This is a genomic window from Azospirillum sp. B510, from assembly GCF_000010725.1.
Taxonomy (GTDB): Bacteria; Pseudomonadota; Alphaproteobacteria; order Azospirillales; family Azospirillaceae; genus Azospirillum; species Azospirillum lipoferum_B.
On record NC_013854.1, the window covers coordinates 221,636 to 278,871 of the forward strand.

Consider the following 57,236-nt stretch of genomic DNA (forward strand, 5'->3'; position numbering starts at 1 on the left):
AGCGGTTGATCTCGACATCCTCGTCGGCGATGGCGGCGGCTTCCGTCTCGGCGGCCTCGACGCGCCGCGATTCGGGCAGCGGCGCCAACAGGCCGCGCATGCGCTCCAGCGCCCAGCGCAGATTGACCGCCGTCGGGCGGGTCGCCAGCAAGGTGGCGCACGCGTGTTCCAGCCCGCGGTCACTCGGGTCGTCGCGCAGGGCCAGGGCCACGCCATGGGCCGCGGTGGCGCCGATCAGCGGAGCGCCGCGCACCAGCATGGCGCGGATGGCGTGGGCGGCCTCCTCCAGGCGGGTCAGGCGGACGATGGCGAATTCGTGCGGCAGACGGGTCTGGTCGATGATGGCGATACCTCCCCCGCTTCCGTTCCCGCTGTCCGGCCATATGGTGCGATAGGCCGTCCCGTCGATCCGCATACCACCTTCCTCCCCATGCCGGTCCCAAGTCCGTCCGGACCTTACCAAGGCGGGATGCCTTTGTCGGCACCTCGTAATAGGTGGTGGCTGCCGCCGTTTCAACGCGGGTAGCGTTCGGCGGAACGGTCCCCGCCGGACCGTGTTACTGTTTCCGGTCAAGTATGAAGTGGCACCATCCCCACATGGTCTCCGACACGATGCCGTTGCGCGCGCTGCGTTCCCATCCCTCTCCACTCTACCGGCTGCCCGGTTCGGCGCTGGTCCTGATCGCCTGCACCGCCGCGGTTCTGCTGACCATCGGCTTGTCGGCCATCTTCGCCTGGCGCGATCGGGCCGAGGCGGTGCGGCAGGCGACCGGCGTCGCCGGCAACATCGCGCTTCTGGCGGCCGAGCATGCCGCCCGGCTGATCGAGACCGGCGATCTGCTGCTGACCCAGGCGGCGGCGCTGGCCGGTCCGGCGGGAGCGCCCTTGCCGACCGATGCGGCGACGCGCGAGCGCATGGCCCTGCTGGTGGCCAGCGCCCCTCCCATGGTGGGGCTGGAGATTCGCGACGCATCCGGGGCCCTGCGCCTGTCGAGCCTGCCGGACGAGGCTGACGCCGCGGCGCCGGCCGCGAAACCCGTTCTGAGACCGGAGGGCAGGGCCATCGGCGCCGGCCGGATGGATGGCCGGGCGGTGGTGACGCTGGCGCAGCCGCTTGCGGGCGGCACGCCGCGTGGCTGGGCAGTCGCCGGGCTGGACGCGCGGGCCTTCCGCGACGTCTACCGCTCGCTCGACGTCGGTTATGGCCACAGCATCTCGATCCTGCTGCCGGACGGCACCCCTCTGCTGCGCGAGCCGGCGGGGGATGGCGCCGACCGGGACGCCAATCGGGACGCCAACCAGGCTGGAGACATCGTCGTGACCCGCCGGGTCGCCGACACCGGCCTGACGGCCCGGGTGGCCATCGCCACCGACAGCGTGCTGCGACGCTGGAGCGAACGGCTGTGGGTCTATGCCGCCTTCGCCGCCGCGGCCTGCGCCACGGTGGCGGTGATCGGCGCCCTCGCCATCCAGCGCGCCCGGCGCGAGCGCGAGGCGGAGGACGCCCTCCAGCACGCCTACGACACGCTGGAGGAGCATGTCCATCAGCGCACCGCCCAGTTGGAGCGCACCAACGCCCAGTTGGAGGCGGCGCTGACCGACAAGGAGGTGCTGCTGAAGGAGGTCCAGCACCGCGTGAAGAATAATCTTCAGGTCATCTGTAGCCTGCTGCGCCTTCAGGCCGCCCGCATCGACGAGCGGGCCCGCCGCGGTTTCGACGAAAGCCTGCGCCGCATCCAGACCATGAGCCTGCTGCATGAGCTGCTCCACCGCTCCGAGGAGCCGGCCCACATCAATTTCGCCGACGCTCTGCGCCAGATGTGCGACGGGCTGGTCCGCTCCGACAATCCGACCGCCGCCCGGCTGGAGCTGGAGGCGCAGGACTGGATCGTCGATGCCGACCGCGCCACCCCGCTGGCCATCGCCACCAGCGAGCTGGTGTCCAATGCCCTGCTGCATGCCTTCCCGCACGGGCATCCGGGCACCGTGCGCGTGCTGCTGGACCGGCAGGAGGCCGGCATGCGGCTGGTCGTGCGCGACGATGGCATCGGGCTGCCCCCCGGCATGCCGAGCCGGCACAAGCGCGCCAGCCACGGCGGCGCCAGCAGCGGGCTCGGCCTCAATCTGGTCCAGGCCCTGTCGCATCAGGCCGGCGCCACGCTGAAGATCGAGCGTGACGGCGGCACCATCTTCACCCTGACCATCCCAAACCTGCCGGTCCGTCAGCAGGCCAAGACGGCGGCATGAGGCGAAGCCACCGCCGGAAGGGAGTCCGGAAATGATCAGGGCCTTTCCATCCTGCCGGACGGGAAGGCCCCGATGCCGTGACGCGGACCGGCCGGTACCGGTCCGCCGACTATTCCAGCATGCTGCGCAGCATCCAGGCGGTCTTGTCGTGGATCTGCAGACGCTGGGTCAGCAGGTCGGCGGTCGGCTCGTCGCTGCCCTGCTCGGCGAGCGGGAAGACGCTGCGGATGGTGCGGGCGGCGGCCTCATGGCCTTCGACCAGCTGGCGGATCATGTCGTTCGCCTTGGGAACGCCGACCTCTTCCTTGATCGAGGCCAGCTCGGCGAACTGCGAGAAGCTGCCCGGCGCCGGATAGCCCAGCGCGCGGATACGCTCCGCGATCTCGTCCAGCGCCGTCCACAGCTCGGTATACTGGGTCATGAACATGGTGTGGAGCGTGTTGAACATCGGACCGGTGACGTTCCAGTGGAACGAATGGGTCTTGATGTAGAGCGCGAAGGTGTCGGCCAGAACCTTGCTCAGCCCCTCGGCGATGGATTTGCGGTCGGCGTCCGAGATCCCGATGTCGATCTTCATGCTTCTATCCTTGTTTCCTGGGTCCTGCATCATACCCCGGCATGGCGTGGCCGTCACCGGCGACGCCGCCCGGACAACAGCTTGGGCGCGGATGGCGGGTTTCAAGGCTGATGCGACCAAAGCACGCGGATGGCTGATCGGAAGGCGGCGTATGGATGGAGATGTCCGCGGCCTCAGCCGGCCCGCAGCCTGCCGATGAAGTGGGTCACCTCGCGGTTCAGCGTCACCGCCTGACCGTCCAGCAGTTCCGCGGCGCGCAACACCTCGCCGGCGGCGGTGCCGGTCTCGGCGGCGCTGGTCGAGACGGTGCCGATGGTCTGCGAGACCTCGGCGGTGCCGGCGGCGGCCTCCTGGACGTTGCGGGTGATCTCCTGGGTGGCGGCGGCCTGCTGCTCCATGGCCCCGGCGATGGAGCCGACGATCTCATCGATGCCGACCACCGTCTCGCCCACCCCCTTGATGGCGGTGACGGCGGCGCCGGTCACCTGCTGCATGCCGGCGATCTGGGTGCCGATATCCTCGGTGGCCTTGGCGGTCTGGTTGGCGAGATTCTTGACCTCGCTCGCCACCACGGCGAAGCCCTTGCCGGCCTCCCCGGCGCGGGCGGCCTCGATCGTGGCGTTCAGCGCCAGAAGGTTGGTCTGGGCGGCGATCGAGTTGATCAGGCCGACGATCTCGCCGATGCGCTGGGCGGCGTCGGACAGGCCGACGACATGGGCGTTGGTCTCCTCCACCGCCCGCACGGCACCGCGCACCATGTCGAAGGAGCGGCGGACCTGGCCGCCGATCTCGGCGATGGAGGCCGACATCTCTTCCGTCGCGGCGGCGGCGGTCTGGACGCTGGCGCCGGCCTGGGCGCTGGCGGCGGCGACGGTCGCCGCCTGCCGGTTGGCGCTTTCGGCACGCTCCAGCATGCCGGCGGCGTTGCCGCGCACCTGATGGGCGCCGGCCCCCACCTGCTGCACCACCTCGGCCACGCGGGCCTCGAACAGGTCGGCCAGCTCCTGGATGGCGCGGCGCTTTTCCGCCTCGGCCTGCGCCTTCTGGCGTTCCTGGTCGGCGGTCAGCCGTTCCACCTCGCGCGCGTTGGTCTGGAACACCTCCAGCGCGCGGGCCATGGCGCCGATCTCGTTGCGCATCCAGCCGCTCCCCACCACGGTGTCGAGCTTTCCCGCCGCCAGATCGGCGGTGTTGCTCGACAGCTGCTGCAACGGCCGGGTGATGGAGCGGGCGAGCAGCAGCCCGGCCGCCATCATCGCCAACAGCAGCCCGCCCATCACCAGCGCGAAATCGCGGCGGGCCGAGGCGGCGGCGTTGCGGGTGGCCTGGGTGGCGGCGGCGGTGGAGCGGCCGATGGCCGCCTGGGTCTCCATGACCTTGGCGGTCAGGGCGGCGAACTGGTCGTCGGTATGGGCCATCATCGGGATGCCGATCAGGCGGTCGATGGCCGCCATCTGGTTCATCTCCTCCACCGCCTTGGCATAGGCGCCGATCCGGGCCGACACCTCGTCCAGCATCGACCGTTCCGACCCGTCCAGCGGCATGGCGCGCAGTTCCGCCACGGTGGTGCGTGCCCTGCCCAGATTGGCGGCGATGGCGTCGCGCATGGCCTGGAGCTTCGCCTCCTCGATGCCGGAGCCGGACAAGGCCAGATGCCGTGACACGTCGCTGTGGATGACATAGGCGATGGCGACCAGCCGGTCGATCCGGCCGAGACGCTCCGCCGCCTCGCTGTGGATGGAATCCACGGCGACCAGCGCCTGCTCCGACTGGCGGTCGGCAAGGACCAGGGCCGCCACGGTCAAGAAGATCCCCATCAGGGGGGCCGCGAAGATCCGGCCCGCCACCGACAGGCCAGACAGACGCGCAAAGACACCGCCCTTCATCCCACCCCCCTCACTCACTCGACCAGCACCGACGCGTCTCACCGGGTCACGGACCGGCGATCACTTGTAGATGCCGACATAGGCGACCAGCTCCTGGCCAGGAACGCGCTTCACATAGGTGACCTTCGGCTCGATCTTGTTGGTGGCGGGGTTCAGCCAGCGGTATTCGACCCAGCCCTCTCCCTTGTCCTTGGCGACGGCCAGCACGTCCTGGACGATGAAGCGGCCATCCGGGTCCTTGACGTTGATGACGCTCTGGCCGACGCCGGCCGGACGCGGCGGGTAGACCTTCCACACGCCGGAGAAATCGACGACGTTGACGTAGATCTCGCCATGTTTGAACGGGCCCTCGCTGTTGAAGGCCTTGGCGGCTTCGTCCAGCCCCTGGGCGGCGATCAGGTCGGCGGCCTTCAGGGTGATGGATTTGGCCTCCTCCTGGGTCGGCTTGGCTTCCTGCGCGGTGGCGGGCGAGGACAGCGGGGCGGAAACGACAGTCCCGACAGCGATCAGGGCGACCGTCAGAAAACGAAACCACAGACGCATGTGATCTTTCCTCAAGAAGTGCGGGGCCGCCGGGTGACGCCGGCTGTCCCTGAGAGTGTTGTTCGGCCGTCATCGCCTTCGCGTGAGGCCATTATCGCGGCAGCATACTAACAGAAAGTTTCACTGATTTGTCCGTTGCATTTCGTCACGATCATGACGCATTGCAGCATCGCAATATTACCGGAGTATGGAAACTTTCTACGCTTGCGGGTGTTCTTCATTTCGATTTGAACGCTTTGGGCGTGCTGGCGGGGAGGCGGGTCGGAGAGTGGCGACGTTGCCCGCGCCGATGCGGCTCATCGACGCGCCGGCCCTTCCGCCGGCCCGCGCGTGACGGTTTGCCGCCCCTTTTTTCCATCGACAGCCGCGTCGTTCGGGTGGAGCATCGAAGGTCAGGTGCGGGCACTTCTCCGGTCCGGGACCCGATGCGCTCCGCACGCTGCTGTCCGCCGCCGCCCGATCCGGACGTGTTTTGTTTCAACGTGCCGATTTCCTTGAACGTTCAGGTCTGACTGTTCACATGCGAACGGGCCGCCCCGGCGGCCGGCGCCTGATCTCCGGCCCCGGCAGCCCCGGTCAAGATGGCCTTGGTCGAGATGGCCCCGGCCACGACGGCCCGAAGCTTCGACGGGAGGTGTGAATGCCGCATACCCAAATCCGGACGGCCCGCTGCGCGGCGCTGGTCGGCCCCTATCTCGCCGGCAAGACGACATTGCTGGAAAGCCTGCTGTTCGCCGCCGGGGCCGTCACCCGCAAGGGCAGCGTGCGCGACGGCAATGCCGTGGGCGACAATTCGCCGGAGGCGAAGGCCAGGTCGATGAGCACCGAGCTGAACGTCGCCTCCTTCGACTATCTGGGGGAGCGCTGGTCGATCCTCGACTGCCCGGGCTCGGTGGAGTTGACGGGGGAGGCTCAGGCGGCGCTGATGGCCGCCGACATCGCCATCGTGGTGGCGGAGGCGGCCCCCGAGAAGGCGGTGCTGCTGGCCCCGCTGTTCAAGGTGCTGGACGACCACCGCATCCCGCATCTGCTGTTCATCAACAAGATAGACACGCTGGGGGACCTGCGCGTGCGCGACGTCGTCGCCGCCTATCAGGAGGTCTCGGCCCGCAAGCTGGTCCTGCGCGAGGTTCCGCTGCGCGAGAACGGCCAGATCACCGGGCTGGTCGATCTGGTCAGCGAGCGCGCCTGGCGCTTCAATCCGCACAAGCCGTCGGATCTGGTGGCGCTGCCCGACAGCGTCCGCGACTGGGAGGCCGAAGCCCGGCAGGCGATGCTGGAATCGGCCGCGGACTTCGACGACGGCCTGCTGGAGAAATTGCTGGAGGACATGGCCCCCGACAGCGCCGACCTGTACGAGACGCTGGCCCATGAACTGGCGGACGATCTGATCGTCCCGGTCTTCTTCGGATCGGCGGAGAATGACAACGGCATCCGCCGCCTGCTGAAGGCCCTGCGGCACGAGGGGCCGGAGGTCGCGGCCACCGCCGCCCGCATCGACATTCCGGCCGATGCGGCGGTGGCGGCGCAGGTGGTCAAGACGATGATGGGCTCCCATGCCGGCAAGCTCAGCCTCGCCCGCATCTGGCGCGGCACCGTCACCGACGGCATGACGCTGGGAGGGGAGCGGGTGTCCGGCATCTTCCAGCTGTTCGGCCGCGACCAGACCAAGGTTCCGCAGGCGGTGGCCGGCGATCTCGTGGCGCTCGGCCGGCTGGAGACGGCGGCGACCGGCGACCGGCTGACCGGGACGGCCAATCTCGGCCCGCCCGCCGACTGGCCCGCCGCCGCCCCGCCGGTCCATGGGCTGGCGCTGCGCGCCGAGAACCGCAATGACGAGGTGAAACTGTCCGCCGCCCTCCAGAAGCTGCGGGAGGAGGATCCGTCCCTGACGCTCGACCAGTCGGCCGAGACCGGGGAGTTGGTGCTGTGGGGCCAGGGCGATGTCCATCTGAAGCTGGCGATGGACCGGCTGCGCAGCCGCTTCAACGTCGCGGTGAAGGGGCTGCCGCCCCAGGTTCCCTACAGGGAGACGATCCGCAAGGGCACCAGCCATCACGCCCGTTTCAAACGCCAGACCGGGGGGCATGGCCAGTTCGCCGACATCCATGTCGAGATCCGGCCGCTGCCGCGCGGATCGGGCATCCAATTCGAGGATGCGGTGGTTGGCGGCGCCGTGCCGCGCCAGTATATCCCGTCGGTGGAGGCCGGCGTGCGCGAGGCGTCGGTGCGCGGGCCGCTCGGCTTTCCGGTGGTGGATTTCGCGGTGGCGCTGACCGGCGGCCAGTTCCATGCCGTCGACAGCTCCGACATGGCGTTCAAGACGGTGGCGCGGCAGGCGATGGCCGATGCCCTGCCATCCTGCGAGCCGGTGCTGCTGGAGCCGATCCTGACCGTCACCATCGCGGTGCCCAGCGCCTTCACCCCGAAGGTGCAGCGTCTGGTCAGCGGCCGGCGCGGCCAGCTTCTGGGCTTCGACGCGCGGCCGGGATGGCCCGGCTGGGACGAGGTGAAGGCCTGCATGCCCCAGGCCGACATGCAGGATCTGATCGTGGAGCTGCGTTCCCTCACCTTCGGCGTCGGCAGCTACAGCGCCGAGTTCGAGCGGCTTCAGGAGGTGGTCGGCAAGGCGGCCGACCGGGCCGTCGAAATCCGCCGCGACATGCTGGCGGCGCAATAAGGGGTCGGACGTTCCGTCACCCGGCAGGCCATGATCCGGCTGGCGGATGGAGGAACGTCCGTTCCGACGACCGCTTGCCCCTTACCGCGCGTCGGAGGCGGCGAACTCCTTCACCTTGGTCTTCAGAAGCTCGAAGGTTCCGTTCAGGTCGTTGGCGGAACTCAGGACCTGGGTGGACATCTCGCCGCTCTTCGAGGCGGTGTGGGCGACGGCGTCGATGTGGGCGGCGACCAGCCGGGTGCTGTCGGCGACCGACCGCACCCGTTGGGCGATGTCGTGCGTGGTCGCCTCCTGCTGCTCGGTGCTGGCGACGATGGCGGACGAGATCTCGCGAACCTGCGAGATCACCAGCCCGATGTTCTTGATCGCCTCGACCGTCTGCTTGGTCTGGTCCTGGACCATGGAGATCTGGCCGGTGATGTCCTCGGTCGCCTTCGCGGTCTGGTTGGCCAGATTCTTGACCTCGCCGGCGACGACGGCGAAGCCCTTGCCAGCCTCGCCGGCGCGGGCCGCCTCGATGGTGGCGTTCAGGGCGAGAAGGTTGGTCTGGCTGGCGATGTCCTGGATCAGCTTGATCACCGCCCCGATCTTGCTGGCGGTTTCCGCCAAACCCTGGACCATCGAGTCGGCCCGCTCGGTCTCGTCCGCCGCCTTGTTGGAGATGCCGGCCGCCTTGTCGATCTGTTGGGCGATCTCGTTGATCGAGCTGGCGAGCTGTCCGGTCGCGGCGGCGACGGCCTGGGTGTCGGCGGATACCTGATTGGCGGAGACGGTGGCCTGCTCCATCTTCTCCTCGCCCTGCTGGGCCAGGCTGGACAGGGAATGGGCGATGGTCTGCATGCCATCGGCCATCACCGCCGACCGGCCGGCGAGTTCCGACACCTCCTCCGCCAGCTTGTGGCTGCGCTGGCGTTCGTCCTGCAGGACGGTCAGATCCTTCCAATAGGTGATGACATAGTCCTTGCCGCCCTGCTGGCAGGCGACCAGCGTCACCTCGACCGGAACGAGGCTGCCGTCCAGCCGGCGATGATACCAGTCGAAGCGGACGAAACCGTCCCGTGCCGCCTTGGTGATGTATTGCACCGCCACCTCCCGCGACGACCGCCCGTCCGGCTGCGTCGTCGGCGACAGGGCGGAGGGCTGGATGCCGACGATGTCGGACCGCGACCGTGCCCGCAGGAAGCGCACCGCCGCGTCGTTGCAGGCGCGGAAGCCGTCCATGGTGGCGATCAGGATCGGGTCGGCCGATTTGTCGAACGCCATCAGGCTCAGCACGTCGTCCGGGGAGGGGGCGTTCTTCGCCGTGTCGTTCCGCTCTTCCCGGCCCAGCAGCAGGCCGCCGGCGAGGATCGCCAACCCGACGACCAAGGCCAGCCAGAAGGCCCAGCCGGACAGCACGGACGGACCGCTTGCCGCCAGCAAGGCGGCCGGCACGGCCAGACCACAAACCACGACGCCGGCAACCCGCCGGCCGCTCGATGCTTCGACCATTGACGCTATCCCCGATGATGCTCTCTGCGTGCGACTGTGCGCGCCAAAATCTTCATGGCCGCACTTAAAAGGATAAAAAGTTAAATAAGATGTAAAGGCTCAATCAGGGCGAGGTGTGATTTGTATTTCACAATTGAAATGGAGTTGTGAGAAAGGGAATCGCGAGAAGTTCATTCACAAATCAGCGACATAAATAATTTTATAATAATTTTATTGATCCACTATAGTCGGCGTTCAAGATTGTCAATTTTCTTGATTGCGCATATGCCTGATTAACGGGATCGTTGGGCAGGCCAAACAAAAACCCGCCGGCGGAAAATCGCCGGCGGGTTCGGAACCGTGCCCATCCCAAGCTCCGGGCGCCATGGCTTTGGACGCCACCGCTTGAAACGATGGATCAGCCCAGCTTCTGCTTGGCCATCGCGCCCAGGCGCAGGCGAAGCGCGTTCAGCTTGATGAAGCCTTCCGCGTCCTTCTGGTTGTAGACGCTGTCCTGCTCGAAGGTGACGTAGTCCATGCGGTAGAGCGAGTTGGGCGACTTGCGGCCGACGACCGTGACGTTGCCCTTGAACAGCTTCAGACGGACGGTGCCGTTGACCAGCGACTGGGTCTGGTCGATCAGCGCCTGGATGGCCAGACGCTCCGGGCTCCACCAATAGCCGCAATAGATCAGCTCGGCATAGCGCGGCATCAGCTCGTCCTTCAGGTGGCCGGCGCCACGGTCGAGCGTGATGCTCTCCATGGCGCGGTGCGCCACCAGCAGGATGCTGCCGCCCGGGGTCTCGTAGACGCCGCGCGACTTCATGCCGACATAGCGGTTCTCGACCAGATCGAGACGGCCGATGCCGTTCTCGCCGCCCAGCCGGTTCAGCTCGGTCAGCAGGGCCGCCGGCGACAGCGCCTTGCCGTCGATGGCGACGGCGTCACCATTCTTGAACTCGATCTCGATGTAGGTCGGGGTGTCCGGCGCCTTTTCCGGGGCGACGGAGCGGGTGTACATGTCCTCGTCCGGCTCGACCCACGGATCCTCCAGCGCCTTGCCCTCGTAGGAGATGTGCAGGAGGTTGGCGTCGGTGGAGTAGGGGGCCTCGCCGCGCTTGTCCTTCGCGATCGGAATCTGGTTCTTCTCGGCGTAGTCCAGCAGCGTGGTGCGGCTGTTCAGGGTCCATTCGCGCCACGGCGCGATCACCGAGATGTCCGGGCGCAGGGCGTAATAGCCCAGCTCGAAGCGGACCTGGTCGTTGCCCTTGCCGGTGGCGCCATGGGCGACGGCGTCGGCGCCGACCATGTTGGCGATCTCGATCTGGCGCTTGGCGATCAGCGGCCGGGCGATCGAGGTGCCGAGCAGGTAGGTGCCCTCATAGAGCGTGTTGGCGCGGAACATCGGGAAGACGAAGTCCCGCACGAATTCCTCGCGCAGGTCGTCGATGAAGATGTTTTCCGGCTTGATGCCCAGAAGCTCGGCCTTCTTGCGGGCGGGCTCCAGCTCCTCGCCCTGGCCGAGGTCGGCGGTGAAGGTCACCACCTCGCAGGAATAGGTCTCCTGCAGCCACTTCAGGATGACCGAGGTGTCGAGGCCGCCCGAATAGGCGAGCACCACTTTCTTGATCTGTTTGCCGGACGCGCCGCTCATGGGACTGCTCTTGCAGTAGAGAAAGGTAAGGCCGCGACCGTACGGCCTTTCCCGCCCGCCTTCAAGCCCCCGTGCCCGTTCCGCTCGCCGCCGCCGCCCTTTCCCGCAGCGCCGACACCGCGAACAGCAGGCAGGCGGCGGCGGTGAAGAAGGCCAGCCCGTGCCGGGTCAGGTCCATCGCCGCCCCGGCCAGCACCGGCCCGGCCAGCGCGCCGACCCCCCACATCAGCCCCATGGCGGCATAGATGCCGACCAGCTCCGCCCCCTGGAATCGGCTGCCGACGACGGCCAGCATGATGGTGTAGACGCCGACGAAGGCGCCGCCCCAGATGAACAGAAGAACATAGGTCGCGACCTCGCTCATCAGCGCGAAGGGCCAGGCGAGCGCCCCCAGCGCGGCGCAGGCCGCCAGCCCGATCACCAGCGTCAGCCGATCCATCTTGTCGCCGAGCCAGCCGATCGGAAGCTGCAGAAGGATGGCGCCGATCATCATGCAGGACATCAGGCTGGTCGCCCCGGTCTCCGACCAGCCGAGCTTGGTGGCGTAGATCGCCAGGAAGGACAGGCCGGCGGTCTCGATGGCGGCGTTCAGCATGATGGCGCCGATGGCGACCGGGGCCAGCCGGATGAAATGCAGCGGCCCCTCGTGCGACGGCTCCTCGAACTCCGGCGCCTGGACGCGGGGGGAGGCGACCAGCAGCGCCCCGGCGGCGGCCACCCCGGCGCCGGCCAGATAGGGCAGCGCCCCGCCCGATCCCAGCAGCGACAGCATCAGCGGCCCCAGCGCGAAGCCGGACGACAGCGCCGCGGTGTAGACCGCCATGGCGCGGGCGCGGGTCGCCTCGCCGCTCAGGCTGTTGGTCCAGGTCTCCGACATGACGAACAGGGTTTCCGACGCGGCGCCCAGCAGGATGCGCAGGGGAAACCACAGCCAGACCGGCGTCGCGGGAAACAGGGCGAGCAGGACCGCCGAGCCGAGCAGGGCGAGAATCACCAGCCGGCGGGCGCCCAGCCGGGCGACGATCCGCGGCAACAGCACCGCCATCCCCAGAACCCCCAGCGCATGCATCGCCGCGTTGGCCCCGATGGTCAGGTCGCTCAGATTCTGCCGCGACAGATCCAGCGCGATCAGCGCCGCGCTGAGGCTGTAGGTCAGCCCGAACATCATCGCGGTGGCGATCACCGCCGCGCGGGACAGAAGGCCGCCGTTCGGCTCGATGCCGGCCGGGGCGTGGGTGTCGTGGGTCATGATGGTTGCGTGTCCAGCCGGTCGGAGGGGGTGCGCAGCCGGCCGAGGAAGCTGCGGAGTCGCAGACGCCACGGCAGGCGGGAGCGGTCGACGATGCGGGAGAGCGCCGATGCGTAATCCAGCACGAATCCCGGTGTCCAGCTCATCGCGTCGGCCCGGCTGCGGATCAGCGACGCGACCCAGATGTCGGGGTCCATCAGCAGCCGCAACAGGCGCAGCCAGGGAGAGCGGCTGGCCAGCACCCCTTCCAGCGTGGCGTCCAGCGCGGCCGCGACCACCACCGAGCAGTTGCGGTTGGCGAGGTTGTAGGTATTGTCCTGCCGGTAACCCGCCCAGAAGGCGCGCAGGCGGCGCAGGTTGTAGGTGCGGAATTCGACGCTGGCATCGGCCGGGCACCAGTCGGCCACCTCCTCCTCGTAGGAAGGCAGGAAGCGGCCGGGCACATCGTTCTCCGCGCCGGTGCGCAGCGCGGTCACGAAATTGACGCCCGTCCGGTCGAACTCGGTCGCCGGATAGTGGCTGATATAGAGGTCGGGCGCCAGTTCCAGGGCCGAATGCCCGGTGGAGACCACGCCGTTGCGGTCGATGGCGGCGATGTAGCGGTCGATCACCAGCCGCCGGTCCAGCGGCGCCGTCGCCGTCGCGACCGGCGTCCACACCCGCACCACCAGCGGCCGGTCATGGTGGATGACCGGGTCGGGGTCCTCGCCGATCAGGACGGGCGCGTTGTCGTACCAGCCCCGTCCGGAGAAGATCGGCAGGTTGAGGATCGCCGCCTCGTCCTCCAGATCGCGCAGCAGCATCCCCAGGCGCAGCAGAATCCAACCCGACAGGCCAACGAACAGCCCGATGCACAGCGGCATGTTGCGGTCGGACGGCAGCGGCCATTCCATCAGCAACATCGCCGCCAGCGCCAGTTCCGCCAGCCCGAACGCCACCAGCAGCCGCCACATCCGCACGCGGACGAGCACCGCGGCGCCGGCGCGGTTGAAGCCGTCGAGCGCCAGCAGGCTGGCGAGGGGAAGCGCCAGCGTCCAATCATGCAGCAGCGGGGAAACCAGCAACAGCGCCCCGGTGAGGATCGCCAGCACGGCGCGGATCAGAGCGAATCGGCGGCTGGCGTCCGCCGCGCCGGACAACGCCATCGGCAGGCCGATCAGACCGCCCGTGATGAAGGCGACCCCCAGGATGGCATAAGTGAGGCCGGCCAGCCCGTCCAACAGGCCCACCGCCAGCGACAGACCCACCCCCATCAACATGAGGCCGAGCAGGGCGATCACATGCCAGTGCGAGCGGAAGGCGCGGGGGCCGATCAGCAGGAACGCAAGTTTCAGCATCGGCTTGCCCGGATCGGGACGAACGGGGAACGTTTCATGTCTCAACTGGTGATCCGGCAACCGAACCCTGTCAAGACGGCCATCCCCATCGGGCGAAGGGTCAGTCGATCTTCTCGCCGGCGTAGGTGCCCCAGAAATCGGCGCGCTTCATCCAGCCGCGATAGCCCTTCACATCGACTTCGCACCAGTCGTCGCGGCACTTCTTCAGCGAGCCGATGACGCCCGGTTCGGCCCGCGCCACGACGGCGCTGTCGCCGCGCGGCGCATCGTAGATCGCGCGGGTCTGGCCGACGATCAGCACGCCGCGGCGGCCGGACAGGGCGCTCTGGTGCACCCAGCCCTCCGCCCCTTCCCAATCGCGGATGCGGCGCCAGGTGTCGAATTCCTGGATGATCTCCACCGGCATGTCCTTGCGCTTGAAGACCCACTCGATGGGATAGCTGCCGTTGGGGCCGGAGCGCAGATTGACCTCGCCAACACGCACGGTGACGAAGCGGGGGATCGGCAATCCCGAGGCATGGGTCGGATCCTTGCTCTCCGCCGCCAGGGCGGCATCGCCGCCGGCCGCGACAAGCCCCACCCCCAACCCCATGATCAGGGCCAGAGCGGCGAGGACGGAGCGGCGGACAGGCATGGCGGCACCGGGGCTGACGGACGGGAACGGGAAACCGGGCCGCACTATAGTGACCACCCGTTCGATTGGGCAAGCGCGGCTCCCTCCCCTCCACCCGCACCGGTTCATTTGCCGCCGGCCTTGCCCGGCACTGGTCACCCCGGGCCTGCGGGGAGTAGGATCGCGCCATGAACGACCAGCAACCGCCCGACGACAACCGGACGCGCATGGCGGCGAATCTCGGGGCCGCCGTGGCGATCATCATCGTGCTGGGGCTGGGCTATTGGCTGATGGGCGCCCTGATGCAGCAGTCGAAGAACGAGGATTGCCTGCTGGCCCGCCAACGGAGTTGCGGCGGCGTGGAGGCGCGTTGAGCGCCCGCGGCGTGGAGTTCATGGCGCAAGGTTCATGGCGCAAAGTTCATGGCGCAAAGTTCATGGCGCGGCGTTCATGGCCGGGGAACCCGTCGCCCCGCTTCCTGCCGAGGGTGCGGCATTTCGTCCTCATCCGGTTCCTCCAGCGCTGAGCGCGCGATGGCCAGGATGTTGTCCAGCCGGATGATCAACTCGTTCTCGCATAAGGACGAGCGTGCCGCCGCGGCTTCCCGCATGATGGCGCGCAAGGCATCGTTTCGTGTCATCTCCACCTCCGATCGCGGTCCGCTCCGGGCGCTGTCCTTTCGACTGTGAACAACTTCACTGCGCGCCTCCCGTTGCATCGCATACCCATTTATGCATCAGCAACGGAGGGGCTCTCCCATGCACATGCGCAACATCAGAGTGAACGGCAAGCGGACCAGCATGAAGCTGATGCCGGTGGAATGGGACTCCTTGGAGGAAATCTGCACCCGCGAGAACATGACGCTGAGCGAACTGGTGTCGAAGATCGACGCCGAATGCCGGGACAGCGACAATCTCACCGGCTGCGTCCGCGTCTATGCGCTGTGCTATTTCCGCAGGGCCGCCGCCCTGTCGGAGCCGATGCCGCGCCTGCGTCTGCCGGCGACCGTGGCCTACGCCGCCGAATAAGCCGCCGCTCCGGTCGTCTTCGCCCGCGCGCTCTCCGTCGGAGGGGGCCCGTGGCGCGACCCCGGCCGGCACCCCATGTTCGACGCAAGGCCCCTTCAGGTGGCCGCCATCCTTCCTTGCGTCGAGCCAAGCGGTGCGCCAATGCCGGATGTCCAGCAGTTTCCCGTCTACAGCGTCGGCGAACGGCGGGCGGATGCCGCCGTTCATGCCATCGGGGTCACGGCGGGGATCGCCGGCTTTCTCTGGCTGCTGGAGGCCGGCCTGTTTTCCGGAACCGTTCCGCTCCATACGGCGCTGGCGCTGACCGTCTACGGGCTGGGGCTGGTGGGAATGTTGACGGCATCGGCCGCCTACAACCTCGCTCCGCCCGGCTTCGGCAAGGCGCTGCTGCGGCGGGTCGACCATGCGATGATCTTCGTGATGATCGCCGGCACCTATACCCCCTTCACGCTCGGTTTGGGCCAGGGGATCGGGCTGGGCGGCGCCGTCTGGGGAGGGGCCGCCGTCGGCGCCGCGCTGAAGCTGCGCTTTCCCGGCCGGTTCGACCGGCTGGGGCTGGCGCTCTATCTCGGGCTCGGCTGGGCGGTGGTGACCGCGCTCGAACCCTTGGGATCGGTGCTGTCGGCGCCGGCCCTGTGGCTGCTGGTCGGCGGTGGGCTGCTCTACACCGTCGGCGTCGCCTTCCACCTGATGGACCGGATGCCCTACCACAACGCGATCTGGCATCTGATGGTGCTGGCCGCCGCCGCCTGCCATTTCGCCGCGGTGGTCATGGCCTGCCTCTGACGGGGTGGGAAGGGCTCACAAGCCGGGGACAAGACGCGGCGGATTCCGTATCTTCCGCGCATCACAGTCCCAGGAAGGCATGATGGGCCGGGCAGAGATGGACAAGAGGAATAAACGAACGTCATCGATCGCCGGCGCGGCCGGCGGCGCGATGCTGGCCGGTGCGGCGCTGACCATCTCGATGATGGTCGCGGGCATCGTCGGGGCCGGTACGGCGCGGGCGGAGCCGTCCTTCGACTGCAAGGCGGCTTCCACACCGGTGGAAAAGGCCATTTGCGCCGATCCCAAGCTGGGCGATGCCGACAAGGAGATCGCCGACAGCTACAAGGCGCTCCAGGATCTGTCCGGCGCCGCCGACCGCGACCGGCTGCGGGCGGAACAGCGGGCATGGCTGGGTCAGCGCAACCAATGCGCCACGGCATCCTCACCCGGCGCCTGTCTCGGCCCGATCCTGGACGCCCGGCGCACCGCCCTGTCCGAGTCGATGCCCAAGGCGGTCGCCGCGTTCACCGCCATCGTCGACGGCATCGCCGGCGATCCGGCCGGCGCCGCCAAGCGGCTGGCCGAGATCCGCGGCGGGCTGGGCAAGGGGTGGAGCGCCTATCTGCTGCGCTTCGGCCCCTCCCCCGACCGCGCCAAGGCGGAGGGGCTGCTGCGCGAGGCCGTCGCCGGCATCGATGATTCCTTCGCCCGAGAGACGGCGGCCGGCGTCGACATCGCCACCGACGAGGGCTTCCTCACCGCTCTGCGCGTCGTCAGCGACGAGTTGGCGATGGCCTGGCCCTGTTCGGTGATGGAGCGGCGCGGGGCGGCGGCCTGGAAGGCGATGGAGCCGCTCTATGGCAGCAACCGCGACAATTTCGGCGCCGAACCCGCCTGCCCCGACGACAAGGCCCTGCTCGGCGCCCCGGTCTGGAAGAGTGTGGAGGACCAGCTCGCCCCGATGATGGAGGCCGCCTCCAACCGCACCGGCACCATCCGCTTCGCCACATACCGCCAGATGGGGATCGACCGCGTGAAGTCGGCCGTCGATCCCCGCCTGTTCCTCGCCGGTGCGCCCAATCTGGCGGATCTGCTCAAGACCACCGCCGGCTGGTCCAACCCGCGCTGGATCGCCGCCGGCTGGAGCGACGGGTTGCGCAAGGCGGTGGATGCGGCGGTGGCGGCCTGGACGCCGCAGATCGCCGCCCGTTACGGCATCGCCACCACCGAGGCGCGCCGCGTGGCCGAGGCGGTCGCGGCCCAGGGGCTGAACGGCGGCATCGGGCTGATCACCGACAATCTGGAGCTCCAGAAGGATACCCGCCTCCCCGACTGGCTGCGCGGCGGTTGGAGCTGGAGCGGCGGCGGCGCCGGGGATGCGCCCTTCGACGCGCCAGCCGGAAAGGCGCGCATCGACGCGGCCAGCATCTGCGTCGGCAAGGAATGCAGCGGCTATGACGTCGCCGGCCAGGGCGAGGATGCCGGTTTCGATCCCAAGGAGGCCCCGAAGGACGTCAAGCTCGCCGCCAACGCCGCCCAGCAGGCTGTCAGCCTGGCCCCGGTATCGGCCGGCGGCAGCCTGACGGTCGTTCCGCTGGCCGGCGGCAACCTGCTGGTCACCGGCACGGCCAAGCCGATGGTCCTGAAGCGCGACGGCAAATAGGCCGGGCCCGCAGCTCCCGCCGGCATGGACAGGCCGGCGGGAGGCCGGTGGGGGAAGGGTTCGGGCGGACGCTTTTCGTCCGTGAACGCGAAAGTCTTGCCTGCATCGTTCGGGTAGGCGACACTTCTCCGCGCGTGCCACGGTCGCGGAACCGGGCGCGGCTTTCGGGGGAAGGCATGGCACGGAACCTCAAGGCGCTCGGATTGTGGCGCACCGCGCTGGTCGCCAGCGTCCGCAAGGACGCGCCGGACCTGTCGGCGCGGCAGTTGGCGATCCTTCTCCAGGTCTATCTGACCGACCCGCCGCACACCGTGCGCGGCTTGGCGCTCTTCCTGAATATTTCCAAACCGGCGGTGACCCGCGCGCTCGACCGCCTGTCGGTTCTGGGCTTCGTCAAGCGCAAGCGCGATGCGGAGGACAAGCGCAACGTGCTGGTCCAGCGCACGGTCAAGGGCAGCGTCTATCTGTCCGATTTCGCCGAGCTGGTGATCGCCGCCGGCGCCGTCACGGCGGAGGACATGATCCGCGTCGAGGCCGACGAGGCGTTGGCCGCGACCGCCAAGGCAAGATTGCAGTCGGAACTGCAAGGCATGCCGCTGCGGGAGGCGACCGCCGCGGTTGAAGCCACCCTGGAAGCCTCGGCACCCTGATCCGTCCTTTTTGATCCGCCCTTTCCCCGGCCGGCGGGGAAAGGGCGCTTCCCTTACAGCAGTGCTTCGAGGACGCGGTCGGGCGGGGTGTGGCCGTCGGTGAAGGTCTTGATGTTGATCACCACCTTCTCGCCCATGTCGATGCGGCCCTCGATGGTGGCGGAGCCCATGTGCGGCAGCAGGACGACATTGTCCAGCCGCAGCAGCTTCGGGTTGACCGCCGGCTCATGCTCGAACACGTCCAGACCGGCGCCGGCGATCTCGCCCTTGGACAGCATGCGGGTCAGCGCCACCTCGTCGATCACTTCGCCGCGCGAGGTGTTGACGATGTAGCAATGCGGGCGCAACAGCTTCAGCCGGCGCTCCGACAGCAGATGGTAGGTGGCCGGCGTGTGCGGGCAGTTGATCGACACGATGTCCATCCGCGCCAGCATCTGGTCCAGGCTGGACCAATAGGTCGCCTCCAACTCCTGTTCCAGTTCCGGATGGACGCGGCGGCGGTTGTGGTAGTGGATCGACATGCCGAAGGCGCGCGCCCGCTTGGCCAGCGCCGAGCCGATGCGGCCCATGCCCAGGATGCCCAGCCGCTTGCCGCTGATGCGGTGGCCCAGCATGGTGGTCGGCCCCCAGCCGGTCCACTGGCCGGAACGGACCAGCCGCTCGCCCTCCGCCACGCGGCGCGCGGTGGCCAGCAGCAGCGCCATGGTCATGTCGGCGGTGTCCTCGGTCAGGACGCCGGGAGTGTTGGTGACGATGATGCCGCGCTCGCGCGCCGCCTTGAGGTCGATATGGTCGACGCCGGTGCCGAACGAGGCGATCAGCCGCAGCTGAGGCCCGGCGGATTCGATCAGCGCGCGGTCGATGCGGTCGGTGACGGTGGGCACCAGCACCTCGGCGATGGCCATCGCCTCCTGCATCTGGGCGGCGGTGAGCGGCACGTCGTCCGGATTGAGCCGGGTGTCGAACAGCTCCATCATCCGTGTCTCGATGACGTCCGGCAGCTTGCGGGTGACGACAACGAGCGGCTTTTTCTTGTCGGTCATCGGTGCTGGTCCTCCCTTGCCCCGGCCCGCCCGCATCTCTTGGTCCTGCTGGGCTGCACCGGTCCATGGTTGCCATACCAAGCGGTTGTTGGACTGTCCAGAAGTCCGTCGCGAAAGTCCGCCCTGCGGGAGCGGGAGCGGGCCGCAGCCGCGGATCGGGCGGCGCAGGATAGGGCGGCGGCATCGGCGAGGAGGTGACTTCCGGGCCGGGGGGTGTTGTTTCCCGTCCTCCCCCAACCCCTGCGCATATAAAAAATCCACCGCTAACCCATTGGATTAGCGGTGAGTTGAACAGGGAGGCTTCACGTCTGGGAGATCGTGCCCCAGGACGTGATGTCATGCGGTCCTGTCGGTTCCCAGCGGTTCCATTGGTCTGCGGCGTCTCGCGGCGAATGATTAAGAATTCTTAATTTTCTAATTCATATCAGTTACTTAGCAAGCATCTTTGCAAACAGATCCCAAGAAACATTTCGGGAACGATATCCTCCCGCCATTCGCTCCCGACCATCAACGGATGAGAGAGCGTCCATTCTGCGGCCCGATTTGCCGCGAACCATTTTGGAGGACCCATGAACAGGAAGTTTCTGGCATCCGCGCTTTCTCTGGCCCTCGTCGCCCTTTCTCCTCTGGCCGCGCATGCGGGCGGCGGACGGGCCTATCTCCCCTACCTGGGTGTCGTGTCGGGCACTTTTTACACGACGGTCACGGTCGCCAACGTCACGGACCGACCGGTGACCGTGACCGCCAAATTTTACGACAAGACCGGGACGCCGCTGACGACCGGTGTAACCACCTATGATCTGCCGGCCAGCGGTGAACTGGCGGGCAAGCGTTCTGCGACGTTCGCCATCAGCGGTTTGCCTGCCAACTACGGTTTCGGTGTGATTGACTGGACCAACCGGGCCGGTGAGGATGATCCGGTGGCGCTCGTGGCGCATGGGGTGCGGCAGACGACCGGAACCGGGGGTTCCACCGTCTCCGAATACGCAATCCCGGTCAATGGCGGGGTACCGTTCTAATCTGCCAGTTCGACGGGCGTGATCACTTGGTCCCGCCCGTCATCGGGCCACTGCGGGGGCATCGTTCCAAGGGGCCGGCCCGTTGGAGAACGGCGTCATGACCAGCAGGCGGATGAGCACCTGCTCGCGATGTGTCTGCCGAGGGCGCTGGGGAGAAGCGGCCAGCCAAGGCCGTGCGGTTCCTCCAACCCCTGCCCACATAAAAAAACCGCCGCTAACCCATTGGATTAGCGGCGAGTTGAACAGGGAGGCTTCACGTCTGGGAGACTTGAAAGATGTGTACCGGCGATGTCCCGCCTGCATTCCCCTGTTCTCCACAACCGTTTGAAATGAATATTGGTTCTCGGATGGCGCTTGTGCGATACAGGGGTGGAACGCGGCCGTGCATGTGGCTTTGATGTGCCACAGCCTGTGCCATGGAGCTTGTACCCAGGCAGGTTTGGACGAAACACATGCAGAGCAGCGATCTCCCGGTGGACGACGACACGATCTCCCCAGCCGGTAGCGATGGAGCGAACGGAACGAAAGCGTTGGCGTCGGTTGGGCTCCCTCGGAAGGAAAGGAAGACCAGCCTGACAGATCGCAAGCTGGATGATCTTGCGGCCAAGCATTTGGTCAGCCCCGTCGATATCACGGATTCCAAGGTGGCGGGGCTGGTCGCTCGGGTGTTTCCGAATGGGCGCCGGTCGTTCTACTTCAAATGGCGTCCGAAGCCGGAGGCCGGAGGAAGGCGTCGTTTCCGCTCAATGCGACTTGATGCGTCGAACGTAAACGAAGCTCGTCAGAAAGCAATGGAGGCGTCGGCGCAGGTTAGCATCGGTCGAGATCCCACCGTGACAAGCGCGGCATTTACCCCGATGTCCACGACCACCGTCGCCGAGGCGGTGAAGCAGTTCGTGGACCATCTTACCGGGATCGGCCGGAAACCGGCCTACGTGAAGAACGTGGAAGGCATGTTCCGCAATCACGTATTGCTGGTGCTTGGTCAGCACCGCTTGATCGATGTGACGCAGAAGGATCTGTCTGACCTGCTTGCGTCCCTCAAGAAGAAGGCTTCGGCCAAAGCGGACGGGCCTGTGGTCGAGCGCAGGTCATCGAAAGCACCGAACGGGCGCAACAGGCAGCATGATGGCACGAAGCGGCGGGTGTCGGTGATGCCGAACCGCGTCTACACCCAGATCAATAGCCTTCTCCGGTGGGCAACGGAAGAAGGGGTGTTGCCCTCTGGCGCCGCACCGCTGGTAAGGCGCCCGATTCCTGTCGAACCAAGCAAGGCTCGGCTTGATGCCGGGACCAAGCGCGTACTGCGGGCCGGGCATCTTGCGCGCATCTGGATTGCTGTTACTGACGAGCCGCCGCATGTGCGGAACTTGATTCGTCTGCTCCTGCTCCTGCCGCTCCGGCGGGAAGAGGTGACCGGCTTGCGTTGGGGCGAAGTGAACGGATTGGAAACCGGGTCGAATGTCGTCCAGTTCGATGTCACGGCGTTCACTGGGCCAAGGCTGGATATCCCGGCGGAGCGGATGAACGGAGGTAAGAGACCGCAGATGATGCCTCTGCCGCCGTCGGCGGTCGCGATGTTGGAAGAGATGAGGAAGTTCAAGGGCGTGGGCGGAGACTTCGTGTTTTCCGTCACCGCAGGGCGCACATCTTTCGCGGGTTGGCAATCTTTGATGGTGCGACTCCGGGAGCGGTGCAACGGCCTGCCGGAACACTGGAACATCCATGACTTCCGGACGGCATTCGCAACGGAGGTTGGTGATCGCCTGAACGCCGAACCGAGCATCGTCAGCCGCCTTCTGTCGCATGCTTTGGAGAACCAGCTTGGCGTGACGTGGCGGTATGACCAGAGCCGCCGGATTGAGCCGATGCTGGCTCTGCTGACACGGTGGCAGGATCTGATCCTTGAGGAGGTTGAGACTGAACTGCGACGTCGAAGACAAGAATCGGGCGGTTCAGTCGAGGCGAACATCTTGGGGCTTCGGTTAAGCGAATGATTTTGTGTTTCAGGGACGGAGGGTGATACAGTCCACTTGCGTTCCACCCCCAGCGACCCTCGCGGCCGCTGTGAGTCCTCCTCGGTTGGAAGACGAAGCTGCCGAATGGCGGCGGACAGGCCAGAAATGCTTTCGCTCCATTGGAGGATTGCGGCCGCAGACGCCGGAGCCGCGAGGCACCGAAACCCTGATGCGGTACATTGCCGCCGGGATTTGACATGAGCATGAACCAGACCATCCAAGCGGAGAGCGGATGGGTTGACAGTACTGAACTGAAGTTGCGTGGCATCGTGGCCAGCCGTACCACGCTCCACCGCTACCTCAACCGACCGATGTCAGAGAACCCGTTTCCACGCCCCCATCGGCACACCAAAACCGGTCGCCGGTATTGGCCCTATCATGAGGTGGCGGCGTGGCATGAACGCGAACTGGCGCGCAAGACCATCTCTCCCGATGTCGCGCCGCTGGTTCCAGATCGGGATCCCTCCGCGTGGCGTCCTGGTGGATCGCGTCGGTCCAGCGGGGATGTGGCGGCACACGTAGCAAGCCATTGACGTGCATTTCGGCATGGGGTGTTTCGAGCGCTCCATGCCCAGATCGGCGAATGATGTCTCGGACGGAGCGATCTCTCGTTGGTTTCTGATCTGGTGGATCAGATCACCACATGATGACCACATCTACATGTCAAGGAGGCGTCCACTCGCTCGCACGCTCGCTCGCGTCCACCTACAATTCACGCTTCGTCTTCGCGGAATGCTCGCGATGCTCGCATTCGCTCGACGTCGCGTGAATTGTCTTGCTTGGCATTCCGTTCAATCGAACTCTCCTGTCACCCTAGATTTATGTTGCATTTTATCCCCCCGCGCTGAACACACTCGTCATGGTTCAGCAGCGGGGGAGAATTTTGCACCCTGAGTTTGTCAGTTGTTCCATCAGCCGCGACCGCGTTTATGGCGGTGCTGGTGGTTTCCCGGTAACAGCGTGTGACGGCCCGCTCTCGGCACGTTCCAAGTTGTCGTGGAAGCTCGGGGCTGATCGGCCGGGCGGTCGGACCATGGAGATGGTGGACGCCGCTCGTCGGCCGGGGCCTTGCGCCTCGGTGAACGTTGTTGCCAAACGGTTATGCGATTGGATCGCAAGCTCATGCGCGCAGCGATGGAAGGACCACGCGCATGCGGATAGTTGTCAAAGCGAAGACAGAACTATCCTCTTGATTTCTTGCCTTTCGCGAAAATTGTTTCGCCAAGCGGCCGTTTCTTACCTCGGATGTCATGACCCGTGTAAGTCCGACTTGTCGGCTGTCCTGCCTCATACTCGCCGGTCCAAAAAACCCGGTCTGCGTTTTACCGCTGGGATGCGGTCATTTCCCATGGACACAAGTATTTATACTCGACCCTTCGCCAATTGGTCAATTTACTTCGCAGGGTCATTGGCCCGGCCAAGATCAGACGTGGGCGAGATCGTCTACCATTCGATGAACATACCCGACCTGCTCTGCTGATTGCAGCGCGCCGGGACGCGCGGCTCGGACGGCGGCGATGGCGTCATCGGCGTGCATTCCAAGGTCGATCAGAAGGCAGGCGGCACTCATCGCGCTGCGGCTCCGTCCGGCACGGCAGAAGAACAGCACCCGGCCGCCATGGCCCAAATGCCCCCGGGCGCGCTCCGCGATGTGGGACCATTGCGGGTCGTCGTCCTCGGGGACGCCGCCGTCGGAGATCGGCCGCCAAAGGAAGTCGATCCCCGCCCGTTCTGCCAAATTTGGTATACAGCCCACGCCAAGGCATCGGACCTCGCGGGCCTCCAAAAGGCCAATTGCCATGGTTGCACCCCATTGAGTGATATGCGCCAGATCCAGGTCGATATTCCGGTTCCAGCCGCCGTTGACGGGGTCGGCATCCTTGCGGCCTGGGCACATCGAAAAACCGACGGCGCCCCCATTCGGTACGACAACTGTCGCGATTTCCAGTGGATGAGACGTGCTGGTGCGCGGCGTGACGATCATCGATCAACCTTCTGATTGCAGGTCATGCCGACAGCAGAATGGCGTGCCGCTCGCTCCATGCCTTGGTGATCCCGCACGCAAGCGGCTGGATCGGCCGCATTCCCGGCTCGCGGTGCAGCAGCACGTAAATCCAGGCGCGCAGGGTGCTCCGTTCGCCGACGGAGACCTCCGTCGCCTCGCGCTTGTACAGGATGCCTTCCCCTTCGAGCAGGTCGAGTTCGGACAGCGTGTCGCGGTCGACGCCATACACCTCGCCGGTAACGTGGAACCGACCCGGCTGTGTTACCGCCGGGAAGGCGCCGAGCGACCACAGATCGAAGCTGCGCGCCGTCGTGGCCCCGCCCAGGAAGGTCGCTTCCTCAAGGAAATGGTGGTTGTGGAAGCCCCGCTTCAACGAGCCGTAGACGAACACCCGTTCAATCTGAGCGGTCATGCTGGTTCTCCGTCGGAAGGCTTCCCGTTCACCGCGCCGTCGCCACCCTCGGAGGGCCGAATTCCGTGCAGTTCCAGATACTCGTCAAAGCGCCGATGGGCGATGAGCGACACGAGGTAGTGCGCGCCGAAACTGTCACCAAACCGGGGGCCGCGCTCACGGCGAAACTCGGCGAGCGTATCGCGCATGAACTGATCGAGGACCGGACGATGAGCCTCCTTCACCCCCTCGAACTCCCGTCGCCGCATCACCGCTCGCGCCCGCGCGATCTCGGTCTGCTCATCGAGCAATGGGAGAACACCCCGCCGAAGATCGTTGCGAGCCTTAACCGCCTGCTCGATCCGGTCGTCGGGGTCCGATGCCTTTGGTGAAGAGGGGGGATGTTGAAGCGGACCGGAAGGTGTCATGGCGGAGAGTGTACCATATCGCGCCTAATCCTTCAATATTCGCCGGGATAGACATCCGGTGATCGCGCTGTATCGCTTCAACGTCAAAACAGAGAATGCGTCTCCGCGTGGTTACAGTTCATCGACAAGCAGCCGGTGTGGCGTCAAGCACTGCGAGGAGGGGAAATCGGCGACGAAAGTGTTGCGCATCCTCTTCACGCTCGAAGCGGAAGCGGCGGCCGACGTCCTCCCCACGGACACGCTGGAGCGGTTCGACGTGCCATTCGGCGTCGATGAACTTCCGGCACCAGCCCACCCGTGCGCCATGCGCTCGCGCGAAAGGGTGTCCCATCGCGTCGAAGGACAGGCCGATCTGATCGACGGTGTGCGGCGTTGCCTGCCGCTCCCGGTCGCTGACGAACCCCCAACGGAGGCCATGTCGGGTGGCGATGCGGCGGGTGATGTCGGAAAGGGTCATGGGTGGCGTCCTGGCGGCTGTTTCCGGTATTTAGCCAAGCGCGCCCTGCACTCCGCCGCCATAGGTTGGCGCATACAGCCCATCCCCCGGATCAAGCGGCCATGCCGAGGCGCGTCGCGACGACCGTGGCGCGAATTGCACCAGCCGGTTGCACTTGCTCTTGCAGTTCCGACGGTGGCATGCTCCAGCCGCAATTTTTGGCTAATCCGGTGGCAGGGGTATGAGCGAAGCGTTTTTCGAGCGGCCGATCCTGAACTCGCCCTATGCCTACCCCGCCCGCCACTGGGAACTGGACGCCGACGGCCAGCCGACGAACCGGATCGTCGAGCATCGCCGCCGCTCGGAACTCATCAGCCCGATCCCGAAGACCAAGAAGCGTCGCAGCCCGACCCAGGCGAACCTCGACCTCGACCACACGGCCAACCTGACCCATGACGGGCAGGAGTACAATCCAACCCCCTACATCAACAAGATCCGCAACGAGGTCGAATCCTGGCGGCGGCTGCCCAACCCCAACGACTGGGGCGTGACGCCGGAAACCGCCCGCCTGCTCCAGCATTGGCGCCACCATCCGTTTCAGGGCGTCCGTCCCTTCTTCTGCCAGATCGAGGCGGTTGAAACCGCGATCTGGTTGACCGAGGTCGCCCCGCAGCGCGGCGAGATTTGGCAGCACATCAAGCGTGCCAACCAGCAGGCCAACCCGGAACTGCTGCGTATGGCGCTGAAGCTCGCCACCGGCGCGGGCAAGACCACCGTCATGGCGATGCTGATCGCGTGGCAGACGGTCAACGCCGTCCGGCACCCGAACGCCAAGTCCTTCTCGCGCGGCTTCCTGATCGTGGCGCCCGGCATCACCATTCGTGACCGGCTGCGCGTGCTGCTCCCCAACGACCCCGAGAGCTACTACCGCAACCGCGAGATCGTTCCGGGCGACATGCTCGCCGACATCGAGCGGGCCAAGATCGTCATCACGAACTACCACGCCTTCAAGCGGCGCGAGCGCATGGAGGTTTCGAAGGTCGGGCGCGCGCTGCTCAAGGGGCGTGGCCCTGATCTGGACACGCTGGAAACCGAAGGCCAGATGCTCCAGCGCGTGATGCCGGACCTGATGGGCCTGAAAAGCATCGTCGTGCTGAACGACGAGGCCCACCACTGCTACCGCGAGAAGCCCCCCGAACAGGGCGGCACCGATGGCGTCGCCGACCTGAAAGGCGACGAGAAGGACGAGGCCAAGCGCAACAACGAGGCCGCCCGCCTGTGGATCTCCGGGCTGGAGACGGTCAAGCGCAAGCTGGGCCTGCGCGCCGTCTACGACCTGTCGGCCACGCCCTTCTTCCTGAACGGCTCCGGCTACGCCGAGGGAACCCTGTTCCCGTGGACGGTCAGCGACTTCTCGCTGATGGACGCCATCGAGTGCGGCATCGTCAAGCTGCCCCGCGTGCCGGTGGCCGACAACATCCCCGGCGCCGACGTGCCGAAGTTCCGCGACCTGTGGACCCACATCGGCAAGCGCATGCCCAAGGCCGGGCGCGGTGCTGGCAAGACGCTCGACCCGCTGGCGATCCCGGTGGAGCTTCAGACCGCGCTGGAGGCGCTCTACGGCCATTACGCCAAGACCTTCGACCTGTGGGAGCAGGCGGGGATCGGCGTGCCGCCGGTCTTCATCGTCGTCTGCAACAACACCGCCACATCGAAGCTGGTGCATGACTACATCTCCGGCTTCCACCGTCCCAACCCCGACGGCTCGGCGACGCTGGAGAACGGGCGCCTGCCCCTGTTCCGCAATTTCGACGAGTTCGGCAACCGGCTGGCCCGGCCGCGCACCCTGCTGATCGACAGCGAACAGTTGGAGTCCGGCGAGGCGCTTGACAAGGATTTCCGCGCCTTGGCGGGCGACGAGATCGAGCGGTTCCGCCGCGAGATTGTCGAGCGCACCGGCGACATCCGCAAGGGCGAGGCGATCACCGACCAAGACCTTCTGCGCGAGGTGATGAACACCGTCGGCAAGAAGGGCAAGCTCGGCGAGTCGATCCGCTGCGTCGTCTCCGTCTCCATGCTGACGGAAGGATGGGACACCAACACCGTCACCCATGTGCTGGGCGTCCGCGCGTTCGGCACGCAGTTGCTCTGCGAACAGGTGGTCGGCCGCGCCCTGCGGCGCCAGTCCTACGACCTGAACGGCGAAGGGCTGTTCAACGTCGAATATGCCGACGTGCTGGGCGTGCCGTTCAATTTCAACGCCAAGCCGGTCATCGCCCCGCCCGCCAAGCCGCGCGAGACGGTGACGGTCCAGGCGGTCCGCCCCGACCGCGACGCGCTGGAAATCACCTTCCCCCGCGTCGAGGGCTACCGCGTCGAACTGCCGGAGGAGCGGCTGACCGCCGCCTTCGGCCCGGACTCGGTGCTCGACCTCAACCCCGATCTGGTCGGCCCGTCCGTCACCCAGAACCGGGGCATCATCGGCGAGGGCGTGGACCTGACCGTCGCCCATCTGGAGGACATGCGCCAGTCCACCATCCTTTTCCATCTGGCCCGCCATCTGCTGTTCCAGAAGTTCCGCGATCCGGGCGCGGAGCCGAAGCTCCACCTGTTCGGCCAGTTGAAGCGGATCACCAAGCAATGGCTTGACGGCGGCTATCTGCGCTGCACCGGCGGCACCTACCCGGCGCAGGTGATCTACCGGGAGATCGCCGACATGGCGGCGGAGCGCATCACCGCCGCCATCACGCTGGCGCATGTCGGCGACCGGCCGGTCAAGGCGGTGCTCGACAGCTACAACCCCAAAGGCTCCACCGCCTTCGTCAGCTTCACCACGTCGAAGACCACGCGCTGGCAGACCGACCCGCGCAAATGCCACATCAATTGGGTGGTCTGCGACAGTGATTGGGAGGCGGAACTGTGCCGGGTGGTGGAAGCCCATCCGCGCGTCCTGTCCTATGTGAAGAACCACGTCCTGGGCTTCGAGGTGCCGTATCGCCACGGCTCCACCCCGCGCCGCTACCTACCGGACTTCATCGTCCGCATCGACGACGGGCGCGGCGCGCAAGATCCGCTGAACCTGATCGTCGAGGTCAAGGGCTATCGCGGCGAGGACGCCAAGGACAAGGCGGACACCATGCGCGCCTATTGGGTGCCGGGGGTGAACAACCTGGGCAGCTTCGGCCGCTGGGCCTTCGTCGAGTTCACCGCCGTCTATGAGATGGAAACAGCGTTCGCGGCGCTGGTGGATGGCTTTATTTCCGAGACCGTGGTGTAAAGGTTAAAATAATGTCCTACGAGGCCATTTTTGCGCTGGGTTCGGTTATTGTTGCCCTCATTGCTGCTGGGTTTGTCGCCTGGGACAGGATCACGGCACGGCCGGTCGAGCGCCTTACGCTTCAGGTCGAATATTTTAATGGTCTTAGGGCGTGGGCGGACAGTTGTTGCGACGTGCTTACCGAAGCCTGCCACCTGTCCTATCTTGATCCGACAAGGTGTGATGGAGAGAGCTTCTTTGTGCAGCGCCAACGGATTCTTGTTGCCCTGTCATCCTTGATCGACCGTGGACGGTGGTACTTTCCGAACTACAAGGTCGAGTATGGACAGCACAAGGAAGCCGCGTACCGTGGTCATCGGCACGAAATTCTCGATAGCTTGGTTGCTGCCTATAAGAGCGTTCGCCAACTCAATTACACGGAGCGGGGCGAGAATGCAGCCATTTGCAAGAAAATCTTGCAGGGAAAGCGGGTATTCATCGGCAATGTCCAGGATGTTCTTGCCCCGAACGATCAAAAAGATGAGTTTTTGAAGATCATGAAGAAAAAGAAGAACGGGGAAGGGAAAAGATGATGTGAGGCGGTAGTCTTGCTGAAATCCCCATTTTTCAATCTTCAGTTCAAGTGAGTGAGACCGGGCATGGCCGAAAAGAAGATCGAGACCATCCGTCATACCGACGCCAAGCGGCGGCTGATCCCGACGGCGGAGTTGCAGTCGGTGATGGACGAGGCCGACAAGGCGCCCGTGCGCGTCGCCTATGAACGGCGCAACCGCGATCTCGATCCGCAACTGGTGTGGCGCGGCAAGGATGACCAGGATTGGTCGGACCTGATCGTCCAGGCCCCGCCGCTCTACATCCAGGAGAAGGTCCACCCGAAGGTTCTGATCGAGGAACTGAAGCGTGAAACCCGCGCGCGGGCCGACGCCAACAAGCCCAAGGGCAGCAATTTCGACCTGTTCGCCGATTTCAACGGCCTGCCCGCCAAGGATGTGGCGACCGAGTTCTACCGCCACGACTCCAACTGGACCAACCGGATGGTGCTGGGCGACAGCCTTGCCGTGATGGCGAGCCTCGCGGAGCGCGAGGGGTTGCGCGGCAAGGTCCAGTGCATCTATTTCGACCCGCCCTATGGCATCAAGTTCAACAGCAATTTCCAGTGGTCCACCACCAGCCGCGACGTGAAGGACGGCAACAGGGACCACATCACCCGCGAGTCGGAGCAGGTGCGCGCCTTCCGCGACACATGGCGCGACGGCATCCACTCCTACCTGACCTATCTGCGCGACCGCCTGACCGTCGCCCGCGACCTGCTGACCGACAGCGGGTCGATCTTCGTCCAGATCGGCGATGCCAACATTCATCGTGTCCGTGCATTGCTCGATGAAATTTTTGGAGAAGAAAACTTCATATCGGAGATTACATTTCAAAAAACGGGCGGCCAGACGAGTGAGTTTCTATCTTCAGTCCAAGATTACGTTCTTTGGTATGGTAAAAATAAAGAAATAACGAAATACAGACAACCATTCCAATCGAAAGAGTTGGGAATTGGCCACGGATCCGGTGCCAGGTATGATCAAACAGACGAATTCGGCCGAGTTTACCAGTTAACCAGTCTGACATCTTCGCGTCCGCCTGGGAGCTTCCCCGTTTCGTACAATGGGCGTAATTTTCTACCCAGTGGTGGTTATTGGAAGACGGGCGAGGAGGGGTTCCGGCTGCTTACGCGAGCCGGGCGAGTGCGTTTGGCCGGTCGTACTTTGAGGTACGTAAGATATATCGACGACTTTCCAGCTTATGAAATCACGAATATTTGGACTGATACCGCAGGAAGTCCAGGAAAAGTATATGTTGTTCAGACGAGTCCCGCTGTTGCGCAGCGCTGCATCCTGATGACCACCGACCCCGGCGACCTCGTGCTCGATCCCACCTGCGGGTCGGGGACGACGGCCTATGTCGCCGAGCAATGGGGGCGGCGGTGGATCACCATCGACACCTCGCGGGTGGCGCTGGCGCTGGCCCGCGCCCGCATCATGGGCGCGCGCTATCCCTATTACCTGCTGGCCGACAGCCGCGAGGGCCAGATCAGGGAAGGCGAGATCACCCGCACCCCGCCCAAGGACGCCCCCACGCGCGGCGACATCCGCCTGGGCTTCGTCTATGAACGGGTGCCCCACATCACCCTGAAATCCATCGCCAACAACGCCGAGATCGACGTGATCTGGGAGGAGGCGCAGAAGGCCCTGGAGCCGCTGCGCGCCCAACTGAACGCGGCGCTCGGCACCGGCTGGGAGGAATGGCAGATCCCCCGCGCGGCGGAGGAGGGCTGGCCGCAGGCGGCCAAGGCGCTCCACGCAGACTGGTGGACGCTGCGCATCAAGCGCCAGCGCGACATCGACGCCTCGATCTCCGCCAAGGCGGAGTTCGAGTATCTCTACGACAAGCCCTATGTCGACAAGGACAAGGTCCGCGTCGCCGGTCCCTTCACGGTGGAAAGCCTGTCGCCGCACCGCGTGCTGGCGGTGGACGAGGACGACGAACTGATCGACCTGCTCGACGCGGCCGAGGGCAAGCGCAAGCCGTCCGACCTCGCACCGGACGACTTTGCGGCGATGATCCTCGACAATCTGCGGGCCGCCGGGGTGCAGCAGGCGCACAAGCAGGACCGCATCGCCTTCACCGCGCTGACCCCCTGGCCGGGTGACTTCATCGCCGCCGAAGGGCGCTACATGGAGGGCGAGCGCGAACGCCGCGCGGGCATCCTGATCGGGCCGGAGTTCGGCACGGTGGCGCGCGCCGATCTGGTGGCGGCTGCGCGCGAGGCGGGCGACGCCGGGTTCGACGTGGTGGTGGCCTGCGCCTTCAACTACGACGCCCAATCCGCCGATTTCGAGAAGTTGGGCCGCATCCCGGTGCTGAAGGCGCGGATGAATCCCGACCTGCATATGGGCGGCGACCTGAAGACGACCGGGTCGGGCAACCTGTTCGTGGTGTTCGGCGAACCCGACCTCGACATCCTGAAGGACGCCGACGGCCGCCTGCGGGTGAGGATCAAGGGCATCGACGTCTTCCACCCCTCCACCGGCGAGATCGAATCGGGCGGCCCCGACACCATCGCCGTCTGGTTCATCGACACCGATTACAATGAGGAGAGCTTCTTCGTCCGCCACGCCTATTTCCTGGGCGCGTCCGACCCGTACAAGTCCCTGCGCACGACCCTGAAGGCGGAGATCGACGCCGAAGCCTGGGCGTCCCTGAACAGCGACACCAGCCGCCCCTTCGACAAACCGTCGTCCGGCCGCATCGCGGTAAAGGTTATCAACCATCTCGGCGACGAGGTGATGAAGGTGTTTTCGGTGGAGTGATCAGACATGTCTTCTTCTTTTCACGCATTGGATGTTGGACCCGGCGAGGCATTTCTTCTTCGTACGGATCACGGGGGCAAGACCTGGAATATTTTATTCGATGCCGGATATACTAAAGAAAAGGTCGGCGCGCGCTCCGTTGTCGCCTCGTTGGCAAAGAACATTAATGAGATTGGAAAATTTGACCTTATAGATGTCGCGATTTGCAGCCATAAGGACGGCGATCACTCTGGAGGATTTTCGCATCTTATCGAGTCTTGGTGCGGCGCCGGAAAGAAAATTGGTGAAGTTTGGCTTCCGGGAAAATGGGCCGCCGCGTTCCCGGAAGTGGTCACGAAGCCACTTAAATTTCTATCGACCATAAGAGATGGATCGATCTCTCTCGCCGAGCATATCGTAAGTGATCTTGAAGAATATTCTGATAGAGTCTCTGCTGACATATACGAGAAGTTTGATAAAAGCAGAATATTAGAAAAGTATATTGAAGTGATGCTCCGTGGAGAAGCTGAGAGAGGGCTTGCTTCTAAAGCATTTGGGATAAGTGCCGAAGAGGCTGAGTCTATTTCTTCCAGGGATGACGAAGATGATGTCGTCGATGATATATATAAAATTGTGGAAGAAAAATTGTATGGTGATTATGATTTTCTGCTGTGGGAGAAGCTTCTTGGCAGAAAAATTACCGCAATAGTTGCAACAAAAATATTGCGTTCTGTCATAGATACGGCTGAAGAGATAAGAAAGATAGCTACTCTATGCCTGAAAAATGATATCAAGGTGAGGTGGTTCGATTTTGGTCTCTATGAGAAAACCAAAAATCCGAGCTTTGGGTATAAAGGATTTCTCAATCCTGTGAATGCAGTTGAGGTCACGAGTCCGCCAAGAGGGGTGGCGCCTGTCGATGTCGTTTACTGCCTATATTTATCTGAATACAATGTTGAGTCTCTGGTTGTTCATCGTGTTGAAACTGAACGTGAACCGGGAGTGCTCTTTCTTGCCGACTCTCGCCTAGCGTTTGGCGAGAAGGCTCCTTCCGGCGATTTCGACCCGCCGGAGGCATTGGGCAAGCGAAGATACTTGGTTACAGCGCCTCATCATGGCTCCTCAACGAACGATCATGCCTATACGGTTCTTGATGGTTGGAAACTTGATGATGTCGTGTTTGTCAGAAATGGTGGGCACCACAAAACAAAACTGAACCAATTCAAAAAAATAGAGAACAGAACTTGCGCGTACTGCAATCAGTGCAAAAGAAAGGCTCGGCTCTTGACTGTGAAAACTGATAGAACAGGGAATTGGAATTGGAAGCTCGGGACATCTGTTCCGCTTTGTCATATGGAAACAAAAACGGCTGAAAAACCAAAGCGAGAAAAGAAAAAAGACTAGGGTGCCCGAGTGAAAGTGCCACTGTCCTCGCTCCGTAACGCGATTCCGTCATGGACTTCCGCGCTGCGATCCCCTTCACCGACTTTCCGGCGCGGCTGACGGCGGCCGATGGCATCCATTGCCCCGTCCGCTCGGCCCGCATTGACGCGGCGTTTGCCGATCACCCCGACAGCCTTGGGGAAACGCCGTGACCAAGCCACGCAACGGAGGCAATCTCAACCTGCCCGAGCAGGAGGTAACCGTCAGGCTTCTTGCCGCGCGCATCGTTGGCCGGGACGGCTGGCATCTGGAGGAAAGCACCCAGGACGCGGACGGCTTCCGGGAGGCGCTGGCGCAACGCGGCATGGCGGTTGCCGAACTGGTCGAAATCGAGCACTGGACGCTCCGCGTTCCGGCGGATGAACCGTTCACGCCAAGCAATCGTTTCCACGACACCGCCTATCGCGCGGGCTGGGGGTATGACGCCGGGGCGGATTGCTGGCATGCATCTCATGAACGCGACCGGCGCTTTCCCGGCCCGACCCTCAACGTGGACCGGCTGGACGTGACCTATGCGCTGCCCGATGTCGGCTGGATCGACACGACGATCCGCGCCGGGGAGCGCGTCATCGAGTTCTCGATGAGCGAGGTCTTCGATCCCATTCCCGCCCTTCTCAACTGGTTGGAGCGGTTGGCCGGGGGCAGCTTTGGCCGCATCTCCATGGATGTCGAAGGCTGGTATGTGGATTTCCACTGCTTCGCGGAGGGCGACCGCGTCCGCTTCGTGGTGGAAGAGGGGTGGGACGGCCGGTCGATGGCGCTGGACATCCGCATCGACCGAATCGCCCTGCTGGCGGGCCTATATTGCCCCCTGGTGGCACTGTGGGAGAGCGATGCGTTCGCCCGCGCCTACATGCATTGGGACTTCGCCTCGGTCGAACGCGATACCTTGGATCCGGCTTGGGAACGTCGGACGGACGACGATGACCCGGAACGCTTGACTCCCATACCGATCCGCTCCCCCCGCATCGACGCCGTGCTGCGGGCGGCGGGATGGAACTGGTGACGTGACCGGCAAGAAACGCCATATCCGGTTCCCTGGCGGCGAAAGGCCGCGAGGACTAAACCAAAAGGAGTGCAAGGCGCAGGTGAAATGTCTTATTTTGATGGTCTGCGGTTATCCGTGAGTTTGAACAGGATGCTTGGACAAGCAAGGTTATGACCGAGGCGTTTATCAGTCCCGACGTGCTGCGGTGGGCGAGGAAGCGGGCGTCCGCTTCCACGGACGCGCTCGCCTTGGCGCTGAAGACCGATATCGCCAAGGTGATCGCCTGGGAGGAGGGGACGGCGCGTCCCACCTTCCGGCAAGCCGAGAGGATCGCCGCCTTCTTCCACATCCCCTTCGGCTATCTCTTCCTGCCGGAGCCGCCGCAGGAGCGGCTTCCCATTCCCGACCTGCGCAGGCAGGACGGCGCGCCCCGCGACGGGTTCAGCCCGGACGTGATGGACCTGTTGCGCGACGTGATGTTCCAGCACGACTGGTATCGCGAGTTCCTGCGCGACCATGGTGCCGAACCACGGTCCTTCGTCGGCCGATTCGACATGCGGACGCCGGTCGAAGCCGTGGCGGCGGATATCCGGGCGGTGATTGGCCTCGCTGCCGACCAGCCGGTCAACGGCGGTTGGGAACAGCATCTCACATCGCTGTTCGAGCGGTGCGAGGAGGCGGGCATCTGGGTGATGCGCAGCGGTTATGTCGGCTCCAACACCCATCGTACCCTGAGCGTCTCGGAGTTCCGGGGCTTCGCCATCGCCGACAGGATCGCTCCGTTGATCTTCATCAACGGCCGCGACGCGAAAGCCGCCCAGTTCTTCACGCTTGCCCACGAACTGGCGCATCTCTGGCTTGGCGCCAGCGGTGTGTCCGACCCGTTCTCGATCCGTGACGGTGAGGGCCGCGACGATCAGGGATCGGTGGATGTCGAGCGCCGGTGCAACGCCATTGCCGCCGAGGTGCTGGTGCCGCGCGCCCAGTTCCTCGCCGCATGGACCGACCGGCTCGGTCTGGAGCGCAACGCCGACCTGCTGGCCTACCGCTTCAAGGTCAGCCGGGTGGTGATCGCCCGGCGCGCCCTCGATTTCGGAAAGATCGGCCGGGACGAGTATGGCGCGTTCTTCGACCGGGAACGGCAGGCGTGGCAAATCGAAGCGCGGTCGGAACGCGAATCGCCCGGCGGCGACTTCTACCGCGTGTCCCGCGTCAGGAATGGCAAGCGCTTCACGCGTGCCGTCGTGAACAGCGCGATGAGCGGGAACCTCCTGTTCAGCGATGCGGGCGCGCTGCTGCACATGAAGCCGACCGTCGTTCGCAAGATGTATGAAAGATTACAGCCGGAGCCGTGACCATGTATCTTTTGGATTCGGACACGTTCATTCAGGCAAAGAACTTATATTACGGTTTCGATATCTGCCCTGGCTATTGGGAATGGATGGACGGTGCGGTCGATGGCTGCGCCGTGCGTAGCGTCAGCAAGGTCTATGACGAACTCGTGGCCGGAAACGACGAGCTTGCGCAATGGATCAAGGGGCGGAAGGGCGACGGTCGGTTCCTGCCGATCACCGATCCGGCGACCCAGAACGCCTTTCGCGAGATTGCCGCAGCGGTTCAGGGCGGTGATTATCAGCCATCGGCGAAGGCGCAGTTCCTGGCCGGAGCCGATCCGTGGCTCGTCGCCAAGGCGCGGGTGCTGGGCGCCACCGTCGTCACCATGGAACGCCCGGAGCCGACCGCGAAGCGGCGGGTTCCGCTGCCGAACATGTGCATCGCGTTCGGGGTGCCGTGGATGGATACGTTCGCGTTGCTCCGCCAACACGCCGCCGCTTTCCGCCTTGCGGCGTAGGCGCGCCGCAGCATGGACTTCCGCATCGCCAACACCTTCACCGACTCGCTGGCGCGGCTGACGGGGACGGAGCAGAAGGCGGTGAAGACCACCGCGTTCGACCTGCAACTCGACCCATCCGCGCCGGGGTTGAGCTATCATCGGCTGGAACGGACGAAGGACCGGAATTTCTGGTCGGTGCGGGTGAACGCCGATATCCGGCTGATCGTCCATCGCACCGAATCGAGCCTGCTGCTCTGTTACGTCGATCACCATGATGACGCCTATGCCTGGGCGGCGCGGCGGCGGATCGAACGTCATCCCGTCACCGGGGCGGCGCAGATCGTCAGTTTGGTCGAACGGGTGGAGGCGGAACACGGATCGCCGATCCATCATCCCCTCCCCGGCGTGGAACCCTGGGAAGTGCCGCCGTTGCGCGACAACCCAGCGGTCTGCACCGGCGGGGAACCTCAGGCGTCGTTCCTGCCGCCGTTGTTTCTCGACCTGTCGCAGGATGACCTGCTGTCGGTCGGTGTACCGCCGGACTGGATCCCGGAGGTCTACAAGGCGTCGATGGACTCGGTCCTCGACCTCGCCGACGATCTGCCGGAAGAGGCGATGGAGGCGCTGCTGGAATACTGCACCACCGGCGTCCTGCCGCGTCCGTCCGCAGCGAACCGGGAGAGCGACCAGGGGAGCGACCCCTTCGACCACCCGGACGCCCAGCGCCGCTTCCGCGTCCTGGACAACGTGGAGGAGTTGGAGCGGGCGCTGAATGCGCCCTGGGACCGCTGGACCGTGTTCCTGCACCCGGCCCAGCGTCGGCTGGTGGAGCGCAGCTACAGCGGCCCTGTGCGCGTTTCCGGTTCGGCCGGGACCGGCAAGACCATCGTGGCGCTCCATCGTGCGGTCATCCTGGCCCGGCGGGAGCCGACTGCCCGTGTGGCGCTGACCACCTTCTCGGCAACCCTGGCCGCTGCCCTGGCGGTGAAGTTGGACCGGCTGGCTGGGAACGAACCAGAGCTTACCGCCCGGATCAGGGTGGCGTCGGTGACGGACCTCGCCCGCGATCTCCATGCCCGCCAGTCCGTGCCGCCGCAGATCGCCGAGGATGGGCTGGTCCGCTCCCTACTGTTGGAGGCGGGGAAGGCTGCGGGGGTGAAGGCATCTTCGGCCTTCCTGGTCGCCGAATGGACGGAGGTGGTCGATGCCTGGGGACTGATGTCCTGGGAGGATTACCGCGACGTGGCCCGACTCGGCCGCAAGACGCGGATGGGCGGGCAGCAGCGCCAAGTTCTGTGGGGCGTGTTCGACAGCGTACGCGCGGCTCTTGGCGAGCGGGGCCTCTCCACCTGGGCGGATGTCTTCGCGCGAGTGGCTTCGGACACTGCGGAGGCGCCGTTCGACTGGGTGGTGGTTGACGAGGCCCAGGACATCGGAGTCGCCGAAATGCGTTTCCTGGTGGCGCTGGCGGGGGGAAGGAGCGAGCGGCTGTTCTTCGCCGGAGACCTCGGCCAGCGCATCTTCCAACAGCCCTTTTCCTGGAAGAGCCTGGGCGTGGATGTTCGGGGCCGCTCGCACACGCTGAAGATCTGCTATCGGACCTCGCACCAAATTCGCACCCAAGCCGACCGGCTGCTGCCCGCCGCCGTCGCGGACGTGGATGGCAATGCCGAAAGCCGTAAAGGCACGATCTCGCTGTTCGATGGCCCGGCGCCGCAGATCGTCACCTTTGCCAGCGAAGAGGAGGAGCGGGACGCCGTCGCGCTGTGGATCGCCGAACGTCTGGCGGATGGTGTCGCGCCGGAGGAGATCGCGGTCTTCGTGCGCTCGGAGGCGGAGTTGGAGCGCGCCCGTGCGGCCGTGGCGGAGACGGGGGCGGAAGTGCTGGTGGGCACCATGCATGAGGCGAAGGGGCTGGAGTTCCGCGCGGTGGTGGTCATGGCCTGCGATGACGAGGTGATCCCTTCGCAGCAGCGCATCGCCGCCATTGCCGACGCTGCCGACCTGGAGGACGTCTACGACACCGAACGGCACCTGTTGTACGTCGCCTGCACGCGCGCCCGCGACGAACTGCTGGTCACCGGAGTCGATCCGGCGTCGGAGTTCCTGATGGACATGGTGGGTGACGGCGGCCGGTAGGTAGGGTGCCCATCGGCATGCGGGCCGTGGCACGTTCGGCCCTGATGTGCCACGACGTGTGCCATGGCGCGGGAGGCAGGCAAAAAAACCGCCGCTAACCCATTGGATTAGCGGCGAGTTGAACAGGGAGGCTTCACGTCTGGGAGACGCTGGGTCCGAGGACCCAACCCCGGAGGGGAGACCTCCGGGACGAAACATCGGATGCTGCGTCGCAACATCCAACGATCAAAATTTGACCATTCTGCTGCCAACTTTCCAGGCACAAATATATAAATCTACCATGCAAGCCACGCATGGCTTGGAAATACCCTTGGAAGGCTAATAAAAGTGCCGAAAACGATGATGCCGCACCGGTAAGTCGGTGCGGCATCGTCATTTTCGGCAATTCTCTTGCGGAAGCGCTGGAATTGTTGGGGATCAGAACGGTGTCTCTGCCACTTTTTTGACCAGAAAGTCGCGGAATACCGCGATGCGCTTGGAATGGCGCAATTCTTCGGCATAAACGAAGTAGGCGTCGACCTTCGGACCTTCGACGTCCGGCATGATCCGGGTCACGTCCTTGGAGAAGCTGTCGACCAGGAAATCGGGCAGGGCGCCGATGCCGAGCCCGCTCTCCACCGCGCGATAGATGGCGTAGACGCTGTTGACCTGGAGGATCGGCTTCCGGTTGGGCGAGGGATCGCCCATCTCCATGACCCAGTTGACGTTGGGGATTGGTGCCCGCACGTCGGGTGGGTAGGTGATCAGGTCGTGGCTGTCCAGCTCCGCCAGCGTCTTGGGCGTCCCCTTCTTCTTCAGGTAGCCCTGGCTGGCATAGAGGTGGAAGCGGATCGACATCAGGTGCCGCTGGATCAGGTCCGGCTGGCGCGGCGTGTTCATGCGGATGGCGATGTCCGCCTCCCGCATCGCCAGATCCAGCTCGTCGTCGTCGATCAGCAGCGTCAGCTGGATGTCGGGATAGATCGACATGAATTCGTTGATGCGGGGCGTCAGCCAGGTCGATCCGAAGGCGACCGTCGTCGTCACCCGCAGCGGACCCTTGGGATGCTCCCGGCTTTCGGTCAGCATCGCCTCGGTCATCGACAGCTTGGCGAAGACGTCGCGGGCGGTGCGGTGAAGCAGTTCGCCCTGTTCGGTCAGGATCAGCCCGCGGGCGTGGCGGTGAAACAGCGGAACGCCCAGGCTTTCCTCGAGCGCGCTGATCTGGCGGCTGACCGCCGACTGGCTGAGGTTCAACGTCTCGCCGGCATGCGTGAAGCTGCCGGCTTCGGCCACCGCGTGGAAGACCCGCAGCTTGTCCCAATCCATCATGCTGTCCCGCCCCGGTGCGCAGACGCCCGGAGCCTCCCATTTCTTGAGGACGGCGCATGGCCGCCATGCATGTTTATAGCGGGAACGCGCCCGGAACGCACGCGCTACGAACCCTGACTCGCACGAAAATTAATCATGATCACAGGAATTATTCTCATCCGAAGCCTCAGCGATCCGGCGATATCCGCAGAAGGGATAGGGCTGTCGACGATGCTCGGAAAGGGGTTGGCGGCCGTTCGACCCCGCTTTTGCTAATCCGCCGCGTCGGACAGGGCCGCGGCTTTAACCGTCGCGCTGTGGGCTTCGCCTTTGGTCGCGGCCGACTTTCCGTTGCCGCTGATGTGCCCGCTGATCTCGTCGCCGGCATCGACGGGCAGGCGCCAGAAGGGCAGGCTGGAGGCGCAGGCCAGCAGCCCCACCGTCAGGAAGGCGGGAACGAAGGAGGACGGCGTCAGCGTTCCGCTCCACTGCACGGTCAAATGCAGCGCGGTGGCGCCGACCGCGACGCCAAGGCTCATCGACAGCTGCTGCATCACGGTGGCCAGCGTGTTGGCGCGGCTGGTCATCGTCTGCGGCACCTCGGCATAGCTCAGCGTGTTCATGCCGGTGAATTGCAGCGAGCGGAAGAAACCGCCCAGCAGCAGCGCGCCCAGGATCACCAGATGCGGCGTGTCGGGGCGGAAGGCGCCATAGCTGGCCAGGATCACGCCACTGACCAGGGAGTTCACCGTCAGCACCGGACGGAAGCCGAAGCGGCGCAGGATCGGGCCGGCCAGCGCCTTCATGGTCAGCGCTCCCGCCGCCCCGGCGAAGGTCAGCGCCCCCGATTCGAAGGCGGTCAGGCCGAAGCCGATCTGCAACATCACCGGCATCAGGAAGGGGACGGCGCCGATTCCGATGCGGAACAGCGTGCCGCCCAGGACGGAGGCGCGGTAGGTCCGCAACCGGAACAATGACGGATCCAGCACCGGCCGCGCCACCCGGCGGGCATGGCGCAGATAGGCCAGCGTCGCCAGCAGCGCCACCGCCAGCAGGGCCGCCACCGCGACCGGCGGCAGCAGGTCGCGCCCGACATTCTCGAAACCGAACATGAAGGCGGCCAGTGCGACGGCGCTCCACAGGAAACCGCGGCCGTCGAAGGGGTCGCGCTGCTCCTCCTTCAGGTTGGGGATCAGCGCCAGCACGAGGGCGATGCCGATCAGGGCGATCGGCACGTTGACGAAGAAGATCCAGCGCCAGGAGGCGTAGGTGGTGATGGCGCCGCCGACCAGCGGCCCCAGCGCCGGACCGATCAGCGCCGGCAGGGTCATGCGCGCCATCGCCGTCACCAGCTGATCCTTGGGCACGGTGCGCAGCAGGATCAGCCGGCCGACCGGCACCATCATCGCCCCGCCGATGCCCTGGAGGATGCGGGCGGCCACCAGCTCCACCAATCCGTTGGACAGGCCGCAGGCGATCGAGCCGGCCATGAAGACGCCGATGGCGCTGGCGAAGACGGTGCGGGCGCCATAGCGGTCGGCCGCCCAGCCGCTGACCGGCAGGAACACCGCCAGCGCCAGCATGTAGGAGGTCATCGCCAGGCTGAGCCGCAGCGGATCCTCGCCCATCGACTGCGCGATCCCCGGCAGGGCGGTGGAGATCACCGTCGAGTCGAGGTTTTCCATGAACAGGGCGCAGGCGATGATCAGCGGGGTGACGCGCGACATGACGAACCGTCAGGCAGGAAGCGGAACCCTAGGAATGTGAGGAGTTCCGCCGTCTTGACCACCGCGCAGGCGAAAGCCCTGCCATGCGTAAGCCGGTGCCCGGCCTTCCCTTCACACGGCGGTGGAGACGAAATCCACCGCCGCCTGGGTGTGCAGCCGGGTGGTGTCGAACACCGGGAAGCCCGGCAGGTCGGGCTGGTCGATCAGCAGGAAGATCTCGGTGCAGCCCAGGATCACGCCGCCGGCGCCGCGGCGCCGCAGATCCCCGACGATCCGCAGATATTCCGCCTTCGAGTCGGGGCGCAGGTCGCGCCGGACCAGCTCGTCGAAGATGATGCGGTCGACGATGGCCTGATCGGCCTCGTCCGGCACCAGAAGCTCGACGCCGAAGCGGTCGCGGAACCGTTCCACCAGCATTTCGGACCGCATGGTCGCCGCGGTGCCGAGCAGGCCGACCCGGGTCAGGCCGGCTTTCACGATCGCCTCGCCGGTGGGGTCGGCGATGTGGATGAAGGGGATGGCGCGGCCCGCCATGATCGGCTCGACCACCCGGTGCATGGTGTTGGACACGCAGACGACCAGATCGGCACCGGCCCGTTCCAGCGCATCGACCTTGCCAGCCAGGTAGCGCTCGGCACCGGTCCAGTCGCCGGTGCGGACGAAATGCTCGATGTTGCCGAAATTGACGCTGACGACGACGATCTCGCCATTGTCCCAGCCGCCCAGCCGGGCGTTCAGCCCATCATTCAGCAGACGGTAATATTCGCCGGTGGCCTGGTTGCTCATGCCGCCGAGCACGCCGATGGTCTTTTGCGGCAGCGGGCGGACGGTGGGACGGATCGTCATCGCGGTCGGCTTCCTTCCGGGGGCGAGGCTGGTCGTGCCAGCCTTACCATGTCAGCGCCCGGTGAACACCGGTTTGCGTTTCTCCAGGAAGGCGCGGTAGCCCTCGCGGAAATCCTCGGTGCCGAAACAGCGGTAGCAGTCGGCGATCTCCTCCGCGCCCAACGGCGCCGGATCGGACAGGCGGCGGACCGTGCGCTTGTGCAGGGTCGCGGCCAGCGGCGCGCCGGCGGCGATGCGCTGGACGGTGGCGGCGATCTCGGTCTCGAACCCCTCATCGGCGACGACGCGATGGACCAGCCTCTTGTCCTTGGCCTCCGCCGCATCGAAGACGCGGCCTTCCAGCAGGATCTCCAGCGCCGCCGGGCCGCCGGCGACATCGGCGACCAGCTTCAGTTCCGCCGGCCCCATGGAGATGCCGAGCCGGCTGACCGGCACGCCGAACCGGCTGCTCCGCGAACAGACCCGGAGGTCGCAGGCCAGCGCCACCGCCAGTCCGATGCCGCAGCACGGACCGTCGATGGCGGCCAGAACCGGATGGCGCAAGCGCCGCAATGCGTCCAGCCCCTCGTCCATCAGGTCGCCGTAGGCGGCACCCTGGTCCGGGCTGTTGCGCTCGCTCTCGAATTCGGAGATGTCGGCGCCGGGGGAGAAGGCGTGGGTGCCGGTGGCGGCGGGGCCGCCGCGCATCACCACGACGCGGGTCGCGTCGTCGGCCTCCAGCGCCGCCAGATGACCGATCAGCGCATGCCACATCGGCTTGTCGAAGGCGTTCAGCTTGTCGGGGTTGGACAGGGTCAGGGTCGCGACGACGCCATCGCGGGTCAGGGTGATGGTGCCGGCCATGCCACACTCTCCATCCGTTGCCGTATGGCCCGATACCATAGCGCTCCGCCGCCGCGACGCAAGCCGCCCGCTTCGGCGGCACGGCAAGGTCCGGGACCGTCTCCGGCAAAAAAGTGGGGGACCGGTGAATTTTCCTCTTGCGGCGGAGGCCGTGTTTCCGTAGAAAGCGGCTCCCGGACGACGGGAGCGCGGGCGTAGCTCAGGGGTAGAGCACAACCTTGCCAAGGTTGGGGTCGAGGGTTCGAATCCCTTCGCCCGCTCCAGTTCTCCGGTAAAGAAGCGAAGATCCAAGGGCCGGGCGGCGACGCACCGGCCCTTCGCTTTTTCCGATCCGGGTCTTCCGGCTCCGCAGCCCGCTCCCGCGAAGCGGGAGGCGCGCTGTTCGGAAGCACCGGGCATCCCGTATCGACACTGGCCGTCGGGCGCGCTAGATCCTTACCTCATGACCGATACCTCCCTCGCCGCCCGCGGCGTCGCGCTCGACTTGCTGCGCGACGTGCTGCGCAAGTCCGTTCCCTTCGACGACGCGTTCGACGCGCATCCCGAGCTGGCGTCGCTGCAACCGCGCGACCGCGGCTTCGTCCGCCTGCTGGTCGCCACCGTCCTGCGCCGGCTGGGCCAGATCGACGAGATGATCCAGGCCAGCCTCGCCAAGCCGGGCCTGCCCAAGGCGGCGATCCATGACATGCTGCGGCTGGGCACGGCGCAGCTGGTGTTCCTGAACACCCCCGCCCATGCCGCCGTCGACACCGCGGTCGAGCTGGCGGCGGCGCGCAACGCCGCCCCCTACAAGGGGCTGATCAACGCCGTCCTGCGCCGGATCGGGCGCGAGGGGGCGGAGATGGCGGCGCGGCAGGATGCCGGACGGCTGAACACGCCGGACTGGCTGTGGCTGTCCTGGCGGTCGGCTTACGGCACCGCCCGCACCCGCGGCATCGTCGAGGCGCATCTGCACGAGGCGCCGCTCGACATCACGGTGAAGTCCGATCCCGCCGGCTGGGCCGAGCGGCTGGGCGCCAGCCTGTTGCCGACCGGATCGCTGCGCCGCCCGCCCGGCGGGTCGGTGATCGAGCTTCCGGGATTCGAGGATGGCGAGTGGTGGGTGCAGGACCTCGCCGCCTCGCTGCCGGCCAAGCTGTTCGGCGATCTTGCCGGCAAGCGGGTGTTCGACCTCTGCGCCGCCCCCGGCGGCAAGACGGCGCAGCTGGTGGTCCAGGGCGCCCAGGTCACCGCCATCGACCGCTCGGCCCGCCGGCTGGAGCGGGTGACGGAGAATCTGAAACGCCTGCGGCTGGAGGCCGAGGTGCTGGCCGCCGACGCCGCGACCTGGGAGCCGGAGGCGCCGGCCGACGCCGTGCTGCTCGACGCCCCCTGTTCGGCGACCGGGGCGATCCGGCGCCATCCCGACATCCTGCGGGTCAAGACGCCGGACGACATCGCCAAGCTGGCCCGCGCCCAGTCGCGGCTGCTCGCCCGCTCGGTCGAGCTGGTCAGGCCTGGCGGGACGCTGATCTACTGCACCTGCTCCATCCAGCCGGAGGAGGGCGAGGCGCAGGTGGCCCGTCTGCTGGAACAGGATGGGCGGGTCGAGCGTTGGCCGGTGACCGCCGACGAACTCGGCGGCCTGTCGGAGCCGATCAACGAGGCCGGCGAGGTCCGCAGCCTTCCGGGCATGCTGGCCGATCTTGGCGGCATCGACGGCTTCTTCGTGGCGCGGCTCCGCCGGCGTCCGGCATAGGCCCCTGGCGGAGTCCGCGGCGCGGGATAAATCCCAGCCCCGTCTTGCGATGGCGGCGGCGAATTGATACGACACGACTCATGCTTCCGTCCGAGTTTCCCCGCACCGCATCATCACCCTCCGCCGGCCCTCGACGCCGCTCGCGGTCCTGAAGGAGTCGGCGCAGATGGGCGACGGGAACGGACGGTTTCGCAGCGGCATGGCACGCCTTGCCTATGGGAACCCCCTCTATGCCCTGATGCTGGGCGGCAAGGCGCCGGGGGCGCTGGCGGTGATCCCGCCCGATCCCTGGCCGGGCGACGCCGACGCCGGCAACGCCATGCTGGCCGGGCGGATGGCCTTCGCCGGCCAGCCCATCCTGGTCGATCCCAACGGTGTCCCCAACTGGCGCCCCCAGGGCGCCAGCCCCGGCTGGCTGCGCGCCGCCCATGGCTTCGAATGGCTGCGCGACCTGCGCGCGGTCGGCGGCGACACGGCGCGGCGCCGGGCGCGGGTGCTGGTGTGGTCGTGGCTGGACCAGAATGGCGGCTGGCATTCCCAGAGCTGGGCGCCCGACGTGCTGGGGGTGCGGCTGTCGAGCTGGATCGGCCTGCATGACTTCTACTGCGCCTCGGCCGACGACGATTTCCGCGCCCGCGTGTTCGAAAGCATGGCCCGCCAGCTCCGCCACCTGCTGCGGGTGGCGCCGGCCAAGCTGGACGGCGAGCGGCTGATCGGCGCGATCAAGGGGCTGCTCTATGGCGGCTATTGCCTGCCCGACCAGGACAAGGCGGCGCGGGAGGCGCTGCGCCTGCTCGACAAGGAATTGCCGCGCCAGATCCTGCCCGACGGCGGTCATGTCGAGCGCAACCCGTCGATCCAGATGCGGGTGCTGCGCGACCTGATCGACATGCGCGCCGTGCTGCGAGTCGCCAAGGAGGAAGTGCCGGAAAGCCTCCAGCACGCGATTGACCGCATGACGCCGGCGCTGCGCTTCTTCCGCCATGTCGATGGCGGGCTCGCCCTGTTCAATGGTGGGCGGGAGGAGGAGCCGGCGCTGATCGACACGGTGCTGGCCCAGGCCGACGCCCGCGGCCGTCCGCTGAAGAGCGCGCCGCACACCGGGTTCGAGCGGCTGCTCGCCGGGCGCACGCTGGTGCTGCTCGACACCGGCGCGCCGCCGCCGGAGGGGCTGGACCGCACCGCCCATGCCGGCACCCTGTCGATGGAGGTCTCCGTCAACAAGGAGCGGCTGATCGTCAATTGCGGCAGCCACCCGTCCCGGCGCGGCCCCTGGCGCGCGGCGCTGGCGGGAACATCCGCCCATTCCACCATGGTGGTCGCCGACACCAACTCCTCGGAAGTGCTGGAGAAGGGCGGGCTGGGCCGCCGGCCGACGCATGTCGGCTGCGAACGGCAGGAATCGGATGGCGCCATGCTGGTGGTCGCCACCCACAACGGCTACAGCAAGGGCTTTGGCCTGCTGCATCGCCGCCGGGTCTACTTGGCCGACAATGGCGAGGATCTGCGCGGCGAGGACACGCTGGAGCCGGTGATCGGCGCCACGCCGCAGCCGCAGCCCTACGCCATCCGTTTCCACCTGCATCCCAATGTCGAGGTCGTGCCGGTGCAGGCCCAGGGGAATGGCGGCAATGATCAGGTGTTGTTGCGCCTGCCCAGCGGCAATGCCTGGCGCATGCGGGTGACCGGCGCGGTGCTGGAGGTGGCGGAGAGCGTCTATCTCGGCAGCGGCGACGAGCCGCGCCGCACCCGGCAGATCATGATGCAGGGACAATGCGGACCCGAGGGGCTGACGGTGAAATGGGCCTTGCGCCGCGAACGCAAGGCGGCGTAAATCCCGCCCATCCGCGGTGGCCGGGCCCGTTTCCTTCGGAAAGGGGCGTGGAAGCACGGATGAACACGGGATTTCAGGGCACGGACGACCACGGGACTCTTCACGCCGTGCTTATCCATGTCCATCCGGGCCGATGGGGGCGGGTGGATCGGGATAAGCACGGTTGAACGGTATTTCCGTGGCCGTCCGTGCTTTTCTTCTTCCGTGCTTGTCCGGGGCTCCCCGGTTGCCTGCGGCCTCGACGCAACACCCGCAGCGATCAGGATGACGCCATGAGCCCGCCCAAAGCCAACCACGCCCCCGCCCCCGACAAGGTCCGCATCACCCGCGCCCTGATCTCCGTGTCCGACAAGGCCGGTCTGGTCGAGCTGGGCAAGGCGCTCGCCGCCCGCGGGGTCGAGATCCTGTCGACCGGCGGGTCGGCCCAGCGTCTGGCCGAGGCCGGCGTGCCGGTCAAGGAGGTCTCCGACCACACCGGCTTCCCGGAGATCATGGACGGACGCGTCAAGACGCTGCACCCGCGCGTCCATGGCGGCATCCTGGCCCGCCGCGACATCCATGCCGACGCGATGGCGCGGCACGACATCCCCGGCATCGATCTGGTGGTGGTGAACCTCTATCCGTTCGAGGCGACGGTGGCCAAGGGTGCCGCCTATGACGACTGTGTCGAGAACATCGACATCGGCGGGCCGGCGATGATCCGCGCCGCCGCCAAGAACCATGATTTCGTCGCCATCGTCACCGAGCCGTCCGATTACGAGGCGGTGATGGACGAGCTGGCGACCCATGACGGCTGCGTCACGCTGGCCCTGCGCCGCCGGCTCGCCCAGCGCGCCTATGCCCGCACCGCCGCCTACGACGCCGCCATCTCGACCTGGCTGGCCGGCCAGCTGGGCGAGACCTTCCCGCCGCGCACCACCCTGTCGGGTTCGCTGGCCCAGACCCTGCGCTATGGCGAGAACCCGCACCAGCAGGCGGCCTTCTACGTCACCGGGGAGAAGCGTCCGGGGGTCGCCACCGCCGTCCAGTTGCAGGGCAAGGAGCTGTCTTACAACAACCTGAACGACACCGACGCCGCCTTCGAGCTGGTGGCGGAGTTCGAGCGGCCGGCCGTCGCCATCATCAAGCACGCCAACCCCTGCGGCGTCGCCCAGGGGGCCAATCTGCTGGAGGCCTACAAGTCGGCCCTGCTGTGCGATCCGGTCAGCGCCTTCGGCGGCATCATCGCCGTCAACCGCAGCCTGGACGCCGAGACCGCCGAGGAGATCTCCAAGCTGTTCGCCGAAGTGGTGATCGCGCCCGACGCCGACGAGGCCGCCCGCGCGCTGCTGGCCACCAAGAAGAACCTGCGCGTGCTGCTGACCAAGGATGTGCCGAACCCGGCCGAGCCCGGCATGATGATCAAGCAGCTGTCGGGCGGCTTCCTGCTCCAGAACCGCGACAGCGGCCGCGTCAACCCGGCCGAGCTGAAGGTCGTCACCAAGCGCGCCCCGACCGAACAGGAGTTGGCCGACCTGCTGTTCGCCTTCCGCGTCGCCAAGCACGTCAAGTCGAACGCCATCGTCTATGCCAAGAACGGCGCCACCGTGGGCGTCGGCGCCGGCCAGATGAGCCGCGTCGACAGCGCCCGCATCGCCGCCATCAAGTCGGCCGAGGCCGCCAAGGCCGCCGGCCTGGCGGAGCCGCTGACCAAGGGCTCGGTGGTCGCGTCGGATGCCTTCTTCCCGTTCGCCGACGGCCTGCTGGCAGCGGCGGAAGCGGGTGTGACGGCGGTGATCCAGCCGGGCGGCTCGATCCGCGACGCCGACGTCATCGCCGCCGCCGACGAGAAGGGGCTGGCGATGGTGCTGACCGGAATGCGGCATTTCCGGCATTGATGGGGTGGGGGAAGTCAGGCCCCCCTCCCTAACCCTCCCCCGCTAACGCGGGGGAGGGAACTCCGCCGCTTTTACCTCAGGCGTCCACCAGCAGGTCGTCGGAGTCCTCGACCCGCTTCAGCATCGACTGGCGCAGTTTCAGCAGCGCCCGATGCTCCAACTGGCGCACGCGTTCCTTGCTGACGCCCAGCTCGCGGCCAAGCTCCTCCAGCGTGGCGCCTTCCTCGCGCAGGCGGCGTTCGCGGATGATGGTGCGTTCGCGCGGGCTCAGTTCGCCCAGCGCCTCCGCCAGCCATTGCGAGCGGGTGTTGGCGTCGCGCATGCCGATCACCACGTCCTCGGGCGAGGGGCGCTGGTCGGCCAGGAAATCCTGCCAGTCGTCGTCGGAACCGTCGGCCACCGGGGTGTTGAGCGACTGGTCGGCACCCGACAGCCGCATCTCCATCGCCTCGACCTCGGCGACCTCGACCCGCAGTTCGCCGGCGATCCACTCGCGGCCTTCCTTGGTCAGAGGCGCGCCGCTGCCGTTCTGGGTGGCGCTGTCGATCTTGGCGCGCAGGCGGCGCAGGTTGAAGAACAGCGATTTCTGCGCGGCGGTGGTGCCCGTCCGCACGATCGACCAGTTGCGCAGGATATAATCCTGCATGGCCGAGCGGATCCACCAGGCGGCGTAGGTGGAGAAACGCACCTCGCGGTCAGGTTCGAAGCGGCTGGCCGCCTGCATCAGCCCGACATTGCCCTCCTGGACGAGATCGCCCATCGGCAGGCCGTAGTTGCGGAAGCGCGAAGCGGTGGCGACCACCAGCCGGGTATAGGCCCGGACCAGCTGATGCAGGGCCCGCTCGTCGCTGCCTTCGCGCCATTTGCGGGCGAGGTCGAATTCATGGTCGCGCGACAGCAGAGGTTCGCGCATGGATGCCTTGATGAAGCTCAGATTCGCACGCTGAGTCTCCGGATCGTCGATGTATGCCATCCGTCCCTTCCTTCCCGTCTGGGCGGCATCGTGTTCCTTCGCATATCCCCGCATTGTCGGGTCTTCGCCATTTTGCCGCCTGCCCCCGGTCGATGCCGTCGGGTTAGACAACAAGCATGAGCGTGCCCTGTTGCGGAATCATACGCAGGTGTAGGGGGAGCGGATCACAGACGGACGGAGGAATTTTCCCGGAAGCCCATCGCCGGCCTTCGGGATGCCCGCCGGGTGGCCGCCGGACGGGTCAAGCTGTATCCAAGGATGGATCACGCCTGGAAAAGGTCCAGCATCTCGCCGAAAGAATCGAAGCAGGCGCAGACAAGGTAACCATCGCGGCCGCAGCCGCCGTCGAGCGTCACCGTCACCGGGCCGGCATCGACCCCGGGGCTTTCCGGCGTCCAACTGGGGTCGTAGCCGCGCACCAGGCGGCGGAAGCCACCATAGGGGTGATCCAGCCGGCTGAAGGCGGCGCTGCCCCACCAGAAGGCGTCGCCCTGGCCGCTCAGCGGGCGCCGGGGATCGATGCCGGAATGGACCAGCAGCAGGCTGCCGCCGCCCCGGCTGTTGCCGGCCCAGCCGTCCCCCGTGGGCATCCCGTCCTTCGCGGTCTCGCCGCCGGTGTAGGCGGCGCGGCGCAGCGCGTTGAACAGCTGTTCATGACCCGGCCTCGCCGCCACCGCCTGCCGCAGCTCGCGCGTCCAGCGTCCCAGCATCACCGCGCCGCCGCGTGCCGCCGCCATCCCGGCCTCCAGGTTGCCGCCATAGGCGGCCAGCGTCGGCGCCACGCCCTGGCGCAGCATCCAGTCCAGCACGCTGCGCGGATCGGGGGCGAAATGGAGTTGCAGCAACTTCTGCCACATCTCCTCCTGCTGGCCGCGCAGATAGACGATGTCCGAGGCGATCATGCCCGGCATCGCCAGCAGGGCGATGCGGAAGGCCAGCAGCCGGTCGATGGTCTCGATCGCCCGCTCGCCGACGCCGATCATGTTGCCGAGATAGACCAGCCGGTCGCCGGGACGGAAGCGCTGGCCGATGGCGTGGTGGATCGCGTCCAGCCGGTCGGGCTGCGCGTGAGCGGCCCCGATGGCCCAGACGCGGCGCGGACGGCCGAGCGAGGCGAAACGGCTGGCGTCCTCGATGGTGCCGACGATGCTTGCCGCATGCCGGCCGGCCTGACGGCTGGGAAGACCAAGGTGCGGCGGCAGGCCCAAACTTCCTCCCCTTCGGTGTCGTTCGCGAAGCCGTTCCGGCGCTGTCGACCGGCAGGCGGCGAGGAGTTTAGGCGTGTCATGCCGTGTGAACAAAGGTGAAAAAACGAGACGGGCGCGCGGCGTGTCGTAGCAGCCGCGCGCCCGTTCGTGTCACGGACCCATCCGGAAGGGTTGGATCAGGCCGCCTTGGACAGCACCGATTCCAGACGCTCCGTCGCCTTGGTCTCGTCGATCTTCTCGACGGCGGCCAGTTCGCGGGCCAGACGCTCCAGGGCGGCCTGATAGATCTGGCGCTCGCTGTAGGACTGGTCGGACTGGTCGGCGCCGCGGTAGAGGTCGCGCACCACCTCGGCGATCGACACCGGATCGCCGGAGTTGATCTTGGCCTCATACTCCTGGGCGCGGCGGCTCCACATGGTGCGGCGGACGCGCGACCGGCCTTGCAGCGTCTCCAGCGCGACCTTGATGCGGTCCTTGGAGGACAGGCGGCGCAGGCCGGCATTGCGGGCCTTGGTGACCGGAACCTTGAGCGTCATGCGCTCTTTCTCGAACGTGATCGCGTAGAGTTGAACCTCGAGTCCGGCAATGCTGTGGGTCTCGATCCCTTCGACCCGACCGACGCCATGAGCCGGATAGACGACGAAGTCACCGGCATCGAAGTCAAGCTTGTTCGACATGTGGATTGGCTCTCACTTCTCGCGATCACGCCATTTTGCCGTCCCGGTGGAAGGGACGAAAAAGGACCCCGGACAGTTATGGCGCCGTGGGGATGGGGCCCATCCACGACGATCACAAAAGCCACGAGTCCTGGAACGAAGGGAAAACCGGCAATGGCGCGAAGGCCGGCTCCGGGCGCGCATTATAACGATGTTACGGCCGAGTTACAAAGGGAACGCGCAATCAACCGGGCGGAAATCGTCATCGCCCGGCCATGGCCGACCCGTCGATTTTGCATGGCAACATCGGCGGGCGCAATCGATTGACGCGGCCCGACTCGGAAAAATCCCGATCGGGGAAAAGCCGGGCCGCACCCGCTGGTCTGGTCTCAGCCGCCCGCCTTGGGCGAGAAGAACTTCTCGAACTTGCCGTCCACGCCCTTGAACGTGTCGGCGTCGGCCGGCGCGTCCTTCTTCCGGGTGATGTTCGGCCACTGTCCGGAATAGTCGCGGTTCAGCTCCAGCCACTTGGTCGCGCGGTCGTCGGTGTCGGGAACGATCGCCTCGGCCGGGCATTCCGGCTCGCACACGCCGCAGTCGATGCACTCGTCCGGGTGGATGACCAGCATGTTCTCGCCCTCGTAGAAGCAATCCACGGGGCAGACTTCGACGCAGTCGGTGTACTTGCACTTGATGCAGCCGTCGGTGACGACGTAGGGCATGATCTCTTCTCCGCTGTTCCGGTCCGCGGTGTCATCCGCGCGTCGCTGCTCCGGCATCCCCATCGGGGCGGATCGGAGCCTGTTTCCAATAATGGCACGCGCGTGGCACCGGGCCGGATGGCCAACCCGCGCCTGCCTAGCACGCCGCCGACGGGCCGTTCAACCCCGCGTGTGATGTGGGCGACCCTGTCGCACCGGCGTCAGCGCCTTTCGCGGCGAGGCCCTGTGAAAACGCCGCCAGGAAGGCGCGCAGGCTGATGGTTTCAATGGCGTCGGCGCGGCGGACGAACTGGGTCGGCATCCGCGCCAGCGCGTCCGGCAGCGGCCGGGCCGCCAGCAGCTCGCGCCAGGGATCGCGCTCCACCACCGAGCGCGGCATCACCGTCACCCCCATGCCGGCGCCGACGCAGCCCAGAATGGCGTCCAGCGCCCCGAACTCCATGACGCGGAAGGGCACGCGCCCGGCCTCGCGCATCGCCATCTCGGCCCGGCCGCGATAGGCGCAGGCCCGGCCGAAGGCGATCAGCGTGCGCCGCGCGCTCTCGGTGGTCAGGCCGGTCGCCGGCTCGGCCAGCACCAGCTCCTCATTGAAGATGCGTTGGGCGGTCAGGTCGGGATGGGCGACCTCGCCGCCGACGAAGGCGCCATCCAGCCGGCCGGCCAGCACCTCGGTCAGCAGGGTCTCGGTCGGGCCGGGGATGATGGTCAGCTCGACCTCGGGATGGTCGCGGTGGAAGCGGGCCAGCAGCGGCGGCAGCCGCACCGCCGCTGTCGATTCCATGCTGCCCACCGCCAGCCGGCCGCCGCGCCCGGCGGCCTCCGCCACCGCGTCGCGGGCCTGGGCGACCAGCCGCAGCACCCGGTCGGCATAGCCGCTCAGCACCCGCCCGGCCGGCGTCGGCTCCATCCCGCGGCTGAGGCGCAGGAACAGGTCGACGCCCAGATCCTCCTCCAGCCGCTTGATGCGGGCGGTGACGTTGGACTGCACGCAGTTCAGCGCCTCCGCCGCCCGGCTGACGCTGCCGGTGTCGGCAACCGCCTTCACCACCCGCAGACCGGCCAGATCCATCGCGATGCCTCCCCCATTCAGCATGTGATAACCATCACTGAAAGTGGAGCTTACCATCAGAATATTTCATTGGAAATGAGGGGAGGGGGCCAGCCATGATGGAGGCCAAGCAATCGGTTTCCTGAACGGATTCCGGCGGGATGCCGGCCGACAGGCGGGAGGGCGCGGATCATGGTGCGGGTGCTGGTCGGCGGCGTGATCGGGCTTGCCATCGCGATGGGGGTGGGGCGTTTCGCCTTCACCCCGATCCTGCCGGCGATGCAGGCCGCCACCGGGCTGGGGGCCGATGGGGCGGGGCTGCTCGCCTCGCTGAATTACCTTGGCTATTTCGTCGGCGCGCTCGGTGCCGGGCTGGTGCCGCATGGGGCGGTGCGCACCGCGGCGTTCCGGCTGTCCCTGCTGGTCAGCGTCGTCACCACGGCGGCGATGGGGTTCGATCTGGGCGACGCCGGGCAGGCGATGCCGGCCTGGCTGGTCCTGCGCTTCCTGTCGGGGGTGGCGAGCGCCGGCATCTTCATCCTGGGGATCGCCATGGGGCTGGACAGCCTGGCGCGCCGGGGCGGGGAGCGCTTCGCGGGCTGGCTCTACACCGGCGTCGGGCTGGGCATCGCCGCGTCGGGGCTGTTCGTCGCGCTGGTTGGCGGGCGGCTGGGCTGGGCCGGCGACTGGCTGGCGCTGGGGGCGATCTGCGCCGTGCTGGGGCTGCTGCCGGCCCTATGGCTGCGCGACCCGCCGCCGCGGCACGACGTTGCTGCCGATGCCGATGCCGATGCCGGCAAGCCGCGGGCGGCGGTCACGCGGGCGCGTGGCTTGCCGGCGCCACTCCTGCTGCTGACGCTCGCCTATTTCCTGGAGGGTGGCGGCTATATCGTGTCGGCCACCTTCCTGGTGTCGATCCTGAAGACCGATCCGGCAACCGCCGCGGTCGGCGAGGCCGCCTGGATGGTGGTCGGGCTGGGGGCGATGGGGGCCGGGCTGTTCTGGGCCGCGGTCGCCCGGCGGTCGAACAGCTGGTGGTCGCTGATCCTGGCCCATCTGACGCAGGCCGTCGCCATCCTGCTGCCGATGAGCGGGTCGCCGGCGTTGGCCGTCGTCTCCGCCCTGCTGTTCGGCGGCACCTTCATCGGCATCGTGTCGCAGGCCTTCGCGCTGGGGCGGCAGCTGTCGGCCGGCGCCTCGGCCAAGGTGGTCGGGGCGCTGACCGCCGCCTATGGGCTGGGGCAGATCGTCGCCCCGCTGCCGGCCGGGCTGGTGGTGACGCACACCGGCAGCTTCAACGCCGCGTTGCTGGGGGCGGCGGGCGCTGTTGTGCTGGGCGCGCTGCTGCTGGTGGTGGGCATGGTGATTGCCGGGCGGCAGGTGGCGGCGGGCGGCGGGCGGGCCGGCGCCGGGGCGTGAGATCGGGAGGGGGGCGGGAACCGCCGCCCCTCCGCCTCCTTACTGCGCGGCGGCGCTCCGCTTGCTCCGGGCCAGCAGGTTCAGCGCCTCCACCAGCGTGGAGAAGGCGATGGCGAAATACAGGTAGCCCTTGGGGATGTGGAAGCCGGCGCCGTCCGCCACCAGCGCCACGCCGACCAGCAGCAGGAAGGACAGGGCCAGCATCTTTACCGTGACGTGACGGTTGACGAAGTCGCCGACCGGGCCGGAGGCGAACAGCATTACCGCCATCGCGATGACGACGGCGGCGATCATCACCGGCAGATGGTCGGACATGCCGACGGCGGTGATGACGCTGTCCAGCGAGAAGACGATGTCCAGGAACATGATCTGGACGACCACCGAGGTGAAGGTGGCGTGCTTGGGCGCCGATCCGCCCTCCTCATGGCCTTCGACGGTGTGATGGATCTCCAGCGTGCCCTTGGCCAGCAGGAACAGGCCGCCCAGGATCAGGATCAGGTCGCGGCCCGACACCGCCCAGCCCAGGACGGTGAACAGCGGCTGGGTCAACTGCGCCACCCAGGCGATGGAGGCCAGCAGCGCCAGACGGGTCAGCAGCGCCAGCGCCAGACCGACGCGACGGGCGCTGTGCTGCCGTTCGGGCGGCAGCTTCGACGCCATGATCGAGATGAAGATGATGTTGTCGATACCCAGCACGATCTCCAACGCGGTCAACGTCAGAAGGCTGGCCCAGGCATTCGGGTCGGCAAGCAGGTCGAGCATGTCGGGGCGGGGCTCCGGCGGTCAGTGGCGCACGCGCCGGCACCGTGGGGGCGCCAGCGTGACCGCGACCACATGAGGTCCGACCCGGCCCTCCGCAAGGGGGGCGCTGCGGTTTTGCCGCCGGACCATCGTCATATCCGCTGGCCCATTCAGCCCCGGAAGGCGAAGCCCTGCCGTCTTCCCGCCCGCTCCGTCCCCTGCTCCGCCGCCTCCCGCGCGGTCCAGGCGCGGCGGCGTATCGCCATCTGCCGGCGACAGTCATGGGAACAATAGCGCGGCGCCGGCCCGCGCGTGGATGTGCGGATGAACGGCCTGCCGCAGCAGGCGCAATAGAGGGTGGTCATGGTCGTTTCCTCCGGATCGGGCGGCCGTTTGTCCGGCCTTGCCCCAAGCCGCCGGTGGACCGGGCTTCGATCTCCGGTCCCGGCGGCTTTCTTGTGTCGGGTGCAGTGTGCCGGCCAATCCGACGGCATCGCCAGCGGTCAAAGGCCATAAGCAGCCACGGCCCCGACTATTCGGTGCTGGAAAAGGAAGTGGCGGCAGTGGCTTGGATGCGCAAGCGCGTCACTTCGCCGCGATGCCGTGTTGTGGTGTCTTTCGTCGCCATTTGGTCACCGGCACCTTCCAACCGGAGCGTGGCGGCCCCATCTGTTCCATTCTATTGTGTTCCTACGACAGCGATTGGAAGTCCATCAACAACCTGGAAAGACGGGACGCGATGACGCTGAGACGCCTCGCCATCTTCCTGAAAACCGAAAGCGCCAGCGGCGTGGTCCTGATGGTCGCGGCGGTTCTCGCCCTGGTCTGGGCGAATTCGCCGGCGGCCCCGTTCTATGACGCGATCCTGGCGACGAAGGTGGCGGTGACGGCCGGCGGCGTCGGCCTGGACAAGCCGCTGATCCTGTGGATCAACGATGGGCTGATGGCGGTCTTCTTCCTGCTGGTCGGGCTGGAGATCAAGCGCGAGGTGCTGGAGGGCGAACTGTCCAGCCCGGCCAAGGCGATGCTGCCGGGCATCGCGGCGCTGGGCGGCATGGCGATGCCGGCGCTGGTCTATTGCCTGTTCGCCCAGGCGGAACCGGGCGCCCTGCAAGGCTGGGCGATCCCGGCCGCCACCGACATCGCCTTCGCGCTCGGCGTGCTGGCCCTGCTGGGCAACCGGGTGCCGGGCAGCCTGCGCGTCTTCCTGCTGGCGCTGGCGATCATGGATGATCTCGGCGCCATCGTGATCATCGCCGTCTTCTACAGCCATGGGCTGGTGCCGCTGGCGCTGGGGCTGGCGGCGGCATCGGCGGTCGGGCTGTGGCTGCTGAACCGGGCGGGGGTGCGGTCGCTGGCGCCCTATCTGCTGCTGGGGCTGGTCCTGTGGGTGTGCGTGCTGAAATCGGGCATCCACGCGACGCTGGCCGGGGTGGTTCTGGCCTTCGCCATTCCCTTGCGCGGCAAGGAGGGCAGGCACGCCCATGAGGCGCCGCTCCATCGCCTGGAGCATGCGCTGCATCCCTGGGTGGCCTTCCTGATCATGCCGGTCTTCGCCCTGGCCAATGCCGGCGTGCCGCTCGACGG

50 protein-coding genes and 1 tRNA gene (2 of these 51 running past the window's edge) are annotated in these 57,236 nt (G+C 66.4%); 26 read left to right on the top strand and 25 right to left on the bottom strand.

The window, feature by feature from the left end; all coding sequences use genetic code 11:
• Positions 1–415 carry the start of an S-methyl-5-thioribose-1-phosphate isomerase gene (gene mtnA, locus AZL_RS01095; RefSeq protein WP_012972830.1) on the bottom strand. The gene continues 689 nt to the left of window position 1, outside the view, so the window shows 415 of its 1,104 coding nt (coding positions 1–415); its start codon is at positions 413–415; the stop codon falls past the left edge of the window.
• 182 nt (positions 416–597) lie between these two features.
• Here mtnA and AZL_RS01100 point away from each other — a divergent pair, with 182 nt between their 5' ends.
• On the top strand, positions 598–2,247 hold the full coding sequence (locus tag AZL_RS01100; protein ID WP_042442281.1) for a sensor histidine kinase: 1,650 nt from the start codon (positions 598–600) through the stop codon (positions 2,245–2,247).
• Between the two features lie 109 nt (positions 2,248–2,356).
• Here the strand turns inward: AZL_RS01100 and AZL_RS01105 are convergent, their stop codons facing one another.
• The 3 genes from AZL_RS01105 to AZL_RS01115 form a co-directional block, all read right to left on the bottom strand.
• A complete protein-coding gene (locus tag AZL_RS01105; RefSeq protein ID WP_042442283.1) occupies positions 2,357–2,824 on the bottom strand; it encodes a Dps family protein in 468 nt (155 codons plus the stop codon).
• A 173-nt stretch (positions 2,825–2,997) separates the two neighbouring features.
• On the bottom strand, positions 2,998–4,623 hold the full coding sequence (locus tag AZL_RS37475; protein ID WP_305729352.1) for a methyl-accepting chemotaxis protein: 1,626 nt from the start codon (positions 4,621–4,623) through the stop codon (positions 2,998–3,000).
• Between the two features lie 147 nt (positions 4,624–4,770).
• Positions 4,771–5,253, bottom strand: coding sequence for a cache domain-containing protein (locus tag AZL_RS01115; protein ID WP_012972834.1), 483 nt, complete (start codon positions 5,251–5,253; stop codon positions 4,771–4,773).
• A 640-nt stretch (positions 5,254–5,893) separates the two neighbouring features.
• Between AZL_RS01115 and AZL_RS01120 the strand changes: the two genes are divergently transcribed.
• Entirely contained in the window at positions 5,894–7,933 is a 2,040-nt protein-coding gene (locus AZL_RS01120; RefSeq protein WP_012972835.1) for an elongation factor G, read from the top strand.
• Positions 7,934–8,014: 81 nt separating this feature from the next.
• Here the strand turns inward: AZL_RS01120 and AZL_RS33235 are convergent, their stop codons facing one another.
• From AZL_RS33235 to AZL_RS01145, 5 genes are all read right to left on the bottom strand, one after another.
• Entirely contained in the window at positions 8,015–9,424 is a 1,410-nt protein-coding gene (locus AZL_RS33235; protein WP_012972836.1) for a methyl-accepting chemotaxis protein, read from the bottom strand.
• Positions 9,425–9,821: 397 nt separating this feature from the next.
• Positions 9,822–11,057 carry an argininosuccinate synthase gene (locus AZL_RS01130; protein WP_012972837.1) on the bottom strand — a complete coding sequence of 412 codons (1,236 nt, stop codon included), beginning with the start codon at positions 11,055–11,057 and terminating at the stop codon, positions 9,822–9,824.
• 61 nt (positions 11,058–11,118) lie between these two features.
• On the bottom strand, positions 11,119–12,306 hold the full coding sequence (locus AZL_RS01135) for an MFS transporter (RefSeq protein WP_012972838.1): 1,188 nt from the start codon (positions 12,304–12,306) through the stop codon (positions 11,119–11,121).
• Positions 12,303–13,688 (bottom strand): protease, encoded by a 1,386-nt coding sequence (locus tag AZL_RS01140; RefSeq protein WP_247894243.1) that lies wholly within the window; start codon positions 13,686–13,688, stop codon positions 12,303–12,305. The genes AZL_RS01135 and AZL_RS01140 overlap by 4 nt, the downstream gene beginning before the upstream one ends.
• A gap of 55 nt (positions 13,689–13,743) precedes the next feature.
• Complete coding sequence (locus tag AZL_RS01145) at positions 13,744–14,277, bottom strand: SH3 domain-containing protein (protein ID WP_042443354.1); 534 nt, start codon at positions 14,275–14,277, stop codon at positions 13,744–13,746.
• Between the two features lie 167 nt (positions 14,278–14,444).
• On the opposite strand from AZL_RS01145, the gene AZL_RS01150 reads away from it, so the two are divergent.
• Positions 14,445–14,630, top strand: coding sequence for a hypothetical protein (locus AZL_RS01150; RefSeq protein WP_042442285.1), 186 nt, complete (start codon positions 14,445–14,447; stop codon positions 14,628–14,630).
• 74 nt (positions 14,631–14,704) lie between these two features.
• Here the strand turns inward: AZL_RS01150 and AZL_RS01155 are convergent, their stop codons facing one another.
• Entirely contained in the window at positions 14,705–14,896 is a 192-nt protein-coding gene (locus AZL_RS01155; protein WP_042442287.1) for a hypothetical protein, read from the bottom strand.
• Between the two features lie 118 nt (positions 14,897–15,014).
• Between AZL_RS01155 and AZL_RS01160 the strand changes: the two genes are divergently transcribed.
• From AZL_RS01160 to AZL_RS01175, 4 genes are all read left to right on the top strand, one after another.
• Positions 15,015–15,284, top strand: coding sequence for a ribbon-helix-helix domain-containing protein (locus AZL_RS01160; protein ID WP_148219152.1), 270 nt, complete (start codon positions 15,015–15,017; stop codon positions 15,282–15,284).
• 141 nt (positions 15,285–15,425) lie between these two features.
• A complete protein-coding gene (locus AZL_RS01165) occupies positions 15,426–16,070 on the top strand; it encodes a PAQR family membrane homeostasis protein TrhA (protein WP_042442289.1) in 645 nt (214 codons plus the stop codon).
• A gap of 97 nt (positions 16,071–16,167) precedes the next feature.
• Positions 16,168–17,715: a lysozyme inhibitor LprI family protein gene (locus AZL_RS01170; RefSeq protein WP_042442291.1), complete on the top strand. Its 1,548-nt coding sequence runs from the start codon at positions 16,168–16,170 to the stop codon at positions 17,713–17,715.
• Between the two features lie 176 nt (positions 17,716–17,891).
• On the top strand, positions 17,892–18,365 hold the full coding sequence (locus AZL_RS01175) for a MarR family transcriptional regulator (protein ID WP_042442293.1): 474 nt from the start codon (positions 17,892–17,894) through the stop codon (positions 18,363–18,365).
• 53 nt (positions 18,366–18,418) lie between these two features.
• On the opposite strand, the gene AZL_RS01180 is transcribed toward AZL_RS01175, so the two are convergent.
• Positions 18,419–19,408, bottom strand: coding sequence for a 2-hydroxyacid dehydrogenase (locus AZL_RS01180; RefSeq protein WP_042442296.1), 990 nt, complete (start codon positions 19,406–19,408; stop codon positions 18,419–18,421).
• A gap of 569 nt (positions 19,409–19,977) precedes the next feature.
• Here AZL_RS01180 and AZL_RS01185 point away from each other — a divergent pair.
• The 3 genes from AZL_RS01185 to AZL_RS35190 all read left to right on the top strand — a co-directional run bounded on the left by AZL_RS01185 (position 19,978) and on the right by AZL_RS35190 (position 22,978).
• Positions 19,978–20,427: a hypothetical protein gene (locus AZL_RS01185; protein ID WP_012972846.1), complete on the top strand. Its 450-nt coding sequence runs from the start codon at positions 19,978–19,980 to the stop codon at positions 20,425–20,427.
• A 452-nt stretch (positions 20,428–20,879) separates the two neighbouring features.
• Positions 20,880–22,424 carry a tyrosine-type recombinase/integrase gene (locus AZL_RS01190; RefSeq protein WP_158305952.1) on the top strand — a complete coding sequence of 515 codons (1,545 nt, stop codon included), beginning with the start codon at positions 20,880–20,882 and terminating at the stop codon, positions 22,422–22,424.
• 224 nt (positions 22,425–22,648) lie between these two features.
• Positions 22,649–22,978: a hypothetical protein gene (locus AZL_RS35190; RefSeq protein ID WP_148219153.1), complete on the top strand. Its 330-nt coding sequence runs from the start codon at positions 22,649–22,651 to the stop codon at positions 22,976–22,978.
• An 890-nt stretch (positions 22,979–23,868) separates the two neighbouring features.
• Here the strand turns inward: AZL_RS35190 and AZL_RS01195 are convergent.
• Positions 23,869–24,429 (bottom strand): dual specificity protein phosphatase family protein, encoded by a 561-nt coding sequence (locus AZL_RS01195; protein ID WP_012972848.1) that lies wholly within the window; start codon positions 24,427–24,429, stop codon positions 23,869–23,871.
• Positions 24,430–24,451: 22 nt separating this feature from the next.
• Complete coding sequence (locus tag AZL_RS01200) at positions 24,452–24,862, bottom strand: gamma-glutamylcyclotransferase family protein (protein ID WP_012972849.1); 411 nt, start codon at positions 24,860–24,862, stop codon at positions 24,452–24,454.
• 65 nt (positions 24,863–24,927) lie between these two features.
• Between AZL_RS01200 and AZL_RS35195 the strand changes: the two genes are divergently transcribed.
• Positions 24,928–25,233, top strand: a complete 306-nt coding sequence (locus tag AZL_RS35195; protein ID WP_148219154.1) for a hypothetical protein — start codon at positions 24,928–24,930, stop codon at positions 25,231–25,233.
• A 154-nt stretch (positions 25,234–25,387) separates the two neighbouring features.
• Here AZL_RS35195 and AZL_RS01210 read toward each other — a convergent pair whose 3' ends face one another.
• On the bottom strand, positions 25,388–25,726 hold the full coding sequence (locus AZL_RS01210; protein WP_042442302.1) for a hypothetical protein: 339 nt from the start codon (positions 25,724–25,726) through the stop codon (positions 25,388–25,390).
• Between the two features lie 220 nt (positions 25,727–25,946).
• On the opposite strand from AZL_RS01210, the gene AZL_RS01215 reads away from it, so the two are divergent.
• The 9 genes from AZL_RS01215 (at position 25,947) to AZL_RS37480 (ending at position 38,727) form a co-directional block, all read left to right on the top strand.
• Positions 25,947–28,982: a BPTD_3080 family restriction endonuclease gene (locus AZL_RS01215; RefSeq protein ID WP_012972851.1), complete on the top strand. Its 3,036-nt coding sequence runs from the start codon at positions 25,947–25,949 to the stop codon at positions 28,980–28,982.
• An 11-nt stretch (positions 28,983–28,993) separates the two neighbouring features.
• Complete coding sequence (locus tag AZL_RS01220) at positions 28,994–29,554, top strand: hypothetical protein (protein ID WP_012972852.1); 561 nt, start codon at positions 28,994–28,996, stop codon at positions 29,552–29,554.
• Positions 29,555–29,620: 66 nt separating this feature from the next.
• The gene (locus AZL_RS01225; protein ID WP_042442304.1) at positions 29,621–32,344 is read left to right on the top strand and encodes a site-specific DNA-methyltransferase; all 2,724 of its coding nucleotides are present in this window, start codon (positions 29,621–29,623) and stop codon (positions 32,342–32,344) included.
• Between the two features lie 6 nt (positions 32,345–32,350).
• Positions 32,351–33,727, top strand: a complete 1,377-nt coding sequence (locus tag AZL_RS35200) for a hypothetical protein (protein WP_012972854.1) — start codon at positions 32,351–32,353, stop codon at positions 33,725–33,727.
• Between the two features lie 50 nt (positions 33,728–33,777).
• Entirely contained in the window at positions 33,778–33,918 is a 141-nt protein-coding gene (locus AZL_RS36185) for a hypothetical protein (RefSeq protein WP_158305953.1), read from the top strand.
• Positions 33,915–34,772: a hypothetical protein gene (locus AZL_RS01230; RefSeq protein WP_012972855.1), complete on the top strand. Its 858-nt coding sequence runs from the start codon at positions 33,915–33,917 to the stop codon at positions 34,770–34,772. The genes AZL_RS36185 and AZL_RS01230 overlap by 4 nt, the downstream gene beginning before the upstream one ends.
• A gap of 152 nt (positions 34,773–34,924) precedes the next feature.
• On the top strand, positions 34,925–36,109 hold the full coding sequence (locus AZL_RS01235; RefSeq protein ID WP_012972856.1) for an XRE family transcriptional regulator: 1,185 nt from the start codon (positions 34,925–34,927) through the stop codon (positions 36,107–36,109).
• A gap of 2 nt (positions 36,110–36,111) precedes the next feature.
• Positions 36,112–36,606 carry a DUF4411 family protein gene (locus AZL_RS01240; protein ID WP_042442306.1) on the top strand — a complete coding sequence of 165 codons (495 nt, stop codon included), beginning with the start codon at positions 36,112–36,114 and terminating at the stop codon, positions 36,604–36,606.
• A gap of 12 nt (positions 36,607–36,618) precedes the next feature.
• The gene (locus tag AZL_RS37480; protein ID WP_012972858.1) at positions 36,619–38,727 is read left to right on the top strand and encodes a 3'-5' exonuclease; all 2,109 of its coding nucleotides are present in this window, start codon (positions 36,619–36,621) and stop codon (positions 38,725–38,727) included.
• A 417-nt stretch (positions 38,728–39,144) separates the two neighbouring features.
• Here the strand turns inward: AZL_RS37480 and AZL_RS01250 are convergent, their stop codons facing one another.
• The 4 genes from AZL_RS01250 to AZL_RS01265 all read right to left on the bottom strand — a co-directional run bounded on the left by AZL_RS01250 (position 39,145) and on the right by AZL_RS01265 (position 43,433).
• Positions 39,145–40,035 (bottom strand): LysR family transcriptional regulator, encoded by an 891-nt coding sequence (locus AZL_RS01250; RefSeq protein ID WP_012972859.1) that lies wholly within the window; start codon positions 40,033–40,035, stop codon positions 39,145–39,147.
• A 254-nt stretch (positions 40,036–40,289) separates the two neighbouring features.
• Entirely contained in the window at positions 40,290–41,744 is a 1,455-nt protein-coding gene (locus AZL_RS01255) for a DHA2 family efflux MFS transporter permease subunit (protein WP_012972860.1), read from the bottom strand.
• A 111-nt stretch (positions 41,745–41,855) separates the two neighbouring features.
• Positions 41,856–42,590, bottom strand: a complete 735-nt coding sequence (locus AZL_RS01260; RefSeq protein WP_012972861.1) for an aspartate/glutamate racemase family protein — start codon at positions 42,588–42,590, stop codon at positions 41,856–41,858.
• Between the two features lie 51 nt (positions 42,591–42,641).
• Positions 42,642–43,433 (bottom strand): enoyl-CoA hydratase-related protein, encoded by a 792-nt coding sequence (locus AZL_RS01265; RefSeq protein ID WP_012972862.1) that lies wholly within the window; start codon positions 43,431–43,433, stop codon positions 42,642–42,644.
• 188 nt (positions 43,434–43,621) lie between these two features.
• On the opposite strand from AZL_RS01265, the gene AZL_RS01270 reads away from it, so the two are divergent.
• The 4 genes from AZL_RS01270 (at position 43,622) to purH (ending at position 48,882) form a co-directional block, all read left to right on the top strand.
• Positions 43,622–43,696 (top strand) — tRNA-Gly (locus AZL_RS01270).
• 179 nt (positions 43,697–43,875) lie between these two features.
• Positions 43,876–45,171 carry an RsmB/NOP family class I SAM-dependent RNA methyltransferase gene (locus AZL_RS01275; RefSeq protein ID WP_012972863.1) on the top strand — a complete coding sequence of 432 codons (1,296 nt, stop codon included), beginning with the start codon at positions 43,876–43,878 and terminating at the stop codon, positions 45,169–45,171.
• 166 nt (positions 45,172–45,337) lie between these two features.
• Positions 45,338–47,005 carry a heparinase II/III family protein gene (locus AZL_RS01280; protein ID WP_012972864.1) on the top strand — a complete coding sequence of 556 codons (1,668 nt, stop codon included), beginning with the start codon at positions 45,338–45,340 and terminating at the stop codon, positions 47,003–47,005.
• Positions 47,006–47,277: 272 nt separating this feature from the next.
• Positions 47,278–48,882 (top strand): bifunctional phosphoribosylaminoimidazolecarboxamide formyltransferase/IMP cyclohydrolase, encoded by a 1,605-nt coding sequence (gene purH / locus AZL_RS01285; protein ID WP_012972865.1) that lies wholly within the window; start codon positions 47,278–47,280, stop codon positions 48,880–48,882.
• Positions 48,883–48,958: 76 nt separating this feature from the next.
• Here the strand turns inward: purH and AZL_RS01290 are convergent, their stop codons facing one another.
• The 5 genes from AZL_RS01290 to AZL_RS01310 all read right to left on the bottom strand — a co-directional run bounded on the left by AZL_RS01290 (position 48,959) and on the right by AZL_RS01310 (position 53,534).
• Positions 48,959–49,855, bottom strand: coding sequence for an RNA polymerase factor sigma-32 (locus tag AZL_RS01290; RefSeq protein ID WP_012972866.1), 897 nt, complete (start codon positions 49,853–49,855; stop codon positions 48,959–48,961).
• A 263-nt stretch (positions 49,856–50,118) separates the two neighbouring features.
• A complete protein-coding gene (locus tag AZL_RS01295) occupies positions 50,119–51,063 on the bottom strand; it encodes a hypothetical protein (protein ID WP_012972867.1) in 945 nt (314 codons plus the stop codon).
• 176 nt (positions 51,064–51,239) lie between these two features.
• Positions 51,240–51,740: a CarD family transcriptional regulator gene (locus tag AZL_RS01300; protein ID WP_012972868.1), complete on the bottom strand. Its 501-nt coding sequence runs from the start codon at positions 51,738–51,740 to the stop codon at positions 51,240–51,242.
• 368 nt (positions 51,741–52,108) lie between these two features.
• Positions 52,109–52,441, bottom strand: coding sequence for a ferredoxin FdxA (gene fdxA, locus AZL_RS01305; protein WP_012972869.1), 333 nt, complete (start codon positions 52,439–52,441; stop codon positions 52,109–52,111).
• A gap of 136 nt (positions 52,442–52,577) precedes the next feature.
• Positions 52,578–53,534 carry a LysR family transcriptional regulator gene (locus tag AZL_RS01310; RefSeq protein ID WP_247894244.1) on the bottom strand — a complete coding sequence of 319 codons (957 nt, stop codon included), beginning with the start codon at positions 53,532–53,534 and terminating at the stop codon, positions 52,578–52,580.
• Positions 53,535–53,681: 147 nt separating this feature from the next.
• Here AZL_RS01310 and AZL_RS01315 point away from each other — a divergent pair, with 147 nt between their 5' ends.
• The gene (locus tag AZL_RS01315) at positions 53,682–54,908 is read left to right on the top strand and encodes a YbfB/YjiJ family MFS transporter (RefSeq protein WP_012972871.1); all 1,227 of its coding nucleotides are present in this window, start codon (positions 53,682–53,684) and stop codon (positions 54,906–54,908) included.
• A 39-nt stretch (positions 54,909–54,947) separates the two neighbouring features.
• Here the strand turns inward: AZL_RS01315 and AZL_RS01320 are convergent, their stop codons facing one another.
• Both AZL_RS01320 and AZL_RS35205 read right to left on the bottom strand, forming a co-directional pair.
• Complete coding sequence (locus AZL_RS01320; RefSeq protein WP_012972872.1) at positions 54,948–55,670, bottom strand: TerC family protein; 723 nt, start codon at positions 55,668–55,670, stop codon at positions 54,948–54,950.
• Positions 55,671–55,819: 149 nt separating this feature from the next.
• Entirely contained in the window at positions 55,820–56,014 is a 195-nt protein-coding gene (locus tag AZL_RS35205; RefSeq protein ID WP_148219155.1) for a hypothetical protein, read from the bottom strand.
• Between the two features lie 374 nt (positions 56,015–56,388).
• Between AZL_RS35205 and nhaA the strand changes: the two genes are divergently transcribed.
• Positions 56,389–57,236, top strand: the 5' portion of a protein-coding gene (nhaA, locus tag AZL_RS01325) for a Na+/H+ antiporter NhaA (RefSeq protein WP_012972873.1). It continues 349 nt past the right edge of the window; only the first 848 of its 1,197 coding nucleotides appear in the window; the start codon lies at positions 56,389–56,391; its stop codon lies beyond the right edge, outside the window.

Bases quoted from the DNA above. Each gene is read 5' to 3' on its own strand.
- purH (WP_012972865.1), top strand. From the start codon at position 47,278: ATGAGCCCGCCCAAAGCCAACCACGCCCCCGCCCCCGACAAGGTCCGC.
- AZL_RS01145 (WP_042443354.1), bottom strand. From the start codon at position 14,277: ATGCCTGTCCGCCGCTCCGTCCTCGCCGCTCTGGCCCTGATCATGGGG.
- AZL_RS35190 (WP_148219153.1), top strand. From the start codon at position 22,649: ATGAACCAGACCATCCAAGCGGAGAGCGGATGGGTTGACAGTACTGAA.
- AZL_RS37480 (WP_012972858.1), top strand. From the start codon at position 36,619: ATGGACTTCCGCATCGCCAACACCTTCACCGACTCGCTGGCGCGGCTG.
- AZL_RS01135 (WP_012972838.1), bottom strand. From the start codon at position 12,306: ATGACCCACGACACCCACGCCCCGGCCGGCATCGAGCCGAACGGCGGC.
- AZL_RS01200 (WP_012972849.1), bottom strand. From the start codon at position 24,862: ATGACCGCTCAGATTGAACGGGTGTTCGTCTACGGCTCGTTGAAGCGG.
- AZL_RS01265 (WP_012972862.1), bottom strand. From the start codon at position 43,433: ATGGCCGGCACCATCACCCTGACCCGCGATGGCGTCGTCGCGACCCTG.
- AZL_RS33235 (WP_012972836.1), bottom strand. From the start codon at position 9,424: ATGGTCGAAGCATCGAGCGGCCGGCGGGTTGCCGGCGTCGTGGTTTGT.
- AZL_RS01105 (WP_042442283.1), bottom strand. From the start codon at position 2,824: ATGAAGATCGACATCGGGATCTCGGACGCCGACCGCAAATCCATCGCC.
- AZL_RS01225 (WP_042442304.1), top strand. From the start codon at position 29,621: ATGGCCGAAAAGAAGATCGAGACCATCCGTCATACCGACGCCAAGCGG.
- AZL_RS36185 (WP_158305953.1), top strand. From the start codon at position 33,778: ATGGACTTCCGCGCTGCGATCCCCTTCACCGACTTTCCGGCGCGGCTG.
- AZL_RS01155 (WP_042442287.1), bottom strand. From the start codon at position 14,896: ATGACACGAAACGATGCCTTGCGCGCCATCATGCGGGAAGCCGCGGCG.
- AZL_RS01320 (WP_012972872.1), bottom strand. From the start codon at position 55,670: ATGCTCGACCTGCTTGCCGACCCGAATGCCTGGGCCAGCCTTCTGACG.
- AZL_RS01195 (WP_012972848.1), bottom strand. From the start codon at position 24,429: ATGATCGTCACGCCGCGCACCAGCACGTCTCATCCACTGGAAATCGCG.
- AZL_RS01255 (WP_012972860.1), bottom strand. From the start codon at position 41,744: ATGTCGCGCGTCACCCCGCTGATCATCGCCTGCGCCCTGTTCATGGAA.
- AZL_RS01170 (WP_042442291.1), top strand. From the start codon at position 16,168: ATGGACAAGAGGAATAAACGAACGTCATCGATCGCCGGCGCGGCCGGC.
- AZL_RS01185 (WP_012972846.1), top strand. From the start codon at position 19,978: ATGAACAGGAAGTTTCTGGCATCCGCGCTTTCTCTGGCCCTCGTCGCC.
- AZL_RS35205 (WP_148219155.1), bottom strand. From the start codon at position 56,014: ATGACCACCCTCTATTGCGCCTGCTGCGGCAGGCCGTTCATCCGCACA.
- AZL_RS01190 (WP_158305952.1), top strand. From the start codon at position 20,880: ATGCAGAGCAGCGATCTCCCGGTGGACGACGACACGATCTCCCCAGCC.
- AZL_RS01300 (WP_012972868.1), bottom strand. From the start codon at position 51,740: ATGTCGAACAAGCTTGACTTCGATGCCGGTGACTTCGTCGTCTATCCG.
- AZL_RS01275 (WP_012972863.1), top strand. From the start codon at position 43,876: ATGACCGATACCTCCCTCGCCGCCCGCGGCGTCGCGCTCGACTTGCTG.
- AZL_RS01180 (WP_042442296.1), bottom strand. From the start codon at position 19,408: ATGACCGACAAGAAAAAGCCGCTCGTTGTCGTCACCCGCAAGCTGCCG.
- AZL_RS35200 (WP_012972854.1), top strand. From the start codon at position 32,351: ATGTCTTCTTCTTTTCACGCATTGGATGTTGGACCCGGCGAGGCATTT.
- AZL_RS01290 (WP_012972866.1), bottom strand. From the start codon at position 49,855: ATGGCATACATCGACGATCCGGAGACTCAGCGTGCGAATCTGAGCTTC.
- AZL_RS01130 (WP_012972837.1), bottom strand. From the start codon at position 11,057: ATGAGCGGCGCGTCCGGCAAACAGATCAAGAAAGTGGTGCTCGCCTAT.
- AZL_RS01115 (WP_012972834.1), bottom strand. From the start codon at position 5,253: ATGCGTCTGTGGTTTCGTTTTCTGACGGTCGCCCTGATCGCTGTCGGG.
- AZL_RS01315 (WP_012972871.1), top strand. From the start codon at position 53,682: ATGGTGCGGGTGCTGGTCGGCGGCGTGATCGGGCTTGCCATCGCGATG.
- AZL_RS01150 (WP_042442285.1), top strand. From the start codon at position 14,445: ATGAACGACCAGCAACCGCCCGACGACAACCGGACGCGCATGGCGGCG.
- AZL_RS01160 (WP_148219152.1), top strand. From the start codon at position 15,015: ATGCACATGCGCAACATCAGAGTGAACGGCAAGCGGACCAGCATGAAG.
- AZL_RS01260 (WP_012972861.1), bottom strand. From the start codon at position 42,590: ATGACGATCCGTCCCACCGTCCGCCCGCTGCCGCAAAAGACCATCGGC.
- AZL_RS01235 (WP_012972856.1), top strand. From the start codon at position 34,925: ATGACCGAGGCGTTTATCAGTCCCGACGTGCTGCGGTGGGCGAGGAAG.
- AZL_RS01215 (WP_012972851.1), top strand. From the start codon at position 25,947: ATGAGCGAAGCGTTTTTCGAGCGGCCGATCCTGAACTCGCCCTATGCC.
- AZL_RS01310 (WP_247894244.1), bottom strand. From the start codon at position 53,534: ATGCTGAATGGGGGAGGCATCGCGATGGATCTGGCCGGTCTGCGGGTG.
- AZL_RS01175 (WP_042442293.1), top strand. From the start codon at position 17,892: ATGGCACGGAACCTCAAGGCGCTCGGATTGTGGCGCACCGCGCTGGTC.
- AZL_RS01100 (WP_042442281.1), top strand. From the start codon at position 598: ATGGTCTCCGACACGATGCCGTTGCGCGCGCTGCGTTCCCATCCCTCT.
- AZL_RS01220 (WP_012972852.1), top strand. From the start codon at position 28,994: ATGTCCTACGAGGCCATTTTTGCGCTGGGTTCGGTTATTGTTGCCCTC.
- AZL_RS01165 (WP_042442289.1), top strand. From the start codon at position 15,426: ATGCCGGATGTCCAGCAGTTTCCCGTCTACAGCGTCGGCGAACGGCGG.
- AZL_RS01210 (WP_042442302.1), bottom strand. From the start codon at position 25,726: ATGACCCTTTCCGACATCACCCGCCGCATCGCCACCCGACATGGCCTC.
- AZL_RS01240 (WP_042442306.1), top strand. From the start codon at position 36,112: ATGTATCTTTTGGATTCGGACACGTTCATTCAGGCAAAGAACTTATAT.
- AZL_RS01120 (WP_012972835.1), top strand. From the start codon at position 5,894: ATGCCGCATACCCAAATCCGGACGGCCCGCTGCGCGGCGCTGGTCGGC.
- fdxA (WP_012972869.1), bottom strand. From the start codon at position 52,441: ATGCCCTACGTCGTCACCGACGGCTGCATCAAGTGCAAGTACACCGAC.
- AZL_RS01250 (WP_012972859.1), bottom strand. From the start codon at position 40,035: ATGGATTGGGACAAGCTGCGGGTCTTCCACGCGGTGGCCGAAGCCGGC.
- AZL_RS01280 (WP_012972864.1), top strand. From the start codon at position 45,338: ATGGGCGACGGGAACGGACGGTTTCGCAGCGGCATGGCACGCCTTGCC.